The following is a 57,671-nucleotide window of genomic DNA, read 5'->3' as shown; positions in this document are numbered from 1 at the left end:
GCATGAACCTCAGCCGGCAGCGTGTCCGTCTGATCTTCATCGAGAAGGAGCGGCCACGTTACGAGCATCTGTGTGCAGAGCTCGTCCGCTGCTTCGGGCCGTTGGAGGACCTGCCCGTACACGTCGAAGTGCATCACGGCGAAGCCGGACAGGACAGCGGCGAACTGCTGACCAAGCTGGACGCCTGGGGCCACCCGGTCCTGGGGATCTTTGACAGCTGGGGCAACATCAACGTGCCGTTGTCTCTCATGCGCCGCATTGCCCACAACCCCTCCAGCGAGGTCATCACCACCTTCGGCCCCAACTGGTTCAGCCGCGAGCAGGGGCGGCAGATGGCCAGTGAGGAGTTCAACCCGGAGCTCCTCGACATGGTCTTCGGCGGCCGCGAGTTCTGGTCGCCCGCTGATGCAGAACTCCGGCCCGACGAGCGGTGGCGTGTGTGGCTATCGACCTACCGTGACGCGCTGCGCCGGGCGGGGTTCCGCTCCCAGTTGCAGTTCCGGCTCGTGCCCCGCACCGGCCAGCCTCTGTACCTCGTCTTCGGCACCGGCCACCCCAAGGGCCTGGAGGCGATGAAAGAGGCCATGTGGAAGGTCGACGTCAGCGATGGCATGAGCTTCAAGGACCCCCGCACTCGCGGCGGGGTCCTCCCCGGACAGTCCACGCTGTTCGCCGGCGCGGACGTGGTCGACCCCGAGCTGCTGGAACTGGTCCACCAACGTCTGTCCCAGGGAGTCGCGACGGTAGAGGACATCGGTCAGTGGCTGCTGACCGAGACCTCCCGCTGGCTGCCCAAGCATGCGCTCGCCGCTGTCCAGGAGCTGCGCAACGACGGCGTCGTGAGGGTGCTGAGCAGTGGCAAGCTCACCCGCAAGAGCCGCATCAGCCTGAACTGACCGCCGCGGCCAGCGGAAGCTGGTCCCACTGCTGTCCCTCCAGCAGACGCCCTCCCGCCTTCGGGGTCCGACCGCCCCACTGCTTGAAGAAGAACGGCACATCGGCCTCCTGGCAGACGTCGCGGATACCGGTCACCCACTCCGGCTCCAGCGGCCTGAAGCGCGGGCCGGACTCCCCGCCGGCGATCACCCAGTCGATGCCGGAAACGTCCAGGCTTTTCAGCGGCCCCAGCAGCGGTTCGCACGACAGGAACCGCACCGCAGCCGGCACCTGGCGCAGGTCGTCGACGCGAGCGAGTTCCTTCTCGCCCTCCACCGACACCCCCATCCACAGGTTCGCCGGCCACTCAAGCCGGTCAGCGACCTGCCGTAGCCGCCGCGCCCGCTTGGTCAGCACCTGATAGGTGTGCTGCGGCGTGTCGGCGATCACCTCAAAAACCTGGCGAACGAAGTCCAGCGGTACGCGAGCGTGGAACAGGTCCGACATCGAGTTGACGAACACCGTCCGCGGACTCTTCCAGCCGTAAGGGATCTGGAGAGCATCCGGATGCACGGTCAGGCCGAACCCCGGCCCGGAGGTCCGCGGATCGCCATCCCTCTGGTACTTCGCCGACCCCATCGCCTTGAGGCGTTTCGCCAGGGTGAGCGCGTAGCAGTTGTCGCAGCCGGCCGACACACGATCGCACCCGGTCGTCGGGTTCCACGTCGCCTCAGTCCACTCGATGGCGCTGCGATCACTCACCGGTTTCCTCCTGCCATGCGCGTCTTCACACCGTCACCAGGGACAAGCGCGGCGTGCTGCCCAACGATGCCCGCATCCGGCAAGTACCGGGGCCCGTTGCTCGGTATTGCTGCGGTTGCCGACTGCTACACTCACCTCAATGTTCGAACTTTCGTTCTAAATCTAGTGACCGGGAACCATGCCGTCGACAGGCAGTACGGGCCATCGCCGCGCTTCCGCGGCGCCCGCTCCACCGAAACCCGCCTCTCAAAGGCCCTCATGGCCGCGCATCGCAGCACGCGCCCGGGCAGCACCCGCCGCGCACGGGTCCGGCTCACCGCCGACGGCCGGTACGGCGACGTCGGCATACTTCCCGGCGCGCACCGCGGCCGTACGAGTGGACGCGGTGCGCTCACAGGCCTGCTGGGCGACCTCGGCGGCGGCTTCCTCGACCGCGGCACGAGTTGTCGACGGTGCACCGATGAGCGCATCTTCGCCCCGTACGCCAACCGGGCCTCCGCCTCGGCCGGTTCGCTGCGGATCAGCGCCGACAGGGCGGAACACCAGTACTCCGCGGCCGCGTCGGCCAACAGCTGGTCCAGCTCGGTGCGGATGGTCGACTCCCGTGCGCCAGGACGCCATCGATGTCGGCGCGATCGTTGACGTCCGCCTGCGCAGCGGCCGCTGTCAGCGCCGACTCGACGATCAGGTCCTCGACTGCGCTGAGGTTCGCATAAGCCTCACCCCCCCGGCCGCATCCTGCTTGCCGCAGCCAGAGCACGGCCGTGCGCCAGGCCTGCCCAGCTGCCTCGGCTTCGGCGCGGGCCACGCGAGGGCCTCCCGACGCTGTTCGCGCTCGAAGACGGCACCCTCTTTCCGGGCCTGTTCGTGCACCAGTTGCTCGCAGACCGTCTCACGAAGCTGCTGCCCGTACGCCACCCGCGGCCCTTCCGCCATAGCGTGAGGCGGGGCCGTATCTCCCTTCGCGGCCACATGAGGCGCAGGCCGCACCGATCGGCAACCAGGGAGCCGCAGGTCCCGCAGGGGCCGCCGGTATCCATCCGCAGGACTTCGTCTCACCGCAGACACCCGCAGTCGGCCTGGCGCGACAGCCCCCGCCCGATCAGCCAGCCCACCGGATCCGTCAGCGCACAGCGCAGCCGGGCCGCCCGGCGCCCACCGAAGGTGCGCTGAATCGCTGACCAGCACAAACCAATCCACCGAGCCACGTAGGCGGCTCTGGCCGTGCATGTCCACGAGCAGCGGCGTCTCCACGTCGTGCATGCCCCTGCTCAAGCGCGCTGTCGCGGCGGTCACCGTCGGCCCACGGACTGTTCCAGCCCTCACGCATGGCGGTCCGCGCACCGGCTTCTGCCCCATCCCGGCATCACGACGGTCGCGGGCGCGGGATGATCTGTTGAGGAAGCTGCGGACGGCTCGGGCCGACTGTCGCGGGCGCGGGAGTTGGCGGCAAGGGGGATCTCGGCATGCGCAATGTTCTGAGCCGGATTGCCACGGAGGGAACGGTCCTGGCACGCCGCCATGTGCGTCCCTTCAGACGTGCCTATCTGGTTCGCGACGACGACTACGCAGGCGTGCTGCGGGTGATCGAGCGTGCCTGCCAGGTGTGGGGTGGGGTCGGCGACCTCATTGTTCCGGTGGCTGCCGACGGCAGCGTCAACGACTTGTACCGGACGTTGTTGCTGCGCAGCGAGCTCGACTACCTGACGGTCGTCGTCCCTGATACCGAGTCACAGGCCTGGCAGCAGCGATGCCGCGAACTGGGTGAGGCGATGCGGCTGCCGACGGGACGGGGTGAAGAGATACCGGTTCTCATGATTGCCGGAGCGCGGGACGCCGGGAATCTCCGTACGGTGACCGTGACCGGCACACCGGCGGGCGATCCCTGGGAGCTGGTGTACAGCGTCATGCTGGGGCGCTTGCCGCACCGGCCTGACGAGGACCTGTTGGCGTACTCAAGAGCCCGCGATGATCTGCAGTTCTCCGATGTCTTGACCCTTGAGCGGCAGACACCCGAAAACTTGGGGGTAGATGACCTGCTGGCACGGTGCCGACAGGTCACACCTGTGGGACTGAGCCGGATGTCCCTGACACCCCGCCCCGTGCGGGTGGGCACCAACGGTGTTGACGACTGGCTGCAGGAAGCCGGTGCTGCAGCACGCGATCTGGGCCGCAACGTCTACGTCCTCTGCGAGCACCGAAGCGTCGCGGACGCCGCCCTGTTGTGGAACCTGCGCGCCCTGCACGGCTGGTCCCACATCGTGCCGATCGGCCTGCCGGTGCCACGTACTCCCGCTGGGGAGCTGGACATCGCCGAAGTGCAAGCAAGGATCGAAGCCGTCGCTCGTCAGCCGTTCTGGGTGACCGGCGCCGCGCCCATGATGGTGCTCACCTCGACCACGTTGCCGAACGAGGACCTTGAGGTTGTAGGGCGTGCTCTGCCTCACCGTCCGGTTTACGCCCTCAGCCCTTCCGATGTACTGGTCCCCACTCCCGCGCCCCTGGCCCGGAGTTCCAGCATGCCGCTGACCTTCGCCGCCGGCCGCGCGCTGGCGCCGACACTGACCGAGGACGACCGGGAGGTACTGGCTCTGGTGGACACGGACCAGTCGGTCCGTGTCACGGTCGAGGTCGACCGGCAGCCGCTGCCTTCGCTGGTTCCGCTACGCGGTGGGCGCTGGTCGAGGTACCCGGAGTACGGCGGAGGCGGAGCGATCGTCAGGGCGTCAGCGACGGGCGTTGCCGAAGTGCGGTGGCCGCAGACGTGGACCCTGCTGGAAGCGGCCGCGCGTGAACACGGCCTGACAGTAAGGGAATCCGTCCCCGGACAGCACGCCGTCGCGCTGGCCGAACTCGCCGGCGGCGCGCACGACGTACGCTGGCTGACTCATCGTGGTCTGCTCTCACTGCTGTACTCCACTGCGGCAAGCACATCCATGAGCTGGTTCAAAGCGCGGGCGGATCGTCTGGCCAGGCAGGTAGCCGCAGCTCAGGAAGACCCCGACGCCGCGATGTCGCAATTCTCCGAACTGCTCGCGGACATCAACGTCAGTCATGACGCCGAGACCTCGGGCGCATTCGATCTCAGCTCCCTCAGCAAAGCGCTGGGCGGGAAACGCTCGGTCGCGGAAGCCTGGCTGCGGTGGGCACTGCAGCGGCGCCTCGTCCTGCGTGTCGTCCAGCTCATCTGTGATCACTGCGGCTTCAAAGTCCTGCGCCCGGTGGAGCAGACCGGCAACGCCGGCTGCCCACGATGCGGCCGCACCATGGTGGACCCGTTCGCCCTGACGTCGCTGACGTTCCGATACCGCCTGGCCGAGCCCCTGCGACGGTCCATCGACGACGATTCCGTCTACCACGCCTTGATCATGCGCTGGCTGATCGCGGCCCTGGGGAACCGGCCCGGCTACCTGGTGGGCGCGCACCCCGGAGTCGAGTTCTACCGCGGGAAGCAGCAGATCGGCGAGGCCGACATCGCCCTGCTCATGGCGGACGGCACCATCATTCCCGCCGAGGTGAAACGGCACGGCCGCCAGCTGACCGAGGGCGAGGTGGACAAGGTCCGCTCGATCGCCGACGCGCTGCAGTCCCCCACCGTGCTGCTTGGCGCGGGAGACAGCAGCGAAGACTGCCCTCAGGCCCTCACACATGACCGCGACGACGGCACCGCCCGCGTCATCACCAGCGACTACTGGCTCACCCCGATCCCCCGGCCCGCCATCGACGGCTCAGGCCTGCCCCGCTGGAACAGAGACAACAACCATCCTCCCGGCACTCTGGAAGATCACGAAGAAGCCTTCTGCAGCCTCATCGAGGACGCCAGCGCCCGCGCCTTCGGCACACACGACCCCGTCCGCGACCTGTTCTGACGTGCGGTACACCGGCGATTTCCGCTGCCTCTACCAGCGCAGGCTGCCCGGTCAAGACCGTCGCCGGCCCCGCCCGGGCAAGTCCACGCGCCGGACGGCGTGTTGACATGATGCGATCGTCCGGGCGACACCGTGGAACGCAGCCGTGGAGCCCGACCACGCCTGGTCCGTACGGGTTCACTGCGGTTGCCCGGCGCGCACAGTCAGTTGGGGCGCTGCCACACATGCCTGTCCCCAACCATTACAGCGGGCAGGCCTTCCTGGCGCCGCCACCTGACGCGGACCGGCTACCTCTGTACGGGGCGTCCGACCGTCCACAGGTCACCCGGGGCGCGGACGAACGCGGCGTGAGACGTCATGTTCCGCCTCAGCTGCGCGGCGGAGACCATGTGCCCACGCCGGGCGAGTGCGTCACGCAGTTCGCCGGGTGTCACGGGCTGGCCGCACCGCGCGAGGTAGCGGGCCGCGACCTGCTCGGTGGTGGGATAGGCCGGAGGCTCCACCACCACAAGCGAATCACTGAGCGTCTGATGCTCGGTCATCCCGGCTTCGGCCAACTCCAGCAGCGGCTTCGCCACGTCCCCCAGCCGCGACAGGCGCCGCCGCCAGTTGTCCCGGACCAGCCAGCCGCTCGTGTAGCACCACCACAGCAGCCCTCCCACCACGACCGTCGCGGCCAGCGGGTTGCGTCGCGCGAGGACCGCCAGGCGGTGAACACCCCCGCCGAACAGCCGCAGGGCCCAGTCGAGAACCACCAGCGCGTTCGCGGCGGTGGCCTCCAGGCCGGCCATGCGCATCACGCTCTGGACGACAGGGATCCACTCGATGACGGCGAACCCAAAACGGGAGAAGACGCTGTCCTCGGTGAGGATGACACACGGCCCCAGAAACTCCGCGAGTGCCATGGTGGGTGCGTCGTCCGGGTCGCCCTGGTACCTCTTCGGCAAGTCCGGGTCGACGTGCAGGATGCGCCGGGTCTGCGGGGACAGGTGATCGCGAATCTCCAGATCGACCACGCGCAGGGCAGGGAGGATCTGAGCCCCGAGGAGACGGCGTACGTCGCGTTCTGCCACCTGGTAGTCAACTGCCAGCCGGGGCAGGTGCTCTTCGATCTCGCCGGGAACGTGTGCCGCAATGTACGGAGTCGCACGACCGGTACCGGCCAGCGCTGTCACCTTGTCGTGCTGGTACCCGTTCTGGACCAGCCAGCAGGCGTGAGTCAGCAGCGCGTTGGTGTCCAGGACCGGCAGCAGTATCCGCCGGTCCAGCACCATCGGGTTGATCGCCGATCCGGAAGGGATCAGCAGCGGCGGTGCCGAAACAGCACGGTCAAGCGTCATGGATCAAGTGTCGCCACCGCCACTGACATCCGGGCAGGGTTTTCCGTCCGGCACCGGCCCGGCCCTCCATCTGGTCGACAGCAGCCGGAGCCGTTCCACAACGTCTCGAACCCGCCCGGTCTGCGGCGAGCGCACAGAAGAGCCCCATGGATCGGCGTGACAAAGCCTCTCACCCGTTCAGACCTCATCGAAGAGATACTTGCCGGTGACGCCTTGGAAGGAGCCGTTGCGCAGTGTGATCGCCTTCTCCACCTCGCCCAGGGTCCGCTCAGCACCCAGGGCCGCAGCTTCGTCCCGGTGCCCGACGGCGAACGTCGGCGCGGTGGTCCACGTCACGGTGTTCAGCCAGCGGACCCAGTTCGGGCGCAGCACCTGGTGGTCGAACCCTCCGGTGCTCTCACCCAGCCAAGCCACCGCGGCGACCCGGGAGTTGAGCGGCAAATACAGGGCGCGCCGCCCGCGTGCCTGACGACGCAGCTGCGGGAGGTAGCTCCAGGCGCGGTCGTTGAGTGTGAAGCGCGGGGCTTCGGGCGGGCTGTGCAGGATGCGCCAGCGCCAGTTGCTCATCGGCACCAGACCATTTCCGAGTGCCTCGAGCCGCACTCGATGCACGTCATCACCACGGACGCCGGGCTTCCCCCACTCGGCGAGCCACCGGTTGATCGCGAACTTGAAGTCCGGGTGGCGCACTCCGGCCATGGAGGCGTACGCCACCAGCCACTCTCGCTCCCCCGCTGTGTCCGTGCCGCTCTCGAATCGGCGCACTGCGCCCGAAATCCCCGGCTCGATCACGTCCCACACCGCGTCGACGACATCCGGGTCGAGGCCGTGCGCGGGGTTTTCCAGCCGGTACATCCCCCAGTGCCAGCCAATCGCCTCGGCCTTCGTCTCCCGGGCCACGCCCCACCCGCGTCGCCGCCAGCACACGACCGCGTCCCGAGGGCGCTTGTGATCAGCAGTCTCTCCGAAGCCACCGATCAGCGCGGCGGGCACGTAGTGCTGCTTGGCTCCCGAACTCATGAACTCACCCTTGCACCATCAGCGACCGTGCCCAGGGCCACAGCAGCCGCGTCGTACAAGTCGATGCCGGATGCAAGATCCAACTGACCTGTAAGGCATCAGCCGCAAGGTCGATCTGACCTACGCAAGGTCACCCGGCACGAGACACGCTAGACCAACCTTGACCAGCACAAACTTAGCCGCCCAGGCCGCGCAGACAGGTAAAAATCCTGAGCCGATCACCACCTTCCGAAATGATCACTAAGCCCGCATCTCAGAGCCTGCCTGCATCCCGACTGCCACAAGAAACACCAGGTCAGGCCCACGCCCCACCACAGCAAGAGGTCCTGAAACGATCACTAGATGCGCATGTCAGCGCATCCTCCACCTAGTGATCGTTGGCAGATTTGTCACATGCGTCGAGTAAAGCGGACCGCAGCTCTCGCCGGAGGTAAAGCGATCAATCGATGAGCGGACGACCCCACCGCCAGCCGGCGAGCCCTCAGTCATACGGGTATCTGATGTCTTGCGACGTCAGCGTGCCTATGCGCCACTAGCCAGGCAGTAGGTGAACTCTTTTCCGCCCCGCTCAGGCCCTGTGCCGCGCTCTCGGTACAGAGCCCCGGCTTCGACGAGCTTTTTGAGTCGGTTGTTGGCGTTGGGAAGGGAGATGGTGAGCTCGTCGGCAAGTTGCGCTGCTCTGAAGTTTCCTAGGCGACGTGCTGCAGCCCATGTGTCAGAGAGGAGGGCAGTGTCGCCGAGCAGCTCGTTGGTGTCGCCGTCGACGGCGATCTGCTTGCGGCGCTCAAGGCAGACGGTGACGCCGTCTCGGGTCTCTTCGTTCAGGCCTGTCAGCTGCACTGTGCTGGTGGAGAGGTCTCCAGCGGCCAGGGAGAGGTAGACCCTGCCGAGAAACTCGTCGACGAAGCTGTTGGTCATAGCTTCTACGCCGCCGAAGTCAATGGTCAGCAGAGCGACGGGGGCGTTGGCTGCGACTTGCTCTTCTAGAGACCTGCGCGCGTCTGCGCCTACGGTCCGGGCAAAGAGAAACGCGCCGTGCTCCTTGACGGTGTAGGTGAGCAACGTTCGTTTCCTCGGTTTCATTTAATTCATTGAAGCACAGGTTGGCTTGGTGCGATATGAGACTCTCAGCCAGGACCATGTACCTCGTACGACCATGGGCGTAGGGAAGGTGTGGGTGACTGATGCACCCTTGCCCCTGTGGCGTCCGGCGCGCAGAAGACCGTCGCCGCTACGCAGCACCAGCCTGGTGGCGGCGGTGGCACCGCTGCTGGTCAGCAGGTCGGGGAGGCCGTTACCGCGCTTATCCTCGGTTCCGCTGGCGCCTCGCTGCAGGGCCCGCTCGAGGGCCGCGGCGCTGCTGCTGAGGAGGCGGTGCTCCGGATTGCGCCGGAGATGGTCGAGGACTCCGATGCCCGTGTCGCAGACGGCTATCTCAAGGCGCCGGTAGCCGGTCGTCTTGCCGCTGTAGGCCTGCGCGGCGATGAAAGCTCCGCAAGTGCTGGCGCCGTGATCAATGGCGTTGTCGATCAGTTCACCGATGCCCTGGCAGACCCGGCGTCCGTCGCGGGGGCCGAGGTGATGGAGAGTCAGGCGACCGAGTCGCTCGCTGATTTGGCCGACCGTGTCCGGCCGTAGATGGGTGACCTCCAGGAGGTTCAGAGACTGGTCTTTACGGATCTCGTCGGGGAGGTCGCCTTCTATGTGCGCTCCGTCAGGCAGCGCGGTGATCAGGTCCATGCGCTGCAGGTAGGAGGTGACGTCCGGCGAGCGGGGCAGGACCAAGGCGGTGGGGGTGCCGTCGTCAGCATGGAGGTGCGCGCTGGCAGCCGCAGCGGCCAGATCAAGAGGGCTGGCGAACATAAGGCGACGGGCGTCGAGGACGAGCCGACCACAGGCGGTGCGTGTGGTGGGGCTGTTCCGTAGGAGCGGGTGACGCCCGGCGAGTTCGAGTAACACGGCTCACCAGGATGCCAGCGGCACGACATACAAGGAGGCACGCGCGAGGGCGTGTCGTGATCCAACCGAAGTAGCCGTGCTACGCTTTCACTGTGTTCAATGAAAACGAATTGGGAGGAGTCGGCTCATGAGTCGTCCCGAAGACCCGAAGACCTCCGGGCATCACCGCACGTACAAGATCATCGTCAACGCACAGGAGAAGGTCGTACACACGGACACCCTCTCTTTCGAGGAGGTGGCCCAGCTCGCCTTCGACCCGGTTCCTACAGGCCCCACCGTCCTCATCACCGTCAGCTTCCGTCACGCTCACCAGATGCCAGCCCAGGGCACGCTCACAGCGGGCCACAGCGTCAGGATCAAGAACGGGACCGTGTTCAATGTCACCGCGACTGACAAGTCATAGCCCCGACCTGAGGCAGCTTCAGGAGGAGGGCTATCACATCGAGATCCGCTCCGGCCTGCTGCTGATGCACCACGTGCCGTACGTGGATGCCCAGCGCACCGTGCGCTACGGGACGCTCGTTTCTCAGCTGTCCCTCGCCGGAGATGCGACGGTGACTCCGGAAACCCACGTGGCCATGTTCAGCGGTGCCGAACCGTGCGATCACGAGGGCCGGCCGCTCGAGGCCCTCATCAACAGCAGGGGGCCGCAGACCCCGGGGGCGAACGTCGACATCAACTACACGTTCTCCCACAAGCCGGCTGCCGGATACCGGGACTATCACGAGAAGATGACCACGTACGCCGCCATCCTGGTCTCCCAGGCGCAGCGGCTTGACCCCGCGGCCACAGCCACGGTCTTCGCCGACGCCGACCTCGGTACTGAGGGACGTTCCGTCTTCCATTACGAGGACACGGCAACCAGCCGGGCCGGCATCGGCGGCCTCACCCGACGATTCGAGGACCTGCGCATCGCCATCGTGGGTCTGGGCGGGACCGGCAGCTACATCCTGGACCTGGTCGCCAAAAGCCCCGTGCGTGAGATCCACCTCTACGACGGCGACAAATTCCTGCAGCACAACGCCTTCCGCTCCCCCGGCGCGGCCACCCGCGAGGACCTCGCAGAAGCCCCGCCCAAGGCGGAGTACTTCGCGTTCGTCTACGCACAGATGCGCGACGGTGTCGTGGCCCATCCCGTATACGTGGACGCCACGAACGTCGAGGATGTGTGCACCGCGGACTTCGTCTTCCTGTCCGTGGACGACAACACGGCCCGCCGACTGATCGTCGAGAAGCTCGAGCAGTGCCGGGTGCCGTTCATCGATGTCGGCATGGGCGTGTACGAGGCGGACAGGCACCTGTCCGGGCTGCTGCGGGTCACCACCAGTACCCCCGAACGTCGCCGGCACGTGCACGAGCACCAGCGCATCCCCATGACTGCCGGGGAGGTCCCCAACGACTACGGCAGCAACATCCAAATCGCCGAGCTCAACGCATTCAACGCCTGCCTAGCCGTGATCAAGTGGAAGAAGCTCTACGGCTTCTACCTCGATCTGGAGGAGGAGATGCACAGCGTCTACCAGATCGACGGCAACGTGCTGACGGGCGAGGACACGCCGTGAAACAGGCTCGGCTCGATCACCGCTTCGTCGAGTACATCCCCGAACAGCTGCAGCCCGGTGTGCTCTACGTGTCACTGACGTTCACGACCGTGGCCCACCTGTGCTGCTGCGGTTGCGGCAGCAAGATCGTCACCCCGCTCAGCCCGGACGACTGGCGTCTGACCTTCAACGGCGCCACCGTCAGCCTCGCCCCTTCCATCGGGAACTGGAGCTATCCCTGCCGCTCTCACTACTGGATCCACGAGGGCACCGTCCGCTGGGCCCGCCAGTGGACACCCGCCCAGGTCCAGGCCGCTCGCGCCCGCCAGCATCAGCCAGGCCGCCCCAACCATCATGACCCCACCGGCGCGGGACACCTGCAGCGCCTCCTGCGACGGCTGCGACGCCGCCGGGCACCAAAGGCTTGAGGCCGCCTAGCAAAGAGCACCTGCTCATGGTGTCAGGCCACGACCACGCACACGACGAAGAGGGAGAGCCCGTACAGAGCTATGGCCAGGTGCAGGACCACCCACAGGCGATGAAGCCGGATGCGGTACAGCCGGGGGAATCTGCGGTAGTGCTCCTCGCGTGCCTCCACCAGCTTCTCGTCCGACCCCAGCACGCCCCGCTCCACCAACTCCCTGGTCAACGCCCGTGCCTGGGACAGGTGATAAGAGGCCCGCTCGAAATACTTGGATACCGCCACTGCCCCATACGCTCCGGTCAACGTAACGAAGAGACACAAAGGCATCATGTTCAGCGTAAATTCTTGCTGAACGACCAACGCGCTCAAGGCAGCCGTAATGACAAGCAGGAGGTTGGTCAACGTGGAGCGCTGGGTCTCGCACTGCCGCAGTTGCTCCCGATGCTCCTTCCAGTAGGCGCGAATCGCCTCTTCCGAGACCTCGGCCATGAAGAGCTCCCCGCATCCCCTAACCAAGCTCACCGACGACCGGTTCGCCCCGGAAACGAATCCTAAGCAGTGGAGACACCGTAGCGTGAGAATCTTTATCAGCAGCGTCCGCAAAGGCCTGGAAGAGGAGCGCGACGCCCTCCCCGGGCTGATCAGCGCACTCGGTCACACCCCGGTGCAGTTCGAGGACTTCACCGCACAGTCCACGCCCAGCCGGGAAGTCTGCCTGAGGGCACTGCACTCCGCGGACGTCTGTCTCTTCCTCCTGGGCCCGAACTATGGCCACACCTTCCCCGAGACCGGGCAGTCGGCCACGCACGACGAGTGGGTGGCAGCTCAAGTGACAGGTATGCCCCGCCTGGTCTACCGCAAGCTAGGCGTGACGTTCGAGCCGGATCAGCACGAGTTCACACGAACTGTGGAGGCGTATGCCACTGGCGTTTTCCGTGACGACTTCCGCACCACCGCGGAACTTCAAAGGAAGATCGTCGCGAAAATCAAGGAACTGGAGTCCGGCCCGTCGCCTCTCGCCTATGCCAAGCTGACGGCGCCCCCTGCCCTGCACTGGAGCCTCGACGAAGACACACCTTCCGGAACCAGCGATCCCACCCCGCGGCTCGAGTTGCACGTCGCGCCAGTGTCCTTCGCCGGCTACTCGGCCCGGGAACTGGCAGAGTTCACCACATCCCTGGCGGAGCGGATCCGCCGAACAGGAACAGTCCGCAACGACGCTGCCCTCAGCACCACCCGATCCCAGGAGTATGCAGCCGTCACCATTCCCACCAGCGCTCCTCCCGGCCAGCCCCAGCAATGGAACGCACCACACCCGGGGCAGCTCGTGGAGGTGCGCCTGTTCAAAGCGGGCCAGATCTCCACGCGAGCCACCCTCCCCGGGGACAGCATGGGTTCCGTCCTAGATCCCGAGGCACTGCCTCGGCAGATCGCCAGCATGCTGAAACTCACCGGCGCACTGGACATCATCCGGCAAGAGAGGATCGTCGTAGCCGCCGGTGTGTCAAACCCCGCACGAACCACCGTCGAAACCTTCAACCCGCACCAAGCACGACAAAGTGTTCAGATGGCTGGCTTCGGCCGTTCCCTCCCCGCATTGCGCACCGAACCCGACGAGTCCGTCAGCCTGGCCGCCCTGGCAGCCGGAGCCCAGGAAGTCGCAAGCGTCCTCGCCCGCGCCCTGATCACACAACACCCCTCTTCGGCCTAGCCGCTTCTGCAGCCGATGGCGGGTCACGTCCGCCGCTCAGTACGTCTGTGCCTCCGCCGGACCACGGCCAAAAGCGATAAGCAGCTCGACTGGCCACGCTATGCCAGGCAAGCTCAGGAGGGGGGACTGTCATGCCCGTTTGGGCTCGTACGGGCTCCAGCCACGCAGGTACGGGCGCAGGTCTCCTGGTGTGATCGCTGGGGGGGTCCGGTAATCCTGGGTTCTGGATTACCGGATCAATACGGTCTGCATAGGCCCGGGCCCACGCGGTCCAGGCAGCGGTTGCTTCGGCCACGTGCGGCGTGGCGTGGTGGTCTTCGAGTGCTTCGCAGTAGGCGCGGATGGCGGTGGCTTCCTGCCATGCCTGCACCTGCGTGCGCAGGGCCTGTTGCCGGTGGCATTCCAGCAGAGAGGTGCGAGCCTGCTGCATCGCGGTCAGCCAGCGTTGGCGTGTCTCTTCCTCCTTGCGCTGCTGGGCCTGCCGTCGTTCGTACTCTGTGTGCGCGCGGTGGGCGATCTCTCGCAGCAGGGCGGGGAGTTTGTCTTCCAGTCGCCAGCGTTGCCGGTCTCCCCAATGCGAGCGCCGGCCTCGATGGGCGTAGGTGTACTCGAGGCTGAGCTCGAGTTGGTGGGATGGACGTGTGGTGCGTGCGGTCACGCGTTGCCAGGCGTACTTCACCCCGCTGGGGTCGGGGACCTCGTAGGCGCCTTCGTGGAAGGAGAGAGGGAAGGAACTGTCGCCAGTGGTGATCACCAAGCTGGCTGCTGTACCGGACTCTGGGTTGCTGACCGTGTAGTTCTTGGCTTCGGCTGCGTGGCACAGGGCGTGGAGGATGCGGCGGGCGCGGGGCTGGCAGTCGGGGCAGGCCGGGATGAGTGCTGTGGCGGCTGCGGGGTGCAGGCGTTCTGCGGGCAGGTTGGCGGGGACGGGGACGGTCTCGGGTGGGGGTGTGGAGCCTCGTAGTGGTGGCCCGGGGCGCAGGGTGATGACCAGGTCGCCTTTGTCGCGTCCGGTGTGCTGGAGATGGTGGCCGTCGGGGACCAGGTGGTCTGCGCGTGCGGAGTGCAGGGCGCGGCGCCAGCGGGCCCGCTCGCCCGGGGTGGGGTTGGTAATGCGCAGGGTGCCGCCGGCTTGTTGGAGTCTGCTGATCAGTTCGGCCGCCTCAGGTGCCGTTGACGGGGCAGAGGCGCTCGGGCGTGGGGCGGGCGTGGCGTCGGTGTGAGCGAGGTGCTCAAGACCGGCCTCGGTGGGTGCTGCGCTCCAGCGGCCGTCGGCTCGGGGCGTGGTGACCAGGCCTCGATTGCGCAGGGCGTAGACGGTCGCAGCGAGGCTAGAGTCGTCGGAGGTGACGGGTGTCTCGCCGTGGCAGATGCGGCGCAGGACGTCGAGTTGGCGCTCGTTGAGGTTGGTGCGGGCCACGGATCTTCCTGTCTTTGGTGCCCGGTCGGTCGGGTGTCAGTCGTCGCGTTCGGCGTGGCGCAGGGTCTCGAGGGGGATGCCGAGTTCCCGCTCGAGGCGGTCGGCCGTCTTGGCCTGGCCGGCCTGGCGGAGGCAGCCAATGGCCTGCTCCACGAGCTGGCCGATGCGGAAGACTTCGTCCCGCAGGGCCTTAAGTTCTTCGAAGCTTTCGACCACGGCCGCGCCGCACCACTGGCGCAGCAGGTCGTAGGCGGGTTAGGAGCTGCGGTCGACCTCTGCGCAGATCTCGGGGCTGATGTGGGTGCCCGGGCTCTTGCCGCGGCCGGGGTAGTAGTGGCCGTAGATCGCGTCTTGGCGTGCCTGGCGTTCGTGTTTGTCTACGACGGTCATGAGGTAGTCGGCCCGGGTGCGGGCCAGGAGCCGAGCCACCTCCACGGTGGTGGGCCAGGGCGCGGTCAGCACGCCGTCGGTGTCGGTGAAGGTCCGTGGGTCGCTGCAGAAGAAGCTTTCGGGCACGTCGAGGAGCGCGGTCAGCGCGGGGACATCGTCGACGTACAGCAGGCCTCGGTCACGGTAGTTGACACCGAAGGACACCAGCCCCTCCCACAGGTGCTCGTCGAAGAGGATGACGACCGCCCGGAAGGCAGGGTCCTCGTCGTCCGGGCTGTCTTTCGTCAGTTCGCTCCACTGCTGCTCGCGGGCCAGCCACGCGTCCTTGTCCTGCCAGGCGACACGCAGCCGGGCCGGCGGCACCCACTCCTGTCGGCCTTCCGCTTCCTCGGCGACGAAGCGGACTTTGACCCGCACCGGGCGTTGCGTACCCATCTTCAGGACCTCGACTTCTGCGACGGGTCCGTGGTGTGGCGCCACCCGGTACGCCCACCGCTCCCCCACGTCCACAGGCCCTCCTCTCCTGGCCAACTCCTTGCCACTATCCTGCTCCTGATCACATGGCAGGATGGTGAGCTCCATCAGACCTGCGCCCCGTAGCGGTGGAAGAAGAGCAGAGTCGAACGGGTTGTCGCCCGTTGGCCACTGTAATGCCAGCGCGGACTCCGGGCCCGGATGCTCGATTCCAGGAAGAGCGTTCTACGGGTGCCCGTCGGGGTCAAGCAGCGCGCTCGTACGTGGTGCCGGCCCCGAAGACGTCGTCGAAGGGTAAGGCCCGCTGGCTGCTGACCAGGTGGTAAGCACCGCTGGTGGGGTGGAGGGTGTGGAAGCTGTTGTAGAGGACCTCCGCGGGTGTCAGGACACGGAGGTCGCCCAGGACGTAGTACAGCGGCACGGGCACATGGACGCCCATGAACTGCACACCTGCCAGGGCGCACTTGTGGGAGATGGCGTAGTTGCGGGAGGTGGTGCTGGGCATGCGCGCTTTGGCGTCTATGGTGACGAGTTCGCTGCCGCGGGCTGCGATGAGGTCGGGGAAGTAGCGCAGTGCCGAGGGCGTGTGGCGCAGGGCTTGCTGGATGGGGGCCGGGTAGGTGCCCTGTCCGCAGGGGTGGACGGTCCAGCCGCGTGCTTCGAGCGCGGTTTTGACGGTGTGTTCGTGCTGGTCTCCGATGGTCTTTCGTGCCAGCCAGTCGGCCACTGCTGCGCCTCCTCGTCCGCGGCCCCTCTTCGCGTAGTACGAAGTGCCACTGTTTCGTATTACCAATGTAGCGGCTATCATGCCGTCATGACGGAGTACGTTGACCCACGTTTTCGTCCCACGCTGTGGCCCGGATCCACCATCCCGGTCCCGCCCCTGACGCGGCGCATCAAGAACGTGCGTGTCAAGGGCGACTGGATCCTGTGGACTCCCGCTCCCTTCGAGGACCGCCCGGCCGTGGAGCTGCCCGAGGACTTCTACCTGCGCGAGCTGATGGAACTGCCGGCCGACGACCTCGAGGGCGCGGCCCGGATGATGGAGGCCTACGGCCCCCTCTTCGGCGGCGACCGCGACGATCTGTCCTTCGATAACGAGGACGTGTACTTCGAGGTGCAGGACATCCCCGAAGCCGACAGCGAGCAGCAGCCCTACCCGTTCGGCGTGCACCGCGATCTGGTGGCCGTCTACGTGCGGACCGCGCAGGCCGCGATCACGACGTGGCTTGCCTGCCAGCGCGAGGGCGGCCTCGAAGAACTCGTCCGGCCCCATGTCACCGAGGAGACCCTGGCCGATCTCCGCTCACAGACCCAGGACCACAAACCGCTGTGGCCGCAGTCGCTCCAGGAGCTGCAGGAGCTTCTCATCGACGCCGAACTCACCTCGCTACAGGAGGTGTTGAACCGGGCCCTGGGCCGCTTCAGCATCGGCATCGGTGATCTCTCCGACCGCTACCCCACCGTCTACTCCGTGGCGTTCCTGCAGCTGTACAACCACCTCGTCGAAGGCGCCACCGTCCACCACTGCGCCAACGAAAGATGCGGCCGCGCCTTCGTCCGCCAACGCGGCCGCGCCGCATACCGCCAGCACCGCACCACCGGAGTGAAGTACTGCTCCCGCGAATGCGCCCGCGCCCAGGCCCAACGCGAACTGCGCCGGCGCCGCAAACAGGAGGCCAGCAGTCCCTGAGGGGCGCGCCGGGGTCGCCGCATTCGCCTGATCGCTCGACGCATAGCGGTGCACATGACGCAGCCGAAGCGCTAGCGACTGGTCTCGAGGTCGTTGAGGACGGCGAGGACCGGGCCCCAGCACATGCCGACGGTGTCGCGGTCGGGTGTGACGCCTCGTTCTTGTTGTTGGCGCAGGTGGACGAAGTTGCGGTAGTCGCGGACGATCTTCATGAAGTCGTGGGCGTCCATCTGGATCCAGCCGCGGGTGCGGGCGGTGTCGAGCAGCAGGGAGAAGCTGGTTCGTTCGGGAGGCACGAGCTTGCCGTTGGGCAGGACGAAGCCTTGCAGCAGGGTGGGGTCGCGGTGGGTGAGGACGTCCAGGAGCAGTGCTTCGGCGAAGCTGCCGATGCCGATGAGGGTGAGGCCGTAGGCGCCGTGCTGTTCGCAGATCTGGGTTTCGGTGACGCGTTCCATGAGCTGCTGGAGGAAGGCTTCGCTGCTGACGAGGGGGCGTATGCGGGCTTCGAGGTCGTCGGGGACGGTGAAGACGGTGGTGTGGCCGTCGGTGCCGGGCTGGCCCAGGACGGGGCGTCCGGAGACATAGGTGACGGTGAGCTGTTCGGCGGCGAGGTGGGTGTTGAGTGTCTGGCGGATGAGGTCGGCGGAGGCGAGGCCGTCGTCGTATTCGAGCGGGTCGCAGATGCGGCACAGCAGCCGGCTGACGGCGGCCACATCGTCGGTGCTGGTGAGGATGTCGGTGAGCCAGGGGATGCGGGGTGAGCCGTCGTACTCGGCGGGCTGGGGCCATCCGGCGCGTTGGAGAAGCTGGGTGAGCTGATAGCCGCGGCGTTCGAAGGGGCCGTCGAGGTCGACGATGAGGCGGGCGACGCGTTCGAGGGTGAGGGGGTCGAGGGGTTTCACTGCGGGGTCTCCTTGTCTGCGGTGTGCTGGGCCTGTTCGAAGGCGCGGGTGAGGCGTTGGACGATGACGCGGCCGCGTTTTTTGAAGCCCAGTTCGGTGATGGCCTGGTTGATGCGGGTGTCGCGGTCGAGTTGGAATCCGTCACTCAGCAGCCAGGACGCCAGAGCCAGCAGGTCGGCGTCGGAGTAGTCGCCGATGCGGTCCGCTGCGGGTAGGGCGGGGCGGGGGCGGCGTGTGGACGCCGCTGGAGGCGGGGGTTCTGCCGGGGCGGGCGTGGGGGCGGGATCGGCGGGGGTTTCGTCGGCCTGTCGTACGGCTTCATGCCAGACGGCAAGGAGGCGGTCGATTTCGGTGTTCGGGTTGGTGAACCAGTCGGCGGCCCAGATGCGGTGGAAGCGCCAGCCGAGTCGTTCCAGGTGTGCCTGGCGCAGGCGGTCGCGGTCTCGGGCGCTGGGAGCGCTGTGGTAGCGCTCGCCGTCGGTTTCGACGGCGAGGAGCATCTGGCCGGGGCGTTCGGGGTGGCCGAGGGCGAAGTCGATGCGATAGCCGGATACGCCCCACTGCGGTGTGACGGGGACGTCGGAGGCTTCGAGGGTGGCGAGGACTTGCTGTTCGAAGCCGTTGAGGTTCCAGTCGGTGTGTGCGGTTCCGGTGCGCTGGAGGTCTCCTCCGTGGGAGCAGTACTCGAGGAAGGCACGCAGCAGTTCGGGGCCGCGGTTGCGGGTGTTTTTGAGTTTGCCGGGGTCGAAGTCGTGGTGGGTGAAGGAGCTGACGACGGTCATCGACTGGCGGGCGCGGGTGATGGCGACGTTCAGGCGGCGCTCTCCGCCGTCGTTGTTGAGCGGGCCGAAGGACATGGAGAGCCGGCCGTTGGAGGCTTTGCCGTAGCCGATGCTGAGGATGATGGCGTCGCGTTCGTCGCCTTGGACCTGTTCGAGGTTCTTGGTGAAGAAGCGGCGCCGGGCTCCGGCGTCGGGGCTGAAGAATTCCTGGAGTTCGGGGTGGTCTTGGAGGGCGTGGCGCAAGGCGAGGTTGATGCGGTCGGCGTGGCGTTGGCCCATGGTGATGACGCCGAGGCTGAGATGGGGGGTGTGGGTGGCGTGGTCGAGGGCCAGTTCGACGACGCGTTCGACTTCCTCGGGGACGGAGCCGCTCTGGCCGGGCTGGGCGTGGCCGTCGACGGCCACGAGGCGGATGGGGCTGGTGAGGGTGGTGCCGGGGAAGGTGACGAGCCGGTCGTCGTAGATGGTGTGGTTGGAGAAGGCGATCAGGCGTTCGTCGCGGCTGCGGTAGTGCCATTTCAGGGTGTGGACGTGGGGCAGGCGGCTGCAGAGCAGGTCCAGCAGTGACTCGTAGGCGGCCGGGGGCGCAGCGTCGTCGAGGTCGTCGTCGGTGTCCTCTTGTGTGCCGCTGAGGACGCGCTGGAAGAAGGTGGTGGGCGGGAGTTGGTGGGGGTCTCCGGCGACGATGACCTGCCGTGCGCGCAGGATGGAGGTCATCGCGTCGTGCGGCAGGACCTGGCTGGCCTCGTCGAAGATGACGACGTCGAACAGGCGGGTGGCCGGCAGGACACGGCTGACGACGAGGGGCGACATGGCCCAGCACGGCTTGGCGGCCAGCAGCACGTCAGGGGCCTTCTCGACGAGCCTGCGCAGCGGGAGGTGCCGGGACTTGCGGCGGGCCTGGGTGCGCACCAGGGTGTTCTGGTCGGGGTGGGCGTCGCGGACCTTGCGGAGCCGGACGGCGACCTCGTAGCGGACCCGGGCGGGGTTGCTGTCACGGTGGATGAGGTCGTTGCGGCGGAACTGCTCGACGACGTGGTCGTGTTCGAGGCGGGTGAAGGAGCGCAGGTAGGTGGAGCGCAGGTGCGCCTCCTCCAGCACTGATGACCACCACAGGTAGTCGAAGGTGGCCACCGCCGTGTCGGGGTCGGCGTCCGTGTGTGCCAGCTCGTCGAGGAGGCCTGCGAGTTGGGCCGCTTCGAGGCGGTCGGTGAGCTGGTTGAGTTCGGGCATGCGCAGCAGGGTGTCGCGGTCGCCGTCGAGGCGCTGAAGGGTTTTGTCGACGTCGTCGACGGGAGCGGTCTGCCAGCCGTCCCAGCGCACGCACAGGGCTATCGCGGCCAGACGGCTCTGCAGATCCGTGAACGCGGCCAGGGCGCCGTTGAGGCCGGGGACGGTCCAGGGGGTCGCATTGCCGGTCACGGACAGCGCCTGCCAGCGGGCGTGCTGGTCGGCCGCCTGGAGGAGGGCGGCGTGCAGCGCATGGCGTTCGCGCAGACCGTCCTTGGTCAGGCCACGCGCCTTTTTGATCAGCTTCCGGCGGCTGAACCAGCTGATGTTCCGGTCGTGCTCCTTGCGCCAGGCGCGGCTCGCGGTGGCGGCGATGAGATCGTCCAGGCCGGGGGCGAAGACGGCTGCTTCGAAGCGGGCCAGTGTCGCGGTGACGTCCTGCAGCAGGGTGAGCAGGGCCTGCCATCCCTCAAGGTCGTCGGCCGGGCGCAGGCCTGCGGTGTCCACCAGGTGGGCAAGGGTGCGGCGGGTGTCGCTCAGTGCTGTGCCGGTGAGCTGGTCGAGGCCGGCCACCACGGCGCGCAGTTCGTCCTCGGTGCGGGCCTGGGTGTGGGACCAGGGGGATTCGCCGCGGCGGATGGTCAGTCCTTTCTTGGCGACGAAGGTCCGCAGATCCTGCTCTATCTGGCGATGGTGCTCGCCGTGGAGGTGGCGCAGTGCGGAGCCGCGCAGACGCAGACGGGTGTGATGGGCGGGCGGGCAGCCCATCAGGTGGGTGATCGCCTGGTGCGGGCTCACCTGCCAAGGAGTAAGCGGCTGGTGGAACTCCTGTATGTGCCGGAGGGTTTCCTCGCGGTAGTGGGCCAGGCCGGTGTGCAGGTCGGCCGGGCGGGGCGGAGCCTGCTGGCCTGCGCGCTCCAGGGCGTCGTGGAGTTGCTGGGCGATCTGGCGGCGGCTGAGTTTGTTGCCGTGGAGGTCGAAGACCAGTCCGTCCAGGTCCACGGTGGCGAGGCTGTCGGTGACGGCTTCGATCGCGGCGCGTTTCTCCGCGACGAACAGGACGCGTTTGCCCTGGGCCGAGAAGGTGGCGATCAGGTTGGCGATGGTCTGGCTCTTGCCCGTGCCCGGCGGTCCTTCGATCACCAGGTGGGAGCCGGCCAGCGCGGCGCTGATGGCTTTCTGCTGGGAGGCATCCGCGTCGAGAACGAGGTACTCCGAGCGGGGCGGGATGTCGTCGGCGCCGGCTGGAGCGCGCGGGCCGGTGTCCTCGGCCAGAGCACGGTTTGCCTCCCGGTCGCCGGCCAGGGCGGCGATGACCGGGTGGTCGGCCAGCAAGTCGGTGGCGTTGCGCAAGTCCTGGACCATGGGCAGCCGGTCGAAGCTGAAGACGCCCGCCACGATGCGTTCTTCCAGCTCGGCCGTCAGGCTGCTGCGGACGAGAACCGCCTCAAGAATCTCGTAGGCGCGGGGGATGCGATCGGCCGGGTCCGCGCACTCCTCCAATGCGGTGGACACCTTGTCGGCGAGAGCTTCCGTGTCGCCGTCCATGCCGTACTGGCGGCTGAGCGCGTACAGCAGCACCGGGTTGATCTCCGCCTCGCCCGCCGTCTCGAGGACGAAGTCGTTCTCGGACGCCGTGCGCGGCTGGATGACCAGAGGCTGCAGCAGCAACGGGGCACGCAGCGCCGGCACAGGGGTGCTGCCGCGCGTGGGCGGCGGGTCGACGCGCAGCAGGCCAAGAGCCAGGCGGCCGGCCTCGATGCCCTGCTCCTCGTCCAGTTCCACCATCCTGCGGCGCAGGCTCCGTGCCCGAGTGCAGGCAGGACCGTGGTCGGCGGCAGCGGGGAACAAGGCGGCCAGGCGGGTCTTGCGTCCGGCCAGGAGCGAGGTCAGAGCCTGCCCATCCGCGTCGGTCACATCCAGCGACGCCGTTTTGGTGTCCTTGAAGTGCAACAACGTGTTGTAGGGGCCGAAGTCGACCAAAGCATCGGCCCACTGCTGTGCCTCAGCGGCCACTTTCTCCCGACGGGCCTGCCGTGCGATGGCTTCCACGTGTCACCCCTTACCAACCGGCTGTCGAACCCGGCCCGTCTCGCGCCGGAGCCGCCCCGCGTGAGGCGAACAGGTCAACGTACGAAGCTCAAGGCACCTTTAGACAGAGGGAGTTGGAGCGCACGAAGGGCGTGAAAGAAGCACACACGGCGCACCGGGAGCGCCCGGAAGACGAGGCTCCGCGTCTCTGCCTCCCGTCACCGATCAGTCCGTGGCAGGCAAGTGGCTAGGAGCCGCGGGTCCAGAAGCCAGCACCCCCATCCACACGCCGGCGTGGTACGCGGCGCAGTCGCGCTTCACAGGGCCTGGCCCGCCGCGCCGGCCGTGGCACATCCACAGCCACCCGGCCCACGCGGGTTTTCTCCAGCCGCTTCCCGTCCGCGGTCCCCAACGCGGATTCCCGTGCCGCTTGCGACAGTCCACTGCAAGTCTCCAGAGTCCGGACACACCCGCCACGCCTCCAGCAGCCCTGTTGCCATCAGTTGATCAAGCGCGCTGGGCAGTTGCGGAGGCTGGAGGCCGCAGGCACGACCCTCACTGGTGGATCATCACCCCGGTCGGCAAGGCCATCGAGACCGCCATGCACCTGTCCATGCACGACACCCTCGCCTTCGCCACGGTCACCCCGCGCTCCAGGGGCGACGGCTTCACCAGCCAGACCGCCATCACCCGATTCATCAACCACGCCAACCACTACCGCCACACCACGGGGCTCCCCGAGATCCCCCCGGGCAAGGTCACCCCGCACATGTTCCGCCGCACCATGGCCATGCTCACCCGCGACTACCCCGGCTCCGAGATCGCCGTCGGCATGCAGCTCAAACACGCCGGCCACCAGAGCACTGGCCAACCGCTCGACCCAGGGCTACATGGACCACGACCCCTCCTGGGCCCGCCTGTTGACCACCGCCATCGACGAGCGCCGCCTGAACCGTCTGAGGGACCTCTTCGACACCGACAGCCGCGGCGAGACCACCGGATACGGGCCCGGCGCCGACCACATGCGCCAGGCTTTCGCCGCCGTCCGCGAGAAAGCCGAAGCGCTCCGGACCAGCGGGAAAGCCCAGCGCGGCGACATCCGCGTCGAACACGGCCTGCTCAAACGCACCCGCCTGTCGATCCGGTTCGGCAAGCTCAACCACTGCACCCTCGACGAGAACAACCCCGTCGGCGCCAAGTGCCTCGAAGACGCCGTCGTCCCCACCGGCCACCGCGGCCCGCTCATCGACCGCTGCCAGCCCGCACACTGCGCTAACAGCATCATCGCCCCCGAACACCTGCCGATCTGGCAGGCCGAACACGCCTCCCCGACCGCACTGCGCAACCTGCCCGGCCTCCCGGCGAACCGCACAGCTCTGATCGACGACGGTTCCGGTGTAGTCGTTGAAACCCTCAAGGATCTCCAACGCGCTCCGCGCACGCGCCAGAGCCCCCTCCTCGTCGCCGTGGGCCCAGAGCGCGAAGCTCAGCGCGGCCAGGGCGTACGAACGGTAGAGCTGCTCCCCGTGCCGCTCCGCGATCTCCACCGCTCGCTCGCTGGTGACCAAAGCATCGGGATGGCCCAGCCGGACCTGGACGATGACCTTCTGGAACAGCCAGAAGAGCTGTTCCGGTCCGTCTCCCGTCGACCGGTGCATAGCCAGGGCCGCGTCAAACAGATACAGGACCCCCGCCTCCCGCCGGAAGGAAGCCAGCGTCCCGCGCAGGCCCTGGACATCGGCCTCGACGGACGCAACGGCAAGCCGTCCGCACAGGTCCTGGACGACGTCGAGCCGTTCCTCGGCTCCGGTGAAGTCGCCCTGCAACAGTGCCACCCATGCGGCACACCACAGCACTCGGGCCCGGACCGGGGCAGGGCGGGAGTCAGCGGCGAGCAGCCGGCCGAGCTGCCGGCGCCCTTCGGCCAGGAAGCCGTCCGCGCACCAGTGGAAACGCAGCGCCACAGCCAGTCACAGCCCGGCCTGACCGACGGAGGCGTCATCGGCGTCAGAGACATCGGCGTTCGGGCACTCCAGTGCCGCCACCAGATTCACGTGTTCGCCGCGCAGCCAGGCCAGGACGTTCTGCTGGTCGGCGCCGAACCACCTGTCAGCGAATCACTCGGCACGGCCCACATAGAAGTCCCGGTGCCGACGCGACAGTCGCGAATGCTCACCGGACACGGCAACTCCCATACGCCCGCACTCACGGATCGTCTCCAGCAAGCAGTAGCGGCACGGTCCATCGCCCTTCGTCATCAGCACGACCGACTGAGCCACCAGTCGATCCAGGAAATCCATCACCCGATGCGTCGGCAACCCGTCACCCGCACACACCTCCTCGACGGCATCCAGGGTGAAGGAACCGGAGAAAACCGACAGGCGCTCCCACAGCAGACGCTCCGAGGGGGCGCACAGCTCGTAGCTCCACCCGATCATCCCGCAGAGCGTGCGCTGGCGCGGCAGCGTGGACCGGCAGCCACCGGTGAGCAGCGCGAACCGGTCCTCCAGCCGGCCCAGGAGTCGCTCCACGGACAGCGTCCCCAGCCAGGAGGCGGCCAGTTCCACGACCAGCAGCAGCCCACCGAGGACGGACCACAACCCGACAGCCTCGGTCCGGCCCAATGCGGCCCCTCTCCATTGCTGCTGTCCGTGGCCGCCCCTGTGCTCCCCACGGGGGCTGGCACCGCCCCCGGCTGGAGCGTCCGACATGGCGGCTTCCGGGAGAACCGACAACCTGCCCGCACCGCTGACGACCTTCGTGGGCCGCCGCCAGGAACTCGGGGAGATCGGCGGACGCCTCGATCAGGCCAGACTCGTCACGCTGACCGGAGCCGGTGGAGCGGGCAAGAGTCGGCTCGCCCTCGAAGTGGCAGCCCGGCGGACCGAACGGCATCAGGACGGCGTATGGCTGGTGGAGTTGGCCGGGCTCGCCGATCCCGTCCTCGTCGCACACACCGTCGCCGGCGTTCTTGATGTTCCCGAGCAGGGAGGAAGGCCCCAGACCGCCGTTCTCACCGAGCGTCTCCGCAACTGCGACATGCTGATCTTCCTGGACAGTTGTAACCCATCTGGGCACCGTGCTCGGCGCCGTCCAGGAGCGCGCCCGCGCTTACTGGGTCTTCGCGGTTGAGCGGTGTGGCTGACGCTGGCGGCGAGGGTGTCGTCGCGGTCGGTGTTCGGTCTGCGGGGTTCCGGCCCTGGATGCGGAGAGCCCGTGGTCTTGCATGATCATTTCTGTTCTTCGCTCAGAACGATCATGCAGAGGCCACAGGGACGCCGCCCCGAGTGGCCCTGGACCCTCGTCCACCACCTCAAGCACCTGCATCCCTGGCCTGCCGAGTTGGTCCCGAACCCAGAGTGATCGGCCTCAGGAGACGGCGGGCAGCAGCACCGAGGAGTCGGGTTCCATTTGGGTGCCGAAGCCGCCGACGACGGCGAGCCGGTCCAGATCGACGACGGCGATCCGGTTGGTGCCCAGCAGGGAGACGTACGCCAGGGGCCTGCCGGGGTGAAGTGACACGGCGGCTGGGGTCCCGTCGAACTGAAGGGAGCGGAGCGGCCGCAGGTCGGTGGTGAACACGGTGAGGGTGCCCGCGACTATGTCCGTCACCAACAGCCGCTCGTCGTCGAGGGTGTAGACCCGCAGCGGGTCTCCGCCAATCTTCCGGCTCCGCCGCACCTTCATGGTGCGCGCGTCCATGGCGACGAGGGAGGAGCTCTTACGGGCACCGACGAACAGCGTCTTCTCGTCCCGGCTCAGACAGCTGCTCTCGGGCAGTTGGCCGGGAGTCACCAGGAGCGGTGGGACGGAGGCGTCGTGGGGGCGCACAAGGCTCACCGTGTGCGACAACAGGCCGGTGACGTAGGCTCGTTCGCCGTCCCGGCTGAGTGTGAACAGATGGGTCTTCACCCCGTGCGTGGGTACCGCCCTGGTCGGTGCCTGGTCGGTGGACGGGGTGTCAAAACCGAGCAGTACCGCCTTCTCCTCACTCAGGGCGTACAGCCGGTCGTGGCGGTCGATGCCCATGCCGTGGATGCGGTTGAACGGCCGGGTGTCGATGGTCCGGGCCAGGGACCGCTCGACGAGGTCGATGACGAAGACCGCGGCGCCGCCCTCCCCGACGACGGAGGACATGCGCACTCCATAGTGCCCGACATAGGCGAATCGCCCCCGCGAGTCGACGACCATCTCATGCGGATAGTCGGGCAACCCGACGGTCTGCAGGCGCTGTCCCGACGCGGCGTCGTAGAAACCGACCGCGTGGCTGCCCTTCTCCACCACCACCAGTACGTCGGCCTCCACCGCCCGGGGAGCACCGGCAGCCTGTGTGGTCAGCCCGCTCGCTAACGTTCCGGCGCCCGCCGCCTTGATCACCGTACGACGCGTTACCACAGTCCCTCACCTCGATCTCTCAACAGCCCGTCATCGTCGTCGGCGCGGGACCGCGGCCCCCGCGTCCAGGCATGAGTCTGCTCGACACGGAACCGTGGCGTCCAGATCTTCGCCAGAGCGCCGGCACCCACACGAACTGAACCACCGGCCCCCGCGGGCCCCGTCACCCAGCCGGGGTCGCACCGAGCGGAAGGACCCGAGCACGACGGCGCCGGCCGAACCCATCGGCGTCGTCGCACGGCAGGAGCGAGCTGATCGCGTGACGAACTCTCAAGGGCCGCCGGCGCGAACGTCAACAGCAGCCCGGCGACGGCAAGACGCGAGCGCCGTCGCCGACATCCTCGTACGGATCACCCGACTTCCCCGGACCCCCAGATCCCGACTTCCCCAGACCCCCAGATAGGGGCGATCAGGCGACCACCGCCGCCTGGAAGACCATGGCCGGACTGACCCTGTCCGGAGTAGGCCGGACAGGGACTAGGCCACCGCGCACCTCCTATGTTGAACTGCCCGTTCATCAGGGCGAGTTGCACGGTGGCCCGCCTCATGCGCAGAAAGCGGAAGCCCCTCGTGGGTGTGCGCCCCGAGAGCAAGCCCGCGCACACCTCAACCTCGATCGGCTACACCCACGCAACGGGACGCCGTCGCGGAGTCCCCCAACAAAGGAGCTTGAATGTCAAGACTCAGACGAGTAGGCCTCGGGTTGACGATGGCTGCTCTGCTGTCCGCCACGGTCGTGCCGGCCGCGTCCGCAGCGCCGGACGGTTCTGGTCACGGTGTACCTCTGGACCAGTTGACAGTGGTCACCACCCCGGTGGCATCCGGTCTGAAGCAACCGGTCGCGATGGTCGCGGCCCACGACCACAGCGGGCGGATGCTCATCGCCGAGAGAGCCGGAACGGTCCGGGCCTTCCACCCGAAGGACGGGCTCGCCGCCGACCCTGTGCTGGACATCAGCGACCGGGTGAACAGCACCGGCTTCGAACGCGGCCTGCTCGGCATCGTCCCGGCGCCCGACTTCCGCAAGACATCGCAGGTGTACGTGGCCTACACCAGCCGGCCGGACGGAGCATTGACGCTGTCCCGGGTCCCGCTCGGCGACCCGGCGCGGGAGCAGGTGCTGCTCACCCAGGAGCACTCCCAGTTCACCAACCACAACGGCGGCCAGCTCGCGTTCGGCCCTGACGGCTACCTGTACTGGAGCCTCGGCGACGGCGGAGGCGGCGGGGACCCGTTAGGAAGCGGGCAGAGCCTCGGCACGCTGCTCGGCAAGATCCTGCGCCTGGACGTGAGTCGCTCCTGCGGCGAGCTCACCTACTGCGTCCCGAAGAACAACCCGTTCGTCGCCACGCCCGGGGCTCGGCCGGAGATCTGGGCCTACGGTCTGCGCAACCCGTGGCGGTTCTCGTTCGACAAGCTCGACGGCTCCCTCTGGGTGGGCGACGTCGGTCAGAGCGCGTTCGAAGAGATCAACCACACCAGGGCCGGGCTCGGCGGGCTCAACTTCGGCTGGTCCTGCAAGGAAGGGCCCGCGGTGTTCAACGCCGAACGCTGCGAACCGGACGCCAACTACACCGACCCGATATTCCACTACCAGACCGGCGTTGACGGCTGCTCGGTCATCGGCGGACACGTCTACCGCGGCCAACGTCACGCCCGCCTCGCCTTCGGCACCTACGTAGCGACCGACTGGTGCTCCGGGACCGCATGGGCAGTGCGCGAGAACGGCGACGGCACCTACCGCAGCGCCACGATCGGCCAGTTCCCGACCCAGGTCAGCTCGTTCGCCGAAGACCGGTCCGGCGAGCTGTACGTGATCACCGACCAAACCGGCGAGCTGCACCGCGTCGGCTTCGAGCGCGTCGCACCGCGGGCGGACTGACCGTACGGCCGGGGCGGGGTGAGAGATGGAGCGTCATCTCCCACCCCGCCCCGGCAGGCGGTCAGCCGAGCCGGTACCGGTAGGCCGGAACACAGAGCGTTTTCCAACCTCACGTCGACGCGTGGTGAAGGACGAGGACGGCCTTCAACACGTCGGTGATCCGATTGGTGCTGCAGCGGAGCTTCCGCAGAAGACGCCGGCCCTCGAGCGTGGCCATGGCCCGTTCGCCGGCACATCGGATCTTGGCGTGACTGGTGTTGTGGCGGCGCTTCCACCTCTTCAGGCGGCAACCGCGGAACGCGACCCGAACAGGCCCGCCGGCGCCTTGGTACACCTTGTCCGCCCAGCACTTCAGGCCCGCCTTGGTAAGCGCGTCGATGATCCCGTGGTACCTGGCAGCAGTGAGGTCGTGGGGCGATCCGGGCAGGGCGGGCGAGGCCCAGAGCAGGTGTCCGAACGGATCGGTGAGGACCTGGATGTTCATGCCTTGGCGCTTGTGTTTCCCGGAGTAGTACGGGGTGTTCGCAGTGATCCGGTCGATCGGCAGCAGGGTGCCGCCCAGGATCACGAACGCCTTCTCGCGGATCGTCCGCATCGCCTCGGCGAGCGAAGGCGCCAGGGCGGCCAGGAAGCCCAGGAGGTTGCCGGTGGCGTCGGTGAGGTAGTAGGAGGACTCCCCCCCAGTCGTCATGGAGTTCAACGTGCCCGCCGGTTCCCGGATGAAGCCGGTGTCGACGCCGTTCGTCGTCGTAGACGCCAGCCCCAGCGCGGAGTGGTGGAACCAGGTCGAACCCGGTGTCGTCCGCGCGGTGGCGGCGGTGCGGCCGCCGGCGGTCTCGTTGCCGGCCTTGTCGTAGGACCAGCCGGTCGTGGAGCCGTTCTGCGAGGTCAGCCGGCTGGCGTCGTTGTAGGTCCAGGTGGGCGTGGTGGGGCAGGTGGCGGCGGTGCCGTCCTGGGCGGTGAGGTTGCCGGCCTTGTCCCAGCAGTACAGCCAGGACGCCGCGCGGGCGCCGGCCGAGTCGGCCTTCAGCGCGTAGGACAACCGCTCCTGACTGTCGTAGGCGTAGGTGGTCTTGCGGCTGCAGTCGATTACGTGAGTACGCGGCGGGCCATGACTGGCTCACCATCGTCCAGCTGGCCAGCTATGCACCCGACCTCAATCCGGTCGAGGGCACCTCATCGAGGGCTGCCTCGCCGAAACATGCCTCTCGCTCGGCACGACAACAGAACGAAAAGATCAGTAGGGCCTTTTACACGGACGGCGTACTGATGGTCATCGACGGCATCGCCGCCCGACTGGCACCCGACGATCTCTCTCCCTCCCCCGCAGATCAAACGCCCACACGACGGCAGCCCCGACCAAACGGAGCTCCCGTTTGCCGCCACCGAGTCAAGCACGTTAGAATTATGAACGTACTGCTATAGGCTGCCCGGGATGCACAGCACCCCGTCCGCTCGCGGACGAGATACGGAGACGACGATGAGGGCCCTCACCGTAGAACGCTACGGGGACAAGGCCGGCGTGCATGTCGGCGAAGTGCCGGATCCGGAGGTGGGTGCGGACGATGTCCCGGTACGGATCCAGGCCGCGAGCACCGCCAACGTCGACCACGTGAAGGGCCTGGGCGCGGACGTCGTCGTCGACTACAGGAAGCAGGCGTTCGAGACAGTGCTGCACGACTACGACGTCGTGCTGGACTCGCTCGGCGGCCGTACGCTTCACAAGTCCCTGGAAGTTCTCAAACCTGGCGGAAAGGTCATCAGTGTCGCGGGCCCTCCCGACGCCGCTCTCGCCAGGGAGCTGGGAGCCGGTCCCGTCATCCGGCCGGCGATGTCCGCACTGAGTTTCCGCATCCGACGTGCCGCCCGGCGCCACAGGGTGACCAACTCGTTCCTGTTCATGAAGGCCAGCGGCGACCAGCTGCGCGAACTCACCCCTCTCGTCGAGACCGGCAGGATCCGCCCCGTCGTCGACACCGTCTTCCCGTTCGAGTCGGCCCCAGAAGCGCTGGAGTACCTCGAAGCGGGCCGTGCGAAGGCGGGCAAGGGCGTCGTCCGGATGACGTGAGGGGACAGCCCTGCCAGAGCATCAGGGCTGTCCCACATACCGGACGGACACGCCACCCGCCGTCCGCGGCACGAGAAGCCCCCCAAACCCGCCGCCAAAGGAACCGGACATGAGCACACCGCGGAACTCCCCCTCCCCCTCGACGGCCTCGTACAAGAACGCGGCGACCCGCTCCGTGTCCCTTCGCGGCGCGGACTTCGCCTACCGGGAACTCGGCCCCGAGGACGGCGTACCGCTCATCCTCCTGGTTCACCTCGCCGGGGTGCTGGACAACTGGGACCCGCACGTCGTCGACGGACTCGCCGCGTGGCGTCGGGTCATCACCTTCGACAACCGCGGAGTGGGCGGTTCGAGCGGCTCCACACCAGACACGATCGAGGCGATGGCCCGCGATGCCGTGCTGTTCATCCGGGCTCTCGGGTTCGACCAGGTCGATCTGTTCGGCCTGTCGATGGGCGGCTTCGTCGCGCAGGTCATCGCGGCGGAGGAGCCGGACCTCGTCCGCAAGGTCATCCTCGCCGGCACCGGCCCCGCCGGGGGTCACGGCATCGACAAGGTCCCGGCACTCACCATCCAGGCCACACTCAAGGGCGCTCTGACCCGTCAGGACCCCAAGCTCTCCCTCTTCTTCACCGACACCGCAAGCGGACGGCAGGCCGGACGTGACTTCCTGGAACGGCTGAAGGAGCGCACGCACGACCGCGACAAGGACATCTCGCTGCCGTCGCTCCGCGCCCAGCTGAAGGCCGTCAAGCGGTGGGGCCGCCAAACGCCGTCGGACCTGTCCGCCATTGGCCAACCGGTCCTGGTGGCGAACGGCGAGAACGACCGGATGGTACCCAGCCAGAACACCCTCGACCTGGCCGCCCGCCTGCCCCACGGCGAACTCATTCCCCTCTACCCGGATGCCGGACACGGGGGTGTCTTCCAGTACCACGACGACTTCGTGCTCCGGGCGCTTGAGTTCCTCGAGTCCTGAACCTGAGCGGCTGTCGCAGGAGCGTCAGCCTCACGGCCACAGCGTTGACGCTGGAAAGCGCAGCAGTCCGCGATACGGCGCCGAAGAGCAGCAGAGCACCCAAGGCCAGGGCGTAGGCCGGCATCTACGGTGCGATCGCCGGCGGCGGCGCCGTGGGCTTCATCCTCGGCGGCCTGCTAACCGAGCGCCTCGACGGGCGCTGGACGTTCTTCGTGAGCATCCCGTTCGCGGTCATTGCTGCCGCGGGCGCGTACTTGGTCATCCGTGAGCCGTCCGGCAGCCGCAACCGCGCGCCGCTCGACATCCCCGGCGTCGCCCTGCCCATCCTCGGTCCGCTCACGCCGGTCTACGCCGTCACCCGCGCCGCGTCCGAAGCCGGGGCGACTCCTCGACGGTCGGCAGCCGGTGGGCGGCTCGATCGGTACGGCCCTGCTCAACACCGTCGCCGCCTCGGCCACGACCGCGTACATCAAGGACCACAGGCCCAGCAGCGGCTGGTCCCGCCGGAGGGCCAGGCGCACGGGTGCACCAACGCGATCTGGTTCACCGTCGGCGCCCTCGTGCTCGCCGCAACGATCGCCTTCACCTTCGTCACCATCCGGCAAGCCGGAAGTCGGCCCGGCCTCCGGCGAGGCGGCCACCACGAACGTGGCCATCCCATTCGCCGCCCTCATCCACAGTGACCGCGCAGCTCGGGAAGTGCCGCGATCTTCCACGAACCCATCCGCGTTTCTCGGATCGCCGGACGCGACCGCTTGCCATCGACCCCATGACCACCCTATGGTCGTACGAGTGTAAGACATACGTTCGTACGACAAACCAAGGGAGCCCCGTGATGGCGACAACTCGGCCCGTAGCGCTCGTGACAGGTGCCTCATCCGGCGTCGGCAAAGAGACGGCCCGGGCCTTCGCCGCGGCGGGCTTCGAGGTGATCGGAACCGCTCGCAACGCCGCTCGGGTCACCGCGCTCGCCGGGGTGACCTACCTCGACCTCGACGTGACCAGTGAGGAATCGGTCGCCTCCGTGGTCAAGCAGGTGACCGACCGATTCGGGCGCATCGACGTCCTGGTCAACAACGCCGGCGTCGGCGCCAACGGCGCCGCCGAGGAGTTCTCCGCCGCCCGGACGCAGGAGGTCTTCGACGTCAATGTCTACGGCATCATGCGGATGACCAAGGCGGTTCTGCCGCACATGCGTGGTCAACGGCGCGGACGCGTCATCAACGTCTCTTCCCTCAGCGGGTTCCTCCCCACCCCGTTCATGGCCATCTACACCTCGACCAAGCACGCGGTCGAGGGCTACTCCGGATCGCTGGACCACGAGGTCCGCGAGCACGGCGTGCGGATCCTGCTCGTCGAGCCCGGCCCGATCAACACCCCGTTCGGGGACCACAGCGTGCAGGGTGACACCCCGATGGCGCTCTACGCGCCGGGACGGCGGACCTTCGACGAGGTGCTGGCGAAGAACCTCAGCGGCGGCGACGCTCCCGCCACCGTGGCCAAGGTCATCGTCGCGGCGGCCACCGACCGGAACCCGAAACTACGGCGCACCGCCGGCACGACGGCCGCCACCATCAGCGCGTTCCACCGCGTCCTTCCGGCCCGGATCTTCGACCGCATCGTCCGCAGGTTCAACCGGATGCCGAGCTGACACTCACCTTTCGCGCACCTGTGATGCAGACGCCGTCACCGGCAGCTCCGATCTTCCTGAATGTCCACTGATCAGTAACTCCTTGAATCACCGAGGAGGATCCATGCAGCGGCACACGGCCCGGCGAAGCGCGTCGAGCGCACAGCTGATGCGTATCTCCGCCTCCGGGGAGCGCACGGTGCTCGTCACCGGGCAGGTGGGCGAGGCGGACCGCAACGGCGTGTACAAGCTGCGTGCGGACGGTACCCCGTAGCACGTCGCCGCTCTGGACTCCGGCCCCAACGGGCCGGCACAACCGCGCCCTGTGGGTCAGCGACTTCAACAAGGGAACCCTGCTGCGCATCCGACCCCTGCTCCGATGTCGTGTTCGCCGCTCAGAACGGCTCCTCCTCGGACACAGCCCCGGACAGGGTCGTGGTCATCTCTCCCAGCGGCACCCACAAGCCCATCCTGACCAACGCGAACGGCCTTTCCTCGCCCTCCGCCACCGCTGTGCCGGGATCAACCTTCCCGGCTCTCCTCGCAGGCGCGACACTCTGACCCGACCACGACGGCAGCCGGGGCACACGCCCCGACTGCCAGGAGGAACACATCGTGCGGTACACGAAAGACCACAAGCAGCAGACACGGCAGCGGATCATCGCGACGGCCGGCCGCCGGCTCAAGCAGGACGGCATCGACGGCTCCGGCGTCGCCACGCTCATGAAGGACGCGGGTCTGACCAACGGCACCTTGTACGCCTACTTCTCCTCCAAGGACCACCTCGTCGCCACCGCCGTTGCCGACCAGATGCGCGCCCAGCACGAGGGCATCGTCGCGCAGGCGGCGCCCGGCCGCGCCGGGCTCGAACAGATCATCCGCTGGTACTTCACCCCCGACCAGCGCGACAATGTAGCGGACGGCTGTCCCAACGCCGCCCTGCTCGACGAGATCGCACGCTCCACGGATCCCACCAGGCAGGCCTACACCGACGGCGCACTGGTCCTCATCGACGGTTTCGCCGCCCGCCTGGCACCCCACGATCCGCCCTCCGCGCGCCTGAAGGCACTCAGCCTCCTCGGCATGATGGCGGGAACGCTGCAGCTCTCCCGCGCCCTGACCGACCGGCAGCTCGCCGACCAACTTCTCGAACAGGGCATCCGCAACGCCCTCGCACTCATAGATGCCGGACAGCACAACTGAGACGCCTTCCGCCTACGCCTCAGAAGCTGATCAGGTCGAACAAGTCCTCCCTGTCGCAGTCTTAGCCGCCTTTGCCGAGCAGGTTCCGGCACTCGCGGCTCGAGGAGACGAGGTCGCGACCTCCTTGGTCGACACACAAGTGAGGCCGCATACCGCAACGAGGTCACGCGGGTCTGCGACAGCGCCGAGGAACTGCTGGCTCAATACCCGCCCGACCAGGCGATGCGGGTGTGGATGGACCGGTTCATCGACTATCTGGCCACACGGCAGGGCAGGGCGGACGCGTTGAAGGCCGGGCCCGAGGCGGGCGTCCTGCGCTCCGACGTCGACCCTCTCGACGTCGGCTTCAGCCTCGGCGGCATCCTGCTGATCACCACCGACAAGGGACTGCGCGACCGCGCGGGCCGCATGCTCGGTCTGCTCCTCGACGGACTCCGCCACCGCGCCGGCCGAACCCTCGGGCCCGAGCCGGCCGCGGCGAGGCGAGGGCCCCTGCTCGCGCAGGGCCGCCGCGTCTTGGAGGCGGGGAACGCGGCGGTCGGCTGGGTCAGGGTGATGGGCCGGTATCAGCCGTGGCCGGGGTCTCGGATGCACCCACCGGCAGCGCTGCGGGTCGCCGGTCCGCTTCTTCGGCAGATACAGGCCGGCTGATCAGTGGCCGCTGTCGCTGGTGACCTTGACGGCGGCACCGAGGTTCGGCGCCGCCCTCCTGGCCAGTTCGTCGGCGTGGTCGCGATCCGCGCCCTGCGCCACGACGATGCTGACCGCCGATCCAGACACAGCGTCGCGTCGCACACCCGCGCCGACGACCGGGTACTGAGCGAGCACCGCCTCGTATGCGGCGATCGCCTCGGCAGGGAAACCGTCGTTGAAGTCGGTCTCCACAAAGAGCCCCGGCCCTGTGACCTTGAGGACCATCACACCGGAGAGTCTCCGGTGCCGGTCGCCCTCGGCGAGCATGTCCTTGAACACCGTCAATGCGCCGCCGGCATCGACCGTGGCGACCTCGATCCGCCAGCGCTCGGTTGCTTCTTTCCAGGGCTGATCATCGATGTCGGCGTTCACCACCTGGGCGTCGGCCGTCAAGGACCGCCACAGCGCCAGTACTTCATGGGTGCGCCTTTTGTCCGCGACCACGGTGAAGGTGATGCCGTCCGCCGTGATCCGACCGGTGATCTTGTCGTGACGGGCGACGTACTCCCTCATCTCGCCCGCCAGCTTGGTCACGCGGTCGGCAGAAGTGCCCTCCTTGAGAATCAGCGTGCCGTCCGATGTCCCCTTGAAGGGCAGCGTGTTGTTCTTGGTGGTGCGGATCTTTGCCACGTCCGGCGTGCCGGCCCAGGCTTCTTGGAAATCCGCGGCGAGTGCCGTGCCCTTGTCGATGGCGCAGCCGGTCAACCAGGGCAGGCCCAGCACGGACGCGATGATCGGAATCGGCCACCGCAGGGGGCTTCTTCTCAGTGTCGTCTCCTTACACGAGGGTGAGCGCTCCGGGGCCGATCAGTCCCGGGGCCCGGCCCGCGGTGTCGCGACCGGCTCATCAACTGGGCGGGGCGGCCGCCGTTGACGAAGATGGTTCGGGACCGTCAGTTCCCGAAGCCGGGCTGTGGCCGGCCGTTGTGGCGCAGTCGTAGCCGGCGCCGGGGGTGCGAGCGCAGCACCGGATGGAGGTTCCAGCCCTGCTCCGAGGCGACGCGCAGGACGTGACCGGCGCCGGCGCCCCGGAAGTAGTGTGCTGCGAGTTCCAGGTCGCGGTGGTACTCGCGGCGGTGCCGTGAGGTCTCCACTCGCCGGGTCTGCTGCTCGACGCGCCGCTCCACCCGCGTCTGGTAGTACGCCGTGTCGCCCTCGCGCAGCAGCCCCACCGGGGTCACGCACCAGAGCGGGACGAACGGCACTTGGCCCAGCGTGGCGTCCAGCATCCGTGTCGCACCGTTCTCGGCACGCGGCACCATGTAGACGATCAGCTCGGCCAACGGCGCCAGGCAGTAGACGCAGAGCGCGATGAGGACCCACACAACCCACCACAGCGGCAGGAACACCAGGGTCAAGGGGAGAAGCAGCAGCCAGCGCAGTGCGGCCGGGCGGACGGGAAGCGGCCCCCAGGCGGGGTCGTCGTAGTCGTGCACGGATAGTGCCCTTCGATCGCGAACGGCTGGAAGCCGTCCGTGGCACAGCCGTTGCGCGTGCCGTCCTGTGTGTACCTCGCGGAGGGCGAGCTGGAGGGCCTTGTCGCCGTTTCCAGTGCTGCCGTAGTCCATCCAGCCGTGTACGTTGCCGTGCCCGTCGTACCGTATCGTCGGCACCTTGATCAACTGCGCGGAGATGCCCGTGTAACTGCCGGTTGAACCGCCCGAGAGCCTCCTGCGTCACCGCACCGCGGTCAACGGATCCGGGCACTCGCCTTTGGCCGGCGACGTGGGACAGCAGGGGTGGAGCCCCGCAAGCGGTCGAGTGGACGCCGCCGCGCACCACGGCGGCGTCCGATTCCGCGCCGCGCCATCCCCTGGCCTGGGACGCGGACCGAGCAGTTCCCTGTCCACGTCGGGGGCCGGGCGGTGGATCGGCTGTTCGTCAGTTACAACTGATCCGCGCCCCGGTTTCTACGCTGTAGTTGGCCCACACCATCGCATCCCGCGTATTGGGGCCGTAGTCGCCGTCCGCCCTGACGCCCACCTTCTTCTGAACGGTGACGAGCGCCGACTCGGTGAGGTCTCCGAAGTCCCCATCCGTTGCCAGCCTGTATCCGTAGCAGGAATTCAGGTTCTTCTGCAGGGCGCGGACGGCTGTGTTGCTCATCCCCCAGTCCAGCCAGCAGTTGGACCCGTCGCCGGTGGCGTAGGGGACGTACTTGTACGAGGTGGGGTTTGTGACCTTGTTGTAGAGGTAAGCCCCGTAGGTGCAAGGGGAGGAAGCCGCAGCGGCGGTCGCAGACGGCGCGCCGGCGACAGCGCCGCCGAGGAGGCCGACCAGCAGGGCTCCCGCGGCCGTAGCCGACTTGGCGCGCCCGCTTCGGATTCTGATCAATTGTGCTCCACCTTCCGATTGTCGGGCGAATCGCCCGAGTTCCTGCACGACGGGAGTACGGGTGCGCCTTGAGCAGCGCGAACTCATGAGATCAGTGGCGTGATGCCGGATGCACCTGCCCGGTGTCGGCTCCGTACGACAGGCACCGTAGCCCGGTCCGGTCGCTGAGTGTGCCGGTCGTTCGCCCCACAAGGAACGGCCGCCGCGCACACCGGAATACGCGCAGGGAAGCGGACGAGACCGCCTCTCGTTCACTGCGGTGATCTTTGAGCGCGACTGCCGCTATTACCCTTGCTGCCATGCAGCATGGGGGGTACGGGGGGAACGGGGCCGCTGAGCCGATGCACGGCGCCGGGTCCAGCGAGCGCCTGTTGATCCTGACTCTCCAGCGGTATGGGGTGTGGCTCCGGTCCGGTGTGGTCTGCCTGTGCGGTGCGCTGGGTGTCGTGTTGGCGGATGTGGCGGAGATTCCGCCGGCGATGTCTCTGCTGGTGCCCGCTGTCCTGGCCTGCGGTGTGCGTCTTTACGCGCTGCGCCACCCGCGTATGTTCCCGGTCGCCCTGCTGTGGACGCTGGACGCGGCCGTGGTGGTGTTGACGGGGCTGTTTCAGCCGGTGCTCGGGGGCGAGGGCGCGGATGTGATGGTGGAGGCGATGGTCGGCATCTGCGTCGTCGCCTTCCAGTACGAGTGGGCGACGCGCCCAGTGGCCGCGTTTGGCCTGGCCGCGTTGGGGACTGTCGTCTGCGTGCTGGGAGACGTCCTCTCCTCGCCTGGGCACAGCGCCGACGTAGTACCCCTGGTGCGCATGTTCGTCCAGGCGGGTCTGTCAAGGGCTGCTTTCCTCATGGTTCGCGCGCGGGCCAGGGCGGCCGACCGGTCGGCCGCGGCCAGGGCGGCGTCGCGCCGCGAGGCCGCTGTCGCCGCCGCGCGCAGGGCGACCGAGCGCGAGTACCTGGCGACCCTGCACGATACGGCGAGCGCGACGCTGCTGATGGTCTCCCAAGGCGACGGCCGGGACTGGTCGTGGCTGCCGCCGCGGGCCAGACAGGATCTGGAGGCGTTGTCCGCCATGCCCGGATTCGAGACGGGAAGCGTCGACCTCGCGGCGCTTCTCAGCTGCGTGCCCGAGGGTGAGGGACCGGCCAGGGTGCAGCTCAAGACGCACATCGAGGGCCCGATCATGACTCCGTCCGGCCCGGGACTCGCGATATTCAACGGGGTCCGGGAGGCCGTCACCAATGTGGCACGCCATGCCGGAGTGCGGGAAGCGGAGCTCAGGGCGTGGCCGGAGGAGGGCGGCGTCGTCGTCGAACTGTCCGACGCGGGACGGGGCTTCGACCCGCAGTCCGTCCCCGCCCGGCGCCGCGGCATCTCCGGATCCATCATCGGCAGGATGCACACGGCCGGAGGCTCGGCCTTCGTTACCTCCCATCCCGGCACCGGGACCCGCGTGCAGTGGCGCTGGCACGGCCGGGACCGGGAGCCACAGGCGCAGGACGGAGCGCAGGTGACCGGCGACATACCGCGCCCGCCCCGCGTCCAGGCGCACCACAGCGCGGCCGTCCGCCTCATCCGCGGGCAGCTCCTCTACGGGGCTCAACTGGCCGTACTGCTGATCAGCCTGGTGTGGCAGTTCACCATCTCGCTGCGCCGGCTCATGGTCCACCAGGACGTGTACCGGCCCGCGTGGGCACAGACAGCCGCCTTCGTCTGCCTCGCCGCCGTCGCGGTGACCGGGGGCGCCTATCTGCTGCGTGGCAGACAGATCCCGCCAAGGGTGCGCGGGTGGAGCCTGGGCTCGGTGCTGGCCGCTTCGGCGGTATGCGCGTTCACGCTCCCACCGGGGCAGTCGACAGGTCCGGCGGACTGGGCGTTCGGAGTGGTCGGCTGGCATGCGCTGTTCCTGCTGGCAGACCTGCGCGTCGGGGTGTACGCGGCGTTCCTCGGGGCGCATATGGGACTCAACGCGACCGCTGTGTTCTTGTCGGGGGCGCCGCCCACCGCCGCCGAGTCGGCCGTCATGGGGATCTCCACGATATCCGCCTGCGGCTTCCAGTTCTCCGTCGGTGCACTGGTGACACGCCTGCTCCACGGTACGGCGCCGGCAGCGGGGACCGCGGCCGCACAGGAGGAAGAACTGCGAACCAGGGAACGCATCCACGAGGACATGCAGCGTGATCACAAGGAGCGCTACCGCGCCCTGACGGCGACGACGGTGCCGCTGCTGGTCGGCCTTGGCCACGGTGTGCTGAGCCCGCACGACGAGGAGGTCAGGCGGCGGTGCGGTGTGGAAGCCACCCGCATGCGCCGCCTGTTCGCCGAGGGCGATGCCGTCGCGGACCCGCTGCTGAACGAGTTGCGGGCATGCGTCGAGGTGGCCGAGCACCAGGGGGTGACGGTGAGCCTGGCCGTGCGAGGCCGGCCGGGTGAGGTGCCTGTCGAGGTACGCAGGGAGTTGGTCGACCCGGTGGCGGTGATTCTGGGCCATACCCGCTCGACCGCGCGGGTCACCGTCGTGTGGACCCCCCGCGCGGTACGTGTGAGCGCCATCAGCGAGGACTGCGCCGATGTCCACCATGGCGTGGGCGCGGCCTCGCCGACCCACGGCCGCGCCACGGACGCGAACGTGACCGTGGTGCGAACAACACGCGGCGGAAGTGTGTGGGTGGACGCCGGCTGGAGAAGACCGTCGGCCTCTGGAGTTGACCTGGCATGAGTGACAACGCACCGGTCAGCGTGGTCGTCGTCGACGACCATCCCGCCATCCTCGCGGGCATAGAGGCGTGGTACGCGGCATCGCAGCGGCCCATCACCGTGGTAGCGGCCGGCGGCGCCGTACAGGAAGCCTGGACCCCGCCGGGCAGCACGGCCGATGTCGTCATCCTGGACCTGCAGCTGGGCGAGGGCGGTCCCGCCTTCGGCAGCCTGCGAAGACTCGTCGACGCCGAACGGCAGGTCGTCGTCTACTCGATGCGGGATGACGAGCAGACAGCGCTCAACTGTCTGGACCTGGGAGCCGCGACCTTTCTGACCAAGAGCGAGGGCCGAGAGCACCTGGTCGAGGCGACGCTGGCGGCAGCCGATGACCGGCCCTACATGCCGCCCGCTCTGGCCGGGGCGCTGGGAACGAACACCCGCGCCGACCGCCCCCAGCTGTCCGCACGCGAGGAGGACGTGCTCATCGAGTGGTTCCAGTCGGAGTCCAAGGAGTTGGTCGCGCAGCGTCTCGGCATCTCCGTGCGGACGGTCAACTCGTACCTGGACCGGGTGCGGATCAAGTACGCGAACGTCGGCCGCGACGCGCGGACCAAGGCAAGCCTGGTGGCCCGCGCCATCCAGGACGGGCTGGTCGACGTGGCCGACCTCTGACTGAGCGTTCGCTATTGGTTCGTTGCCCCGCACCCCGTCGGAGCTGCCCGCACCGCGCCGATAATGGGATCAGCGCGGTGCGGCCGGGGAAGACACCCGGGGCAACACGTCCGCCCCGCACCGGCCGGTGAGGGACGGACGCATTCGGCGGGTCACTCGCACGCGAGGGCCCACCCCTGCTCGGGACTCCAGGTCTTCTCGCCGGAGGACGCGCCCTCCAAGCTGAACGTCGCCACCACGCGGAAGCCGTGGATCGTGTCGGACGAGCTGGGGGAACGTCTGGAGCCGCTGCTGGCGCAGCGTGTGCGCGGGTTCCGGTATGTGGGGCGCAAGCCCTTGCCGGACCGGGAAGTGCTGTGCGGGATCCTCTACGTGCTGCACACCGGCATCCAGTTGGAGTACCTGCCCCAGGAGCTGTGCTGTGACGGTTCTTGAGCCCTCGTCGTATTTCAGGGGGATACCCGCGCCGCTCTGCCAGCGGCAGAACAGCGGCCGGACCGGGGTCGACGATCACTACAGTCCAGTCTCATGACGACGATTACGACGCGTACGGTCGAGTACCCGGCCGATGGTCTGACGATGATCGGGCACCTTGCGCTCCCGGCCGGTGTCGACCGCCGGCCCGGGGTGCTGCTCGGACCAGAGGGCACGGGGCTCAGCGACGTCGAGCGCCGCCGGGCCGATGCTCTCGCCGAGCTGGGATACGTAGCGCTGGCCTTCGACCTCCACGGCGGGCGCTATTTGAGCGATCCCGAGGAGATGCTGGCCCGTTGCATGCCACTGCTTTCTGATCCCGACCGGATGCGGGGGATCGGCCATGCGGCACTCGACGTGTTGCGCAGCGAACCGCGGACCGATTCCGACCGGATCGCCACCGTCGGCTACGGTACCGGGGGTGCCATCGGGCTGGAACTCGGGCGCGACGGCGTCGACCTGCGCGCGATCGGGACGGTCAACGCAACTACCACGGGCCGACCGGGCGAGGCAGCGCGCATTCGCTGCCCGGTGTGGGCCGGGGTCGGGTCGGAAGACCCGATCATGCCGCCCGCGCAGCGGAACGCGTTCACCGCTGAGATGCAGGCCGCCGGCGTCGACTGGCGCCTCACGGTCTACGGCGGCGCCTTGCACGCCTTCCACCATCCGACGGTCGACCACCCCGTTCTCCCCGGCGTCGGCCACCACCTGCGGCACGCGCAGCGAGCCTGGCGCGACGTCGTCGACCTGCTCGCCGAGTGCCTGCCCGTGACGGAGGATCTGGGGGCATGACCCAGGCAAACATGCGGGCACCGGGCTTGGTCGGCGTCATGACTCGGACGCCTCAGTGCCTGTTCCTAGACCGGCTTGCTGGGTAGCTTCGGGTCCTACGCTGGCGTGGTGTCCGAGGGCGCCGGGACCGCCGTTTTACGCAAGCGGGGGGCCGCTGAGCTGAGCGGGGCCCGCAGCACCAAGTGCCCCGAGGGCGGGGCCGCTTGGGTAGCGGGGGCGGACCGGCGGTCGAACGCTGTCCACTGCTCGCGGCGGTGCGTCACGAGGGCCTGGAGGGCCCGGGGCCGTGCTCCGGCCTCGCGGTGGGTGGTGAATGCCATGCCCGAAGAGCTCCGGACGACCCCTCGACCCGGACCGCTCCAAGGCGCGTCATTTTGGACGGAATCACTAGATTCGCAGCCCTGACAAGGCGGCATCGGCGATGATCGCATCGGCCACCTGCTCGACGGTCTGCCCGTCGGTGTCGATGCGCAGATCACCGATCCCGGCATCTTCCAGGCCGGCGGCCGATGCCGCCGCCTGGTCGGCGACGTGGAGCAGGCGTGTGACGGACTGGCCCCGCAACGGGTCGCCCGGTTGGGCCCAACTGCCTCCTTGTCCACGGGACATGATGCGTTCTGTCAGGTACTGCCGTCCGGCGTGCAGTCGGCACAGCGTGAGCTCGACCGCGGGCATCGCGTCGGAGTACGCCTTGACCGTGGCCTCGTCCTCGACCGGGCCGGACATGATCAAGCACTGGGCCCCGGCCGCACGGTAAGTCCGCGACACGGCGGCCAGGTTGCGGGCCTTGAGCCGGTGGTTGGCGGGATCATCCGGAACCGGGCGGCAGAAGCCGAGCTGGTCGAGATCGAGATACGCGGCGGTGGTACCAGCGCCCAGGACTCTTTGGTAGACCTCGAAGCCGACCGTCGACTTGCCGACGCCGGTCGCGCCGCACAGCCACAGAACGGGAAGATCAACTGAAGGCTCCGCCTGCGCCAAGGCCGAGGTCCTGCCCGCAGGGGTGACCGCCAACGGCTCGGGCGCGTCAGCCGACCGGCCAAGAGCCGAGGCCGGCCATCCGCCGGTTCGCTCCCCCACACGCCGCGCCACCTCGTTCACCAGCAATCCGCTGGTGTCGACGCAGACATCCGCGAAGGTGCTCGCGTCCAGGGCGTCGGCTTCCCGCAGCACCTCGTCGACCAACTCGGCAGGACCTCCGCGACCGGTGAACCGCCGCCGAAGCACCTCCCGGTCGGCACGCAGGCGGCAGACTGTCACCGCGGCCTGCGGAATCTGGTCCACGTGCACTCCGCAGGCGGGATCGACGACACCCGAAACGATGAGACACCGGGCGCCGGCCGCCCGGAAACCGGCCACCACCGCATCAACGTTGCGTGCCTTCATACGGTGCCGACCTGGATCCCCCACAGGCTCGGGGTAGCAGATCCCCAACTGGTCAATGTCAACGAAACCGCTCTCGATCCCGGCTTGTACGAGGTGGGAATACATCTCCCAGGCGACCGTGGTCTTACCGACTCCTGGCGGACCGCAGAGCCACAGCACGGGGAACACAGCGTCCTTCACCAGCTTGCCGTCCGATCCGGGCGACGCGCCGTGAACTCCGGAAGCGCGGGTTCGATCACAGAGACCATGGCCCCGGATTCTCTCCATCGCGCACGTGCTTGTCGACAGATTTTGGCGCGCTAGCGGAACACCCCCACGAGGATCAGGAACAGGCACTCAAGCAGCGTGGACGGGTTCGGCAGATCGAGGCGTGGACGCGATGGGCTGGACGGCGGGCCGGGTGAGCCTGCGGATCATCAGCGTGATCGAGGCGAGCCCTGCCCGCGCCACCAACCTGCTCCGCGCCCTGCTCGTCCTGACGCACCTCGGACTCGACCGCTGACAGACGATCAAGACCGAAGACAGCCGCCCTCGACCAGCACGGGCATCCACGCCCCCGTCACACCAGCAGCCACACCAGCGAAGACCAAGGTGGCGGATCTTCAGTGGAGATCCGACCGGACCTCGGTCAGTCGATGCCTTCGACGATGCGGAAGTCGCGCTCGAAGCCGTCGGGGAGGGCCACCAGTGCCTGCTGATAGGCCTCGCTCTCGTATGCCGCGGCCGCCTGTTCGAAACTGTCGAACTCGATCAGGACGACGCGTTCGGCGATTCCGGCCTCGTGGGCGACGACTCGACCGAAATTGGACAGGACGCGCCCGCCTCCAGCCCGGACAGCCAGACCCGCCAGCTCGTTGTAGGCCGTCAGCTCCTCGGGGTCGGAAATGGTGGGGTAGACGCTGACCCAGTAACCCTTGGGCATGGAACCTCCAGTGTTGGGATGAGTACATCTGACTTATGGGGTGGTCTCGGACGAGCGTCGGCGGGCGAGAGCGAGACTCGTCAGTGTCGTGATCGCCATGGCGCCGATGCCGACCAGCGCCGCGGTGGTGTAGGCGCGGTCCTCGGGGAAGAGGTGGCCGGGGCCGGCGCCCGCGGCGAGGATCAGGCCGCCGATGGCGCTGCCCAGGGAGTACCCGACGCTGCGGACAACGTAGTTGAAGCTCATGGCGCTCGACGTCTCGCTCGTGGGGGTGGCGGCCAGGATGACGCCGGGCATCGCGGCCGAGAAGCCGCCGACGCCGAAGCCGAGTACGCCCATCGCCGCGAACAGTTCGGCCAGGTTCGACCGGGCCGCCGCGAACAGGGCGAACCCGCCGCCGACCACGACGGCGCTGCCGGCCAGGAGCAGGGGGTCGGTGATCCGCGTCCGCACCCGCGGCGTGAGCTTGCCGGCGACGAACCCCAGCACGGAGAACGGGATGAGGACCAGTCCGGCGACGAAGGTCGTCGGCCCGAAGCCGTAGCCGGCGCCGTGTGGCGTCTGCGCGTACCGGGTGATGAGCGTGAGCAGGAGGTACGTGCCGATCCCGCCGACGAACATGGCGAGGTTCGCCCCGGCGACCGCCGGGTGCCGCACCGCCCGCACATCGACCAGGGGCGTCGTGCCGCGCAGTTCGATGACGGCCCAGACACAGAGCAGTGCCACCGCGACGACGGCGAGGCCCGCCGCCACGGCGAGGTGCCGGCTCCACAGATTCCGTTCGCCGGCGAGGAACAGCACCAGGTCGCTGCCGGCCGTGCACCAGCCGCTCGCCGAGGCGGCGTGGCGCACGGTGCCCAGCACGTACGTCCTCTGTGAGGACGACGTCGCCATTCCCCTGTCCCTCCAGGAGGAAATGGCGAAGCACGCCCAGCGCGTCCGCCGCCTGCGCTCCTCGCACTCGCCGTTCCTCAGCCGCCCGGCGGAACTGGCTCGACTGCTCCGGGACGCAATCGCGCGGTCCTGATCGTTGCTGTCGACGGGACTGCCCGGGCACCGCGAACCCCGTGCCCACCTGCTGCGAAGAAGTCGTCACCCTGACGGACATCGAGATGCCGCCAGCCGTCCGCACGTTCATCGAGGCGACCAACAACGGCGACTCGGACGCCTTCGTGAACGCGTCCACTCCCGACGCCTGTCTCAACGACTGGGGGCGGGAGTTTCACGGACGAGACGGCGTGCGCAGCTGGAACACCAGACAACATCGGCGTACAGGCGCACTTCACGTTGAAGGGCGCGGAGAGGCCGGCCGAGGACACCTTCGTGGTGACGCCGACCGTGAGGCATCTCCGTACGCGGTGCCGCTCCCTGCCCGGATCGCTCTCGCCGGCCCGGCCCCGGCGCGTGAGCAGCCGAGTTGGGTGACCGTGACGAGGACACCGGCGGCCTGCGTGGAGGTGCCGAGAGCGCGCGCGATCACGGCCAGGAGGGGCTGGGCGTAGTACAAGTTGGCGGCGACCGCACCGGTGGCCACCGCCAGCGGCAGAGTCATGGCGTCGCTGATGCCTGACGGACATGAGCGGCCTGCGGGTCGTTCGCGCGGCGCGCAGCCGGCTCCGCTTGATGCCCTTCGGGTATCAGAGGCGCCGGAAGAGGTCTTGGACGCGGGTCCGCCCCCGGACGCAGGCTGGTCAGCGAAGTCGGCAGCCCACGAATGACAGGAGCCACGACCATGAAGATCTTTCTCACCGGCGGATCCGGATACATCGGCAAGGCCACGATCGGCGCCCTGGTCCGGCACGGGCACACCGTGGAGGCGCTGGCTCGCAACGACCGCGCCGCCGAGACCGTCGGCTCCCTCGGGGCGACGCCGGTACGGGGCGGGTTGGGGGATCTGGGCGTGCTGAACGCGGCCGCGGCCCGCGCGGAAGCGGTCGTCCACCTGGCGCAGGCCGAGAGCGGTGACGAGGACCTCGCGGCCGCCGCCGCCATGCAGGACGGCATCGGCACCGGCACCTATGTGCACACCGGCGGCACCTGGGTCTACGGCGACACCGGCGGGGTCGTGGACGAGACCGCGCCCTGGAACCCGCCGTCCCTGGTCGCCTGGCGCAAGCCCGTCGAGGAGGCCGTCCTGCGGCGCGCACAGCAGGGCGGCCGGCCCGTCGTGGTGCAGCCCGGTCTGCTGTACGGCGGGGATAACCGCCTGATCGACATCTTCTACGGCACTCCGGGGAAGGAGGCGGGAGCCGTCCCCTGCATCGGCGACGGGGCGAACCACTGGGCGCTGGTACACATCGACGACCTCGCGGAGCTGTACGTCGCCGCCCTGAAGGCGAAGCCCGGTTCGGTGTACGTGGGCGTGGGCGGGGTGAACCCGACCGCCAAGGAGTGCTCGCTGGCCGTCGCACGGGCCGTCGGCCTCGACGGCAAGGTCGTCTCCCTCACACTGGAGCAGGCTCGCGAGCAGATGGGCCCGATCGCGGACGCGTTCGCCCTGGACCAGCAGCTCACTCCGGCGCGTGCCGGGGCCGAGCTGGGGTGGATCCCCGCGCACACCGACCCGCTGGCCGTGCTCGCCGAGGGCGAGTGACGCGGGTGGGGAGCGGGCGGCGTCGGCCGTGACGGCTGGTGGTGGCCAGAACGGTAGATTTGTGGCCAACTGCCCCGTCCGCCCCAGGGCCGCCAGGGGCGACGAAGTCGGAGAAAGTGAGCGGTGAGTTCGGGTGGATCTTGACCTGCGAAAGCTCCGGTACTTCGTTGCGGTGGCCGAGGAACTTCATTTCGGACGCGCGGCGGAGCGGTTGCACATCGCGCAGCCGGTGCTGTCCCGGCAGATCCGGAGCCTGGAGGACGACCTGGGCATCGACGTCTTCGACCGAGACCGACGCGGCACACTGCTCACTCCGGCCGGGAAGCAACTGCTGGAGGACGCCGTCCCGCTGCTCGCCTCGGCACAGGCGCTGCTGCGACGGGCGAAGGCGGCGGCGCAGGGCACACCCACGCTGACCGTCGGCTTCATGCCGGGCATCACGGTCACCCCGGCCCTGGCCGTCTTCTCCACGCTCCGGCCCGGCGTCAACGTACGTCTGTTGCGCACCAGTTGGAACGACCAGGTGGAGGTGCTGCTGGACGGCCGCGCCGACATCGGCGTCGTACGGCTGCCCATCGACCAGTACGGCCTTCAGGTGCGGCCCCTGTTCAAGGAGCCCCGGGTCGTCATGCTGCCGGTGGGGCACCGTCTGGCGGACCGTGCGTCGGTGACCGTGCACGACCTCGCCTGCGAGCATCTGCTCCAGGACCCGGACGCCGTACCCGAATGGCGGGACGTGGCCCTGGAGTTGCGTGACCGGCGACGCCCCGAGGTACCGCCGATCCACCAGGTCGAGGAGAAGCTGGAGCTGGTCGCCTCCGGCGCCGGCATCTGCGTACTGCCCTTGTCCACCGCCACCTTCTACACCCGTCCCGATGTGATCCCCCTGCCGGTGGAGGACATCGGCCCCAACGAGGTGGCGCTGGCGTGGGTGGCGTCCCGACGCTCCCCGCTCGTCCACGACTTCGCCGAGGCCGCGGAGGAGACCCTGGGCCGGCCTCGGTCCGGGTGACGCCCGGGAACGCCGAGGACGCACACGCCATACGTCCCGTCGGGACGCCGCCGAGTCACGAAGTCCCCGCGGCAGGAGAGCCTGCCATGACCACGGACGCGGAGAGGTCGCATCAGCACCGGCTCACACGGTCGGTCGCCGGCAGTGCAGGCGCATCCGCGGCTCGCGCGGACCGACGGTCGCCGCACAGATGGGGCGGACCGGCGCCGGCCGACCCTCGACGCCCCTAGGCCCCTACGCCCCTACGCCCCTACGCCCCTACGCCCCTACGAGCACGGCGGACCCGGCGAGATCCCGGATCCGCCGACCTCCTATGCCGTGATGACGGCAACCCCCGTCCGACCGCCGTCCACGTCCACCACGGTCCCGTGCACGAAGGCCGCCTCGTCGCTGGCCAGCCAGACCGCGGCGTGTGCGATGGCGTCCGGTGTGCCGGCGTCGCCGGCCGGGGTGCCCTTCATCATGATCCGGCCGGGGTGGGGCTCATCACTCTCCGGGCCCGGAGGCAGGATGACGCCCGGCGATACGGCGTTCACCCGCACCCCCCTCGGGCCGAACTCCGCGGCCCACGCCCGGGTGAGCGTCTCCATGGCCCCCTTGGTGGAGCTGTAGAGCGCGGCGACCGGGACGGCCATGCGCGCGATCCACGAGCCGAGGTTGATGATCACTCCGCCGCCCGCCTCGGTCATGCAGGGCACGACGGCGGCGGTGAGGAAGAACGGTGCCTTGACGTTCACGGCGTAGACCTGGTCGAACGTCTGCTCGTCGGTGTCGACGGTGCTGGACGCCGGGTAGATGCCGGCGTTGTTGACCAGAATGTCGATCCGCCCGCCCAGGGTGTCCCCGGCCCGCTCGGCCAGGTCCCGGGAAGCCTCGGCACTGCCGTCGAGGTCCGCCTCCAGGAAGTCGGCCCGGCCACCGGCTGCCCGGATGCCCTCGACGACGCGTGCACCCCGCTCCCGATTGCGCCCGGACACGATCACGTGGGCCCCCTCGGCGGCGAACGCCTCGGCGATCGCCTGCCCGATGTTGCTGGTCGATCCCGTGATCAACGCCGTCTTGTTCCGCAGTCGTTCACTCATGACGCGCTCTCCCTTGTCTCGCGGTGTGCGGCAACGCGGACAACTGTGCGCCGCAGAAAATGGACCAGCAAGTCCAGAATGGAGTTAGGGTGGAGCCGTCAACCCATCGACCGGAGGGCGGGAGGCCCGATGCCGCAGACACCAACCGCGAAGGGCCGCGCCACACGGGCCCGCATCATCGAGGGAGCGGCCGAGGTACTGCGCGAGCGGGGCGTCGCCTTCACGACGCTCGACGACATCCGCGGCCGCACCGGCACCAGCAAGAGCCAGCTGTTCCACTACTTCCCCGACGGCAAGGACGAACTACTGCTGGCGGTGGCCCAGTTCGAGGCCGATCGCGTCCTGGAGGACCAGCAGCCGCATCTGGGGCGGCTGGACTCCTGGGAGTCGTGGCAGCAATGGCGGGACGCCGTGGTGGAACGCTATGAACGCCAGGGTGACGAGTGCGCCCTGGGGGCCCTCTTCCTCCAGGTCGGGCGGGCCCGCCCGGGTGCGCGGGCGATCGTGGCGGAGCTGATGCGCCAATGGCAGGGACAACTCGCCGCCGGCATCCGCGCCCTCCAGGCGAACGGCCTGGTGCCGTCATCGGCCCTCGACGTGGACCGGACCGCCGCCTCTCTGCTGGCGGGCGTCCAGGGCGGTGTGGCGATCATGATGTCCACAGGCGACGCGACCCACCTCAAGGCGGCACTGGACACAGGCATCGAGCATCTGCGCGCGATGGCGGGGGCGCCGGGAACGGCGACGACGGAACGAAACTGTCCCTGACCGTGAAGGTGTCGTACGGCAGCGGCCGCACCTGGAAACCCGCCACCGTGCACACCGCTACGAACGGCAGGCGGTACCTGACCCTCGCCCACCCGGCCTGGCCCACCACCCCGAACGGCGGCGCAACGCCCGCCGGCCAGATGCAAGATCAACTGCGATCCCCGTAGGCAGTCTCACAGCTCGGGCAGGATTGCGAGGGGATGGGCGAAAACATAGCTTGTACGCCTGTTGTTCGGGTTGACGCATGTGAAAGGTGTCCCGGTGGGGCGACGTGAGAAGCCGGTCGACGCCGACGCCGGTCCCGTCCAGCGGTTCGCGCACGATCTGCGGGTTCTTCGGGAGAGGGCCGGTAAGCCACCGTACCGGGAGATGGCCGAACGGGCGGGCTACTCCATCACCGCGATGTCCCAGGCCGCCGCCGGTGACCAGCTGCCGTCCCTGGCGGTGGCGCGGGTGTACGCCGAGGCGCTGGACGCCGACCCGGACGAGTGGGAACGGCGCTGGCGGGAGGCGGACGCCGAGGTCCGGGTGCCCGCGCCGGACGAGAGGCCGCCGTACCGGGGACTGGCCCGTTTCGAGCCGGACGACAGCGATCTGTTCTTCGGCCGGGAGCCGCTCGTCTCCGAACTGGTGGAGCTGGTGCGTGAGCACCGGTTCGCGGCCGTGTTCGGGCCGTCCGGCAGCGGCAAGTCGTCGCTGCTGCGGGCGGGACTGATTCCGGGGCTGCGGCAGGCGGCGGACGCGCAGCGGCCGGCGGTGATTCGCGTGCTGACCCCTGGGGATCGGCCCGCGCGCACGCACGAGAAGGCACTCGTCCCGCTCGAGGACGGGGAGACCTGGGTGATCGTCGATCAGTTCGAGGAGCTGTTCACACTCTGCGGGGAGCGCGCGGAACGCGACCGGTTCCTGGATCTGCTGCTTTCGGCCCGTCGGCCGGAGAGCCGGCTGCGGGTGGTGATCGCGGTGCGCGGTGACTTCTACGGCCATTGCGCCGACCACCGCGGGCTCGCCGCGGCCGTCTCCCGGGCCGCGCTGCTGGTCCCGCCGCTGAGCCGGGAGGAGCTGCGCGAGGTGATCACCGGACCGGCCGCCTCCGCCGGCCTGAACGTGGAGCGCGCTCTCACCGCCCGGATCATCGACGAGGTCGTCGACCGGCCGGGTGCGCTGCCCATGCTCTCCCACGCCCTGCTGGAGACGTGGCGCCGCCGCCGGGGACGGCTGCTGATCCTGGCCGCGTACGAGGAGACGGGGGGCGTGCGCGGTGCGATCGCCGCCACCGCCGAGGAGGTGTACGGAGGGCTGTCGGCGGAGCAGAGCCGTGCCGCTCGGCGCATCCTGCTGCGGCTGATCGCGCCCGGGGACGGCACGGCCGACACGCGCCGTCCGGCGTCCCGCGCCGAACTCGGCAGCGGTGCACGGGATGTGCTGGATGTGCTGGAACGTCTCGCCGCCGCTCGGCTGGTCACCCTGGACGGCGACACGGTGGAGCTCGCACACGAGGCGCTGATCACCGGCTGGCCACGCCTCGCCGGGTGGATCGAGGAGGGCCGGGACCGACTGCGTGCGCAGCGCCGGCTCGGCGAGGCGGCTCGTGGCTGGGAGGAGCTAGGGCGCGACCCCGGAGCCCTGTATCGGGGCACGCGGCTGGACCGGGCCGAGGAGCTGTTCGCCCGGCAGGAGAACCCGGGGGACGACCGGCTGAAGCCGTCGGACAACGATCTTGAGCCGTCGGACGACGATCTCACCGGCCTGGAGCGGTCCTTCCTCACCGCTTCCCTCACGGCCCGCAAGACGGAGCGGGAGGCCGAGACCCGCACCGCGCGTCGGACGCGTTCCCTGGCTGTCGGTCTGTCCGTGTTCCTCGTCCTCGCCCTGGCCGCCGGCCTGGTGGCCTGGCAGCGCGACCGGGTGAGCGAGGCGGAGGCCGCCAAGGCCGCCGCCCGGCGTCTGGCCACGGTGGCCGACAGTCTGCGTTCGACCGATCCGCGCACCGCCGCCCTGCTCGGGGTCGCCGCGTGGCGGACCGCCCCGCTCACCGAGTCCCGCTCGGCGCTGCTGGGCGCCTTGGCGCAGCCGGACCGCGATGCCTTCACCGACCCCCGGACCGGAAAGAACGTCCGGCGTTTCCTCACCGACGGCGGCCGGACCCTGCTCAGCGTCGACGGCACCACGGTGACCTCCCGGAACGTGACCGCCCGCAGGCTCACCGCCACCTACCACCTGCCGAGCGGGACGGAGGTGGGCGACGTCGGTCCCGGGTCCCGGTTCCTCGACGTCCTCGGGCCGGACGGAGGCGAACAGCTGTGGAACCTCCCTCTGGGCAGGTCCGCGGCCGAACTGGGCGAAGCCTCGTTGCGGGGCGGCACGCCCGACGGCAGCGCGTATCTCACCGGGCCGACGGACGGCCCGGGCACGGTGCGGCTGCACCGGACGGACGACCGCGGGGTCATCTTCAGCACCCGCGTCGCGCGCACCCTCGCTTCGGCGGCCGTCGGCCCCGGCGGACGTCTGCTCGCCCTCTGTCCCGCCGAAGGGCGGCTCCAGTTGTGGGACACCGCCGCGGCCAAGCGACTGCCGGGAGCCTGGGAGAAGGCGGACAAGACCCTGTGCGGCACCGGCTCCGGCGCGGACGACGGCTCGCGTCTGCTGCGCTTCAGTGCGGACGGCAGGCGGCTGGCCGCCGTCTACGGCACGCGGGCCATGATCTGGGACGTGCGCGGCGGGCGCGCGCTCGCCGACTTCGCCAGTGGCGGGGTCACCGGCTTCACACAGGCCGCCCTCTCCCCCGACGGCGAGTTCCTGGCCACGGCGGACGACCACGAACTCGCCGTATGGCGACTGGCCACCGGTGGTACCCAGGTCTTCCGCCGCCCGCTCTCCAAGGATCAGGCCACGGCACTGACCTGGGACCCGGGCGAGCCTCGTCTCCTGCGCTACCTCGACGGCGCCACGGTCCGCACCTTCGACCTGACCGACCACCTCACCCCGCGGTGGCAGAGCACTCCGGCCGACGCGAGCCTGCTCAGTCCGGACGGCACCGCACTGGCCACCGTCACCCGGTCCGGCGGCGGATACCGTCTCGAACTGCGCTCCACGCGCACCGGTGGCGTCCTGGCCCGCGCGCAGCTCGGCGCACTGCCGAGCATGTCCGACGAGAACGTCCCCCGCCTCGCCTTCAGCCCGGACGGCGGCATGCTGGCCGTCGCCGACACCGTGTCCTCGCACGGTTCACTGCGGCTGCGCTCCACCGTGTGGGATGTACGGACGCACCGGGTCCGTACATCCTTCGGCATCTTCGGCGCGGCCGACCGCCCGGCCGTGGCCCTCGCCCTGGGGCCCGGCGGCCGCACGCTGCTGGCCGTCCGCGCCGTCGCCGACAACTACACGACGGAAGTCTGGGACACCCGCGGCCAGCGGACGGCCAGGACCGTACGTGGCCTCTCCGGCGAGGAGCTGGTCGTACGGCCGGACGGGGGTCTGCTGGTGAGCTCGGACGACCAGTACGCCGATCCGGGAACCGGACACGTCACCGGGCGCGCGCTCGCCGACGGCCGGCAGGTCACCGCGCTGGCGTTCAGCCCCGACGGCACCCGGCTCGCCGTCGGTGACTCCACCGGGCACGTCACGCTGTGGGACGGCGAGGTCCGTCACCGTACGGGTGCGCTGACCGGTACCTCCGACACGGCCTCCCAGGGCGAGCCGGAGGCGGTGGGGGCGCTCGCCTTCTCCCCCGACGGCGGCACGCTGGCCGTGGGCGGCACGAACGGGACCCTGCGGCTGTGGGACACCGAGGGACAGCAGCTCCTCGGGACGGACCTGCCCACGTCCGGCGACGAGGTCCGCTCCCTCGCCTTCGCCGAGGACGGCGGCACGGTCTACGCCGGCGGCCCCCACGTACCGCTCCAGCGTCTGTCCATCGCACCGGACCAGGCCGTCCGCACCATCTGCGCCCGTACCGGCGGCGGACTGACCGAGGCGCAGTGGCGGACCTACGTCCCTGACGCGCCGTACGAGAACGTGTGCGCCACAAGCGGATGAAGCTGCCGAAAACGGAATAAGTGTTTCGCGATCGAGTTTTTCAGGGCGACGTTGTGCGTCGCTGAAAAACGCCTCTGACCTGGACGATCAGTAACCAGAACGACCGCGGCGTCCCGTCTGCGGCGTCCGGACATCCCTTCAGTCAGGTTCTGGTCTCATGCGCACTCACACCCTCGTCCCCTCGCTCCTTCTGCTCGGCGCCTTCTCCTGCACGGCCGCCTGCTCGTCCGGATCGGACGGCTCATCGGGTACGGCATCCGACGCCCGACCCGGCGCCGCCCCCACCCCGTCACCGGTCCGCGGCGTCGATCCGTCGAAGATCAAGGGACTGGAGATCGTCAGCGACAGCAGCGAGCAGAGCTCCTGCCCCTTCGCGACGAGCTATCCGAACGTGCCCGGAGCGGAGGCCATGACGGCCGCGATGAAGAAGGACGTGGACGAACGCCTGGCCGACTTCCGCTCGGGGGCGTGCGAGGGCGGCGGGAACAGCCTCGAACTCAACGTCAGCCATCAGTTCCTGGTCGCCTCCGGCGACGTCCTCGGCGTCCGGCTCAGCACCCAGGACCACAGTGGCGCCGGGTCCGGGCTGTCGACCAGGACGTACTGGTACGACGGCAAGGCCGGCGCATACCGCACGCCTCTCGGCCTCGTCGCCGACGGCTCCCAGGACGCCTTCATCGCCGCGTTGAAGGATCAGCTCAAGGGGCGCGAAGGCATCGACGCCACCGCGCTCGACTCGACGCTCTCCGACCCGGCCTCCCGCACTGCCGCCCTGGACGACATGGTCTTCACGACCGACGGTGGACTGCGCGTCACCTTCGACCGCGGCGAGGTGGGTGTCCCGCCCGCCGGAACGTACATGGTGGCCTTCCCCAAGGAGACGATCACCCCCTGGCTGTCCGCGTTCGGACAGCGTGTCCAGCAGCAGACCATGACGCCCAGCCGTTCCCTCGACCTGGGCGCGGCGCCTGTCCCCGCACCGGCCGTGCCCACCCACACCGCTTCCGGCGACGACGACACCGACTGCAAGAAGGTCACGTGTATCGCGCTGACCTTCGACGACGGGCCGGCGGCACCGGAGACCGCGACCCTGCTGACCTCCCTGGCGCAGTACAGGGCGCGCGCCACCTTCTTCACCGTCGGCCAGAACGTCGCCGCCCACCCCGAGCTGGTCCGTGCCGAGGCCCGCGCCGGACACGAGGTCGGCAACCACTCCTGGAACCACCCCGATCTCACCAAGCTCACCCCCAGCCAGATCGCCTCCCAGCTCAACCGCACCAGCGCCGCCATCAAGGCCGCCACCGGCAAGGCCCCCACTCTCTTCCGCCCGCCCTACGGCGCGATCAACGCCCAGGTGAAATCCGCCACCACGCTCTCGCCCGTGCTGTGGGACGTGGACACCGAGGACTGGAAGTACCGCGACGAAGACAAGGTGGCCCGGACCGTCATCGCCAAGGCACAGCGCAACGACGTCGTCCTCATGCACGACATCCACCCCACCTCGGTCGCCGCGGTCCCACAGATCCTGCGCACCCTGACCGACCGCGGCTACCACTTCGTCACCGTCAGCCACCTGCGCGCCAGCCTCTGATCGCACTCGACCTCCTCGGTACCGTCCACCACCGGCTCGGACGTCACGGCGACGCGGTGGAGTACTGCCGGCATGCGCTCACCACACATGCGACGGCACGGGCTCCGCTTGAAGCAAGCCCTGCTCGGCAGGTCCCGTGGCGGGCTGACCAGCAAGATTCACCTCCCCGCTGACCGCAAACGCCGGCCGCTGGCGTTCGTCCTGACCGCCGGGCGGAAACGCACTATCAAGGCGGTGGTCCCGGAGAAGAAGGACCAGACTGCCAACCGCAGGAAGAAGAGCAGCACAGGAGGTAGATCCGTCAGCCACGACGCGGCGAGACCTCCTGACAGAGCACCACCACGTGTGACGGCTGGGTCGCCTCGTCCCCCTCGATGGCGATGAGGTTATCGGTCGTGGCATGAACGATTCCGATACTTCCCGTCACCCCGAAGCCGACGTTCACAGGCGCGCTGTCCACCAGGCGTACGTCGGCGGTCGGCCGGCAGGCGCGGCGTGGCCGCTCGGGGTCACTGCTTCCAGAAGCCTTCAAGGACGTACGGGTCCTTGACCTCGTCGAAGCCGATGGGGCGGAGTACGTAGTCACAGGTGAGGGTCCGGTATGGGCCGGTCAGACCCCGTGCCACCCACTCGGCGGGTCGTCGTGCAGCTCGGTCCCGTGGATCAAATCCCGCGCGATCGCCCCCTCGCTGACGGTGTCGACGAGCGGATCGCCCTCGAAGTGGATCTGGTGGGTGAGCAGGTGATGGGCGTCGTGGGAGACGTACGCGTGGATGTGCCTCGCGCGCGAGGTGGCCCGGCCCAGCATGTGCAGGAGGTCGTCGAGCACACTGCCCGGCACCGCCGCGGGCTCCACGCCCGGTACGACGGTCCGGTACTCGTAGCGACCCTCGGTATCCGCGACGATCCTGCCTCGCAGGTGGAACTTCGGCAGGTCGAAGTCGACGAGGTCGAGGCCTTCCAAGGGTCCCGCCTGCTCGGGCGTCAGACCGGCGTACCTGCCGTCGGCGGTGGTCTGCCAGAGATCGATCACCGCACCGGGCAGCGGCTTGCCCGAGGTCGAACGTACGACGCCGGAGACGATCAGGGGCTCCCCCGGCTCGTCCGGCGCCATCGGCAGCACGCCGGGGTTCTCGATCTCCGGCGCCCCCGGCACATAGGCGGGCCCGGTCGCCATCCATGGGGAGGCACCGTCCTTCTCCGGGTTGGCGTAGGCCCTGCCGTAACTGACCTCCGTCGTGCGAACGGCGAAGAGAACGGTCGCCGCCAGCATGAAGTCCCCCGACTCGACCAGCTTCGTCACGTAGGTGATGGCCCGGCCCAGCTCCCCGTGCGTGATGCCGTGCCTGATCGCGATGTCCCCAAACGCCTTCTGGAGTGCTGCCCCACATGCGCGCCCAGCGCCGTGGCCGCGTGGTCAACGTCTCCTCGGTTGTCGGTCTGATCCCAGCCCAGCCCCCTTCAGTTCGAACACGTCACCTTCGACCTGCCGCACGGCACCTTTCACGGTTGCAGGGTGGTGATCCCGATGGTCGGCCGACGCTCGTCCTGCACGGCTTCCCGGACCATCCGTCGGGGAGAGCAGTCCTGGACCACACTCGTGGACCCGGAGGGCAACGAGTTCTGCGTGCTCGGCTCACGGCGGAGCCGACCGGAGCGAAGCAGGGCGACGACCATACGATGGCTGAAAGGCGGCGCAGCACCGAGCCGGCGCCGACCGGTGATCCGATCACTCGGGGTGGGAGACGTATGGCACAGGCCGCGGACGCTGCGCGGACGGTCATCCTGACCGTGGACGACGACCCGGGAGTCTCCCGTGCCGTCGCCCGCGACCTGCGGCGCCGCTACGGCGAGTCGTACCGGATCGTGCGCGCGGAGTCCGGCGAGTCCGCCCTGGAGGCCCTGCGCGAGCTGAAGCTGCGCGGTGATCTGGTCGCGGTGATCCTGGCCGACTACCGGATGCCCCAGATGAACGGCATCGAGTTCCTCGAACAGGCCCTGGACGTGTATCCGGGCGCCCGGCGCGTGCTGCTGA

49 protein-coding genes and 6 pseudogenes (1 of these 55 running past the window's edge) are annotated in these 57,671 nt (G+C 68.8%); 31 read left to right on the top strand and 24 right to left on the bottom strand.

Annotated elements, in window-relative coordinates:
• On the top strand, positions 1-896 hold the 3' portion of the coding sequence (locus tag K4B79_RS42120) for a three-Cys-motif partner protein TcmP (RefSeq protein ID WP_232032733.1). It extends 232 nt beyond the left edge of the window; 896 of the gene's 1,128 nt are visible here — the last part of the coding sequence; its start codon lies beyond the left edge, outside the window; it ends in the stop codon at positions 894-896.
• Here K4B79_RS42120 and K4B79_RS42115 read toward each other — a convergent pair.
• Positions 883-1,638, bottom strand: a complete 756-nt coding sequence (locus tag K4B79_RS42115; RefSeq protein ID WP_232032732.1) for a DUF5131 family protein — start codon at positions 1,636-1,638, stop codon at positions 883-885. The genes K4B79_RS42120 and K4B79_RS42115 overlap by 14 nt on opposite strands.
• 258 nt (positions 1,639-1,896) lie before the next feature.
• Between K4B79_RS42115 and K4B79_RS42110 the strand changes: the two genes are divergently transcribed.
• Positions 1,897-2,280 (top strand): hypothetical protein, encoded by a 384-nt coding sequence (locus K4B79_RS42110; RefSeq protein ID WP_232032731.1) that lies wholly within the window; start codon positions 1,897-1,899, stop codon positions 2,278-2,280.
• 824 nt (positions 2,281-3,104) lie between these two features.
• A complete protein-coding gene (locus tag K4B79_RS42105; protein WP_232032730.1) occupies positions 3,105-5,507 on the top strand; it encodes a hypothetical protein in 2,403 nt (800 codons plus the stop codon).
• A gap of 287 nt (positions 5,508-5,794) precedes the next feature.
• On the opposite strand, the gene K4B79_RS42100 is transcribed toward K4B79_RS42105, so the two are convergent.
• The 4 genes from K4B79_RS42100 to K4B79_RS42085 form a co-directional block, all read right to left on the bottom strand.
• Positions 5,795-6,847 (bottom strand): PIN domain-containing protein, encoded by a 1,053-nt coding sequence (locus tag K4B79_RS42100; protein WP_232032729.1) that lies wholly within the window; start codon positions 6,845-6,847, stop codon positions 5,795-5,797.
• Between the two features lie 177 nt (positions 6,848-7,024).
• Positions 7,025-7,867 carry a hypothetical protein gene (locus K4B79_RS42095; RefSeq protein WP_232032728.1) on the bottom strand — a complete coding sequence of 281 codons (843 nt, stop codon included), beginning with the start codon at positions 7,865-7,867 and terminating at the stop codon, positions 7,025-7,027.
• A 522-nt stretch (positions 7,868-8,389) separates the two neighbouring features.
• Positions 8,390-8,929, bottom strand: coding sequence for a hypothetical protein (locus K4B79_RS42090; RefSeq protein WP_232032727.1), 540 nt, complete (start codon positions 8,927-8,929; stop codon positions 8,390-8,392).
• Positions 8,930-8,950: 21 nt separating this feature from the next.
• The gene (locus K4B79_RS42085) at positions 8,951-9,730 is read right to left on the bottom strand and encodes an ATP-binding protein (protein ID WP_232032726.1); all 780 of its coding nucleotides are present in this window, start codon (positions 9,728-9,730) and stop codon (positions 8,951-8,953) included.
• A 223-nt stretch (positions 9,731-9,953) separates the two neighbouring features.
• On the opposite strand from K4B79_RS42085, the gene K4B79_RS42080 reads away from it, so the two are divergent.
• From K4B79_RS42080 to K4B79_RS42070, 3 genes are read left to right on the top strand one after another with little or no spacing between them, the layout of a single operon-like run.
• Positions 9,954-10,229 (top strand): multiubiquitin domain-containing protein, encoded by a 276-nt coding sequence (locus K4B79_RS42080; protein ID WP_232032725.1) that lies wholly within the window; start codon positions 9,954-9,956, stop codon positions 10,227-10,229.
• The gene (locus K4B79_RS42075) at positions 10,204-11,388 is read left to right on the top strand and encodes a ThiF family adenylyltransferase (protein ID WP_232032724.1); all 1,185 of its coding nucleotides are present in this window, start codon (positions 10,204-10,206) and stop codon (positions 11,386-11,388) included. Before K4B79_RS42080 ends, K4B79_RS42075 begins: the two co-directional genes overlap by 26 nt.
• Positions 11,385-11,795: a DUF6527 family protein gene (locus K4B79_RS42070; protein WP_232032723.1), complete on the top strand. Its 411-nt coding sequence runs from the start codon at positions 11,385-11,387 to the stop codon at positions 11,793-11,795. Before K4B79_RS42075 ends, K4B79_RS42070 begins: the two co-directional genes overlap by 4 nt.
• Before the next feature lie 32 nt (positions 11,796-11,827).
• Here K4B79_RS42070 and K4B79_RS42065 read toward each other — a convergent pair whose 3' ends face one another.
• Complete coding sequence (locus K4B79_RS42065; protein WP_232032722.1) at positions 11,828-12,280, bottom strand: hypothetical protein; 453 nt, start codon at positions 12,278-12,280, stop codon at positions 11,828-11,830.
• 85 nt (positions 12,281-12,365) lie between these two features.
• On the opposite strand from K4B79_RS42065, the gene K4B79_RS42060 reads away from it, so the two are divergent.
• Positions 12,366-13,502: a DUF4062 domain-containing protein gene (locus tag K4B79_RS42060; RefSeq protein ID WP_232032721.1), complete on the top strand. Its 1,137-nt coding sequence runs from the start codon at positions 12,366-12,368 to the stop codon at positions 13,500-13,502.
• Here the strand turns inward: K4B79_RS42060 and K4B79_RS42055 are convergent.
• The 4 genes from K4B79_RS42055 to K4B79_RS42040 form a co-directional block, all read right to left on the bottom strand.
• A complete protein-coding gene (locus K4B79_RS42055; protein WP_232032720.1) occupies positions 13,477-14,922 on the bottom strand; it encodes a hypothetical protein in 1,446 nt (481 codons plus the stop codon). The genes K4B79_RS42060 and K4B79_RS42055 overlap by 26 nt on opposite strands.
• Before the next feature lie 36 nt (positions 14,923-14,958).
• Entirely contained in the window at positions 14,959-15,138 is a 180-nt protein-coding gene (locus K4B79_RS42050; protein WP_232032719.1) for a hypothetical protein, read from the bottom strand.
• A gap of 39 nt (positions 15,139-15,177) precedes the next feature.
• Positions 15,178-15,747: a hypothetical protein gene (locus K4B79_RS42045; protein WP_232032718.1), complete on the bottom strand. Its 570-nt coding sequence runs from the start codon at positions 15,745-15,747 to the stop codon at positions 15,178-15,180.
• Positions 15,748-16,030: 283 nt separating this feature from the next.
• Positions 16,031-16,513 (bottom strand): hypothetical protein, encoded by a 483-nt coding sequence (locus tag K4B79_RS42040; protein ID WP_232032717.1) that lies wholly within the window; start codon positions 16,511-16,513, stop codon positions 16,031-16,033.
• Positions 16,514-16,600: 87 nt separating this feature from the next.
• Between K4B79_RS42040 and K4B79_RS42035 the strand changes: the two genes are divergently transcribed.
• On the top strand, positions 16,601-17,479 hold the full coding sequence (locus K4B79_RS42035; protein ID WP_232032716.1) for a hypothetical protein: 879 nt from the start codon (positions 16,601-16,603) through the stop codon (positions 17,477-17,479).
• A gap of 71 nt (positions 17,480-17,550) precedes the next feature.
• Here the strand turns inward: K4B79_RS42035 and K4B79_RS42030 are convergent, their stop codons facing one another.
• The 4 genes from K4B79_RS42030 to K4B79_RS42015 form a co-directional block, all read right to left on the bottom strand.
• The gene (locus tag K4B79_RS42030) at positions 17,551-18,381 is read right to left on the bottom strand and encodes a hypothetical protein (RefSeq protein WP_232032715.1); all 831 of its coding nucleotides are present in this window, start codon (positions 18,379-18,381) and stop codon (positions 17,551-17,553) included.
• A complete protein-coding gene (locus tag K4B79_RS42025; protein ID WP_232032714.1) occupies positions 18,378-22,445 on the bottom strand; it encodes an AAA domain-containing protein in 4,068 nt (1,355 codons plus the stop codon). The genes K4B79_RS42030 and K4B79_RS42025 overlap by 4 nt, the downstream gene beginning before the upstream one ends.
• Before the next feature lie 818 nt (positions 22,446-23,263).
• Entirely contained in the window at positions 23,264-24,259 is a 996-nt protein-coding gene (locus K4B79_RS42020; protein WP_232032713.1) for a hypothetical protein, read from the bottom strand.
• Between the two features lie 282 nt (positions 24,260-24,541).
• A complete protein-coding gene (locus tag K4B79_RS42015; RefSeq protein ID WP_232032712.1) occupies positions 24,542-25,048 on the bottom strand; it encodes an ATP-binding protein in 507 nt (168 codons plus the stop codon).
• Between the two features lie 85 nt (positions 25,049-25,133).
• On the opposite strand from K4B79_RS42015, the gene K4B79_RS42010 reads away from it, so the two are divergent.
• Complete coding sequence (locus K4B79_RS42010) at positions 25,134-25,556, top strand: hypothetical protein (protein WP_232032711.1); 423 nt, start codon at positions 25,134-25,136, stop codon at positions 25,554-25,556.
• A 237-nt stretch (positions 25,557-25,793) separates the two neighbouring features.
• On the opposite strand, the gene K4B79_RS42005 is transcribed toward K4B79_RS42010, so the two are convergent.
• The gene (locus tag K4B79_RS42005; RefSeq protein ID WP_232032710.1) at positions 25,794-26,819 is read right to left on the bottom strand and encodes a YncE family protein; all 1,026 of its coding nucleotides are present in this window, start codon (positions 26,817-26,819) and stop codon (positions 25,794-25,796) included.
• A 673-nt stretch (positions 26,820-27,492) separates the two neighbouring features.
• On the opposite strand from K4B79_RS42005, the gene K4B79_RS42000 reads away from it, so the two are divergent.
• A complete protein-coding gene (locus K4B79_RS42000) occupies positions 27,493-28,701 on the top strand; it encodes a PQQ-dependent sugar dehydrogenase (RefSeq protein ID WP_232032709.1) in 1,209 nt (402 codons plus the stop codon).
• A 109-nt stretch (positions 28,702-28,810) separates the two neighbouring features.
• Here the strand turns inward: K4B79_RS42000 and K4B79_RS41995 are convergent.
• A pseudogene (locus K4B79_RS41995) lies at positions 28,811-29,329 on the bottom strand (transposase family protein); the annotation flags it as partial.
• A 461-nt stretch (positions 29,330-29,790) separates the two neighbouring features.
• Between K4B79_RS41995 and K4B79_RS48875 the strand changes: the two are divergent.
• The 8 genes and pseudogenes from K4B79_RS48875 to K4B79_RS41955 form a co-directional block, all read left to right on the top strand.
• Positions 29,791-29,883 (top strand): annotated as a pseudogene (locus K4B79_RS48875) (transposase); the annotation flags it as partial.
• A gap of 406 nt (positions 29,884-30,289) precedes the next feature.
• Positions 30,290-30,769: pseudogene (locus tag K4B79_RS41985) on the top strand (zinc-binding dehydrogenase); the annotation flags it as partial.
• A gap of 109 nt (positions 30,770-30,878) precedes the next feature.
• Positions 30,879-31,748 carry an alpha/beta fold hydrolase gene (locus K4B79_RS41980; RefSeq protein ID WP_232032707.1) on the top strand — a complete coding sequence of 290 codons (870 nt, stop codon included), beginning with the start codon at positions 30,879-30,881 and terminating at the stop codon, positions 31,746-31,748.
• 119 nt (positions 31,749-31,867) lie between these two features.
• Positions 31,868-32,122, top strand: a pseudogene (locus K4B79_RS48780) (MFS transporter); the annotation flags it as partial.
• Positions 32,123-32,583: 461 nt separating this feature from the next.
• Positions 32,584-33,399, top strand: a complete 816-nt coding sequence (locus K4B79_RS41970; protein WP_232032706.1) for an oxidoreductase — start codon at positions 32,584-32,586, stop codon at positions 33,397-33,399.
• A 103-nt stretch (positions 33,400-33,502) separates the two neighbouring features.
• The gene (locus K4B79_RS41965; protein ID WP_232032705.1) at positions 33,503-33,652 is read left to right on the top strand and encodes a hypothetical protein; all 150 of its coding nucleotides are present in this window, start codon (positions 33,503-33,505) and stop codon (positions 33,650-33,652) included.
• A 338-nt stretch (positions 33,653-33,990) separates the two neighbouring features.
• Entirely contained in the window at positions 33,991-34,581 is a 591-nt protein-coding gene (locus K4B79_RS41960; RefSeq protein ID WP_232032818.1) for a TetR/AcrR family transcriptional regulator, read from the top strand.
• A 234-nt stretch (positions 34,582-34,815) separates the two neighbouring features.
• Positions 34,816-35,232, top strand: a complete 417-nt coding sequence (locus K4B79_RS41955; protein ID WP_232032704.1) for a hypothetical protein — start codon at positions 34,816-34,818, stop codon at positions 35,230-35,232.
• On the opposite strand, the gene K4B79_RS41950 is transcribed toward K4B79_RS41955, so the two are convergent.
• The 3 genes from K4B79_RS41950 to K4B79_RS41940 all read right to left on the bottom strand — a co-directional run bounded on the left by K4B79_RS41950 (position 35,233) and on the right by K4B79_RS41940 (position 37,608).
• Entirely contained in the window at positions 35,233-35,997 is a 765-nt protein-coding gene (locus K4B79_RS41950) for a hypothetical protein (protein ID WP_232032703.1), read from the bottom strand. It lies immediately after the preceding gene.
• Between the two features lie 170 nt (positions 35,998-36,167).
• Positions 36,168-36,710 (bottom strand): hypothetical protein, encoded by a 543-nt coding sequence (locus K4B79_RS41945; protein ID WP_232032702.1) that lies wholly within the window; start codon positions 36,708-36,710, stop codon positions 36,168-36,170.
• Positions 36,711-37,155: 445 nt separating this feature from the next.
• Positions 37,156-37,608 (bottom strand): peptidoglycan-binding domain-containing protein, encoded by a 453-nt coding sequence (locus tag K4B79_RS41940; protein ID WP_232032701.1) that lies wholly within the window; start codon positions 37,606-37,608, stop codon positions 37,156-37,158.
• A gap of 266 nt (positions 37,609-37,874) precedes the next feature.
• Here K4B79_RS41940 and K4B79_RS41935 point away from each other — a divergent pair, with 266 nt between their 5' ends.
• The 4 genes and pseudogenes from K4B79_RS41935 to K4B79_RS41920 all read left to right on the top strand — a co-directional run bounded on the left by K4B79_RS41935 (position 37,875) and on the right by K4B79_RS41920 (position 42,244).
• Positions 37,875-40,325 carry a sensor histidine kinase gene (locus tag K4B79_RS41935; protein ID WP_232032700.1) on the top strand — a complete coding sequence of 817 codons (2,451 nt, stop codon included), beginning with the start codon at positions 37,875-37,877 and terminating at the stop codon, positions 40,323-40,325.
• Entirely contained in the window at positions 40,322-40,978 is a 657-nt protein-coding gene (locus tag K4B79_RS41930) for a response regulator transcription factor (protein ID WP_232032699.1), read from the top strand. The genes K4B79_RS41935 and K4B79_RS41930 overlap by 4 nt, the downstream gene beginning before the upstream one ends.
• Before the next feature lie 222 nt (positions 40,979-41,200).
• A pseudogene (locus tag K4B79_RS41925) lies at positions 41,201-41,395 on the top strand (transposase); the annotation flags it as partial.
• 111 nt (positions 41,396-41,506) lie between these two features.
• Complete coding sequence (locus K4B79_RS41920) at positions 41,507-42,244, top strand: dienelactone hydrolase family protein (protein ID WP_232032698.1); 738 nt, start codon at positions 41,507-41,509, stop codon at positions 42,242-42,244.
• Between the two features lie 387 nt (positions 42,245-42,631).
• On the opposite strand, the gene K4B79_RS41915 is transcribed toward K4B79_RS41920, so the two are convergent.
• The gene (locus K4B79_RS41915; protein WP_232032817.1) at positions 42,632-43,789 is read right to left on the bottom strand and encodes an AAA family ATPase; all 1,158 of its coding nucleotides are present in this window, start codon (positions 43,787-43,789) and stop codon (positions 42,632-42,634) included.
• A 211-nt stretch (positions 43,790-44,000) separates the two neighbouring features.
• On the opposite strand from K4B79_RS41915, the gene K4B79_RS48090 reads away from it, so the two are divergent.
• Positions 44,001-44,132, top strand: a complete 132-nt coding sequence (locus tag K4B79_RS48090) for a hypothetical protein (protein ID WP_269464601.1) — start codon at positions 44,001-44,003, stop codon at positions 44,130-44,132.
• A 126-nt stretch (positions 44,133-44,258) separates the two neighbouring features.
• Here the strand turns inward: K4B79_RS48090 and K4B79_RS41910 are convergent, their stop codons facing one another.
• Together K4B79_RS41910 and K4B79_RS41905 are read right to left on the bottom strand one after the other, a co-directional pair.
• A complete protein-coding gene (locus tag K4B79_RS41910) occupies positions 44,259-44,552 on the bottom strand; it encodes a DUF1330 domain-containing protein (protein ID WP_232032697.1) in 294 nt (97 codons plus the stop codon).
• Between the two features lie 33 nt (positions 44,553-44,585).
• A complete protein-coding gene (locus tag K4B79_RS41905) occupies positions 44,586-45,173 on the bottom strand; it encodes a hypothetical protein (protein WP_232032696.1) in 588 nt (195 codons plus the stop codon).
• On the opposite strand from K4B79_RS41905, the gene K4B79_RS41900 reads away from it, so the two are divergent.
• From K4B79_RS41900 to K4B79_RS41890, 3 genes are all read left to right on the top strand, one after another.
• On the top strand, positions 45,130-45,579 hold the full coding sequence (locus K4B79_RS41900; RefSeq protein ID WP_308280623.1) for an alpha/beta fold hydrolase: 450 nt from the start codon (positions 45,130-45,132) through the stop codon (positions 45,577-45,579). The genes K4B79_RS41905 and K4B79_RS41900 overlap by 44 nt on opposite strands.
• A gap of 705 nt (positions 45,580-46,284) precedes the next feature.
• Positions 46,285-47,145, top strand: a complete 861-nt coding sequence (locus tag K4B79_RS41895; protein ID WP_232032695.1) for an NAD-dependent epimerase/dehydratase family protein — start codon at positions 46,285-46,287, stop codon at positions 47,143-47,145.
• Between the two features lie 133 nt (positions 47,146-47,278).
• On the top strand, positions 47,279-48,157 hold the full coding sequence (locus K4B79_RS41890; RefSeq protein ID WP_232032694.1) for a LysR family transcriptional regulator: 879 nt from the start codon (positions 47,279-47,281) through the stop codon (positions 48,155-48,157).
• 311 nt (positions 48,158-48,468) lie between these two features.
• Here K4B79_RS41890 and K4B79_RS41885 read toward each other — a convergent pair whose 3' ends face one another.
• A complete protein-coding gene (locus K4B79_RS41885; protein WP_232032693.1) occupies positions 48,469-49,239 on the bottom strand; it encodes an SDR family NAD(P)-dependent oxidoreductase in 771 nt (256 codons plus the stop codon).
• Positions 49,240-49,368: 129 nt separating this feature from the next.
• Here K4B79_RS41885 and K4B79_RS41880 point away from each other — a divergent pair, with 129 nt between their 5' ends.
• The 4 genes and pseudogenes from K4B79_RS41880 to K4B79_RS48775 all read left to right on the top strand — a co-directional run.
• Positions 49,369-50,007 (top strand): TetR/AcrR family transcriptional regulator, encoded by a 639-nt coding sequence (locus K4B79_RS41880; protein WP_232032692.1) that lies wholly within the window; start codon positions 49,369-49,371, stop codon positions 50,005-50,007.
• 261 nt (positions 50,008-50,268) lie between these two features.
• Positions 50,269-54,045: an nSTAND1 domain-containing NTPase gene (locus K4B79_RS41875; RefSeq protein ID WP_232032691.1), complete on the top strand. Its 3,777-nt coding sequence runs from the start codon at positions 50,269-50,271 to the stop codon at positions 54,043-54,045.
• A 157-nt stretch (positions 54,046-54,202) separates the two neighbouring features.
• On the top strand, positions 54,203-55,636 hold the full coding sequence (locus K4B79_RS41870) for a polysaccharide deacetylase family protein (protein WP_232032690.1): 1,434 nt from the start codon (positions 54,203-54,205) through the stop codon (positions 55,634-55,636).
• 90 nt (positions 55,637-55,726) lie between these two features.
• A pseudogene (locus K4B79_RS48775) lies at positions 55,727-55,951 on the top strand (hypothetical protein); the annotation flags it as partial.
• A 295-nt stretch (positions 55,952-56,246) separates the two neighbouring features.
• Here the strand turns inward: K4B79_RS48775 and K4B79_RS41860 are convergent.
• Positions 56,247-56,939: a dioxygenase family protein gene (locus K4B79_RS41860; protein ID WP_232032689.1), complete on the bottom strand. Its 693-nt coding sequence runs from the start codon at positions 56,937-56,939 to the stop codon at positions 56,247-56,249.
• A gap of 446 nt (positions 56,940-57,385) precedes the next feature.
• Between K4B79_RS41860 and K4B79_RS41855 the strand changes: the two genes are divergently transcribed.
• Positions 57,386-57,671 (top strand): response regulator (locus K4B79_RS41855; protein ID WP_232032688.1); only part of this gene is annotated, 286 nt, incomplete at its 3' end.

Source organism: Streptomyces lincolnensis (genome assembly GCF_021173675.1).
GTDB classification, from domain to species: Bacteria; Actinomycetota; Actinomycetes; order Streptomycetales; family Streptomycetaceae; genus Streptomyces; species Streptomyces lincolnensis_B.
This window is presented reverse-complemented; position numbering and strand designations above follow the sequence as displayed.

Bases quoted from the DNA above. Each gene is read 5' to 3' on its own strand.
- K4B79_RS42110 (WP_232032731.1), top strand. From the start codon at position 1,897: ATGGCCGCGCATCGCAGCACGCGCCCGGGCAGCACCCGCCGCGCACGG.
- K4B79_RS42105 (WP_232032730.1), top strand. From the start codon at position 3,105: ATGCGCAATGTTCTGAGCCGGATTGCCACGGAGGGAACGGTCCTGGCA.
- K4B79_RS42100 (WP_232032729.1), bottom strand. From the start codon at position 6,847: ATGACGCTTGACCGTGCTGTTTCGGCACCGCCGCTGCTGATCCCTTCC.
- K4B79_RS42095 (WP_232032728.1), bottom strand. From the start codon at position 7,867: ATGAGTTCGGGAGCCAAGCAGCACTACGTGCCCGCCGCGCTGATCGGT.
- K4B79_RS42085 (WP_232032726.1), bottom strand. From the start codon at position 9,730: ATGTTCGCCAGCCCTCTTGATCTGGCCGCTGCGGCTGCCAGCGCGCAC.
- K4B79_RS42080 (WP_232032725.1), top strand. From the start codon at position 9,954: ATGAGTCGTCCCGAAGACCCGAAGACCTCCGGGCATCACCGCACGTAC.
- K4B79_RS42075 (WP_232032724.1), top strand. From the start codon at position 10,204: ATGTCACCGCGACTGACAAGTCATAGCCCCGACCTGAGGCAGCTTCAG.
- K4B79_RS42065 (WP_232032722.1), bottom strand. From the start codon at position 12,280: ATGGCCGAGGTCTCGGAAGAGGCGATTCGCGCCTACTGGAAGGAGCAT.
- K4B79_RS42045 (WP_232032718.1), bottom strand. From the start codon at position 15,747: ATGGGTACGCAACGCCCGGTGCGGGTCAAAGTCCGCTTCGTCGCCGAG.
- K4B79_RS42035 (WP_232032716.1), top strand. From the start codon at position 16,601: ATGACGGAGTACGTTGACCCACGTTTTCGTCCCACGCTGTGGCCCGGA.
- K4B79_RS42010 (WP_232032711.1), top strand. From the start codon at position 25,134: ATGGCGGCTTCCGGGAGAACCGACAACCTGCCCGCACCGCTGACGACC.
- K4B79_RS42000 (WP_232032709.1), top strand. From the start codon at position 27,493: ATGTCAAGACTCAGACGAGTAGGCCTCGGGTTGACGATGGCTGCTCTG.
- K4B79_RS41980 (WP_232032707.1), top strand. From the start codon at position 30,879: ATGAGCACACCGCGGAACTCCCCCTCCCCCTCGACGGCCTCGTACAAG.
- K4B79_RS41970 (WP_232032706.1), top strand. From the start codon at position 32,584: ATGGCGACAACTCGGCCCGTAGCGCTCGTGACAGGTGCCTCATCCGGC.
- K4B79_RS41965 (WP_232032705.1), top strand. From the start codon at position 33,503: ATGCAGCGGCACACGGCCCGGCGAAGCGCGTCGAGCGCACAGCTGATG.
- K4B79_RS41955 (WP_232032704.1), top strand. From the start codon at position 34,816: ATGGACCGGTTCATCGACTATCTGGCCACACGGCAGGGCAGGGCGGAC.
- K4B79_RS41930 (WP_232032699.1), top strand. From the start codon at position 40,322: ATGAGTGACAACGCACCGGTCAGCGTGGTCGTCGTCGACGACCATCCC.
- K4B79_RS41920 (WP_232032698.1), top strand. From the start codon at position 41,507: ATGACGACGATTACGACGCGTACGGTCGAGTACCCGGCCGATGGTCTG.
- K4B79_RS41910 (WP_232032697.1), bottom strand. From the start codon at position 44,552: ATGCCCAAGGGTTACTGGGTCAGCGTCTACCCCACCATTTCCGACCCC.
- K4B79_RS41900 (WP_308280623.1), top strand. From the start codon at position 45,130: ATGAGCGTGAGCAGGAGGTACGTGCCGATCCCGCCGACGAACATGGCG.
- K4B79_RS41905 (WP_232032696.1), bottom strand. From the start codon at position 45,173: ATGTTCGTCGGCGGGATCGGCACGTACCTCCTGCTCACGCTCATCACC.
- K4B79_RS41895 (WP_232032695.1), top strand. From the start codon at position 46,285: ATGAAGATCTTTCTCACCGGCGGATCCGGATACATCGGCAAGGCCACG.
- K4B79_RS41885 (WP_232032693.1), bottom strand. From the start codon at position 49,239: ATGAGTGAACGACTGCGGAACAAGACGGCGTTGATCACGGGATCGACC.
- K4B79_RS41880 (WP_232032692.1), top strand. From the start codon at position 49,369: ATGCCGCAGACACCAACCGCGAAGGGCCGCGCCACACGGGCCCGCATC.
- K4B79_RS41870 (WP_232032690.1), top strand. From the start codon at position 54,203: ATGCGCACTCACACCCTCGTCCCCTCGCTCCTTCTGCTCGGCGCCTTC.